General features: G+C 61.4%; 49 protein-coding genes and 1 pseudogene (1 of these 50 only partly in view). 18 read left to right on the top strand and 32 right to left on the bottom strand.

Features of this window, described 5'->3' with window-relative positions:
- Positions 1-179: 179 nt before the first annotated feature.
- Together PQQ95_RS10190 and PQQ95_RS10195 are read left to right on the top strand one after the other, a co-directional pair.
- Positions 180-1,001 (top strand): SIR2 family NAD-dependent protein deacylase, encoded by an 822-nt coding sequence (locus PQQ95_RS10190; protein ID WP_408437262.1) that lies wholly within the window; start codon positions 180-182, stop codon positions 999-1,001.
- A gap of 46 nt (positions 1,002-1,047) precedes the next feature.
- Positions 1,048-2,115 (top strand): helix-turn-helix transcriptional regulator, encoded by a 1,068-nt coding sequence (locus PQQ95_RS10195; RefSeq protein ID WP_408437263.1) that lies wholly within the window; start codon positions 1,048-1,050, stop codon positions 2,113-2,115.
- 123 nt (positions 2,116-2,238) lie between these two features.
- Here PQQ95_RS10195 and PQQ95_RS10200 read toward each other — a convergent pair whose 3' ends face one another.
- From PQQ95_RS10200 to PQQ95_RS10230, 7 genes are all read right to left on the bottom strand, one after another.
- Entirely contained in the window at positions 2,239-3,204 is a 966-nt protein-coding gene (locus PQQ95_RS10200; protein ID WP_408437264.1) for a DUF1177 domain-containing protein, read from the bottom strand.
- 66 nt (positions 3,205-3,270) lie between these two features.
- Positions 3,271-4,416 (bottom strand): porin, encoded by a 1,146-nt coding sequence (locus PQQ95_RS10205; RefSeq protein ID WP_408437265.1) that lies wholly within the window; start codon positions 4,414-4,416, stop codon positions 3,271-3,273.
- A gap of 62 nt (positions 4,417-4,478) precedes the next feature.
- A complete protein-coding gene (gene pepE, locus PQQ95_RS10210) occupies positions 4,479-5,234 on the bottom strand; it encodes a dipeptidase PepE (protein WP_408437266.1) in 756 nt (251 codons plus the stop codon).
- Between the two features lie 33 nt (positions 5,235-5,267).
- Complete coding sequence (locus tag PQQ95_RS10215) at positions 5,268-6,452, bottom strand: aminotransferase class V-fold PLP-dependent enzyme (protein ID WP_408437267.1); 1,185 nt, start codon at positions 6,450-6,452, stop codon at positions 5,268-5,270.
- 33 nt (positions 6,453-6,485) lie between these two features.
- On the bottom strand, positions 6,486-8,090 hold the full coding sequence (locus PQQ95_RS10220) for an OPT/YSL family transporter (RefSeq protein ID WP_408437268.1): 1,605 nt from the start codon (positions 8,088-8,090) through the stop codon (positions 6,486-6,488).
- An 89-nt stretch (positions 8,091-8,179) separates the two neighbouring features.
- Positions 8,180-8,908 carry an IclR family transcriptional regulator gene (locus tag PQQ95_RS10225; protein WP_408437269.1) on the bottom strand — a complete coding sequence of 243 codons (729 nt, stop codon included), beginning with the start codon at positions 8,906-8,908 and terminating at the stop codon, positions 8,180-8,182.
- A gap of 435 nt (positions 8,909-9,343) precedes the next feature.
- Positions 9,344-10,117, bottom strand: a complete 774-nt coding sequence (locus PQQ95_RS10230; RefSeq protein WP_408437270.1) for an SDR family oxidoreductase — start codon at positions 10,115-10,117, stop codon at positions 9,344-9,346.
- Between the two features lie 249 nt (positions 10,118-10,366).
- Here PQQ95_RS10230 and PQQ95_RS10235 point away from each other — a divergent pair, with 249 nt between their 5' ends.
- Complete coding sequence (locus PQQ95_RS10235; RefSeq protein ID WP_408437271.1) at positions 10,367-11,347, top strand: LysR family transcriptional regulator; 981 nt, start codon at positions 10,367-10,369, stop codon at positions 11,345-11,347.
- Here the strand turns inward: PQQ95_RS10235 and PQQ95_RS10240 are convergent.
- The 3 genes from PQQ95_RS10240 to PQQ95_RS10250 all read right to left on the bottom strand — a co-directional run bounded on the left by PQQ95_RS10240 (position 11,289) and on the right by PQQ95_RS10250 (position 15,081).
- Positions 11,289-12,908: a methyl-accepting chemotaxis protein gene (locus PQQ95_RS10240; protein ID WP_408437272.1), complete on the bottom strand. Its 1,620-nt coding sequence runs from the start codon at positions 12,906-12,908 to the stop codon at positions 11,289-11,291. The genes PQQ95_RS10235 and PQQ95_RS10240 overlap by 59 nt on opposite strands.
- Before the next feature lie 166 nt (positions 12,909-13,074).
- Entirely contained in the window at positions 13,075-14,103 is a 1,029-nt protein-coding gene (locus tag PQQ95_RS10245; protein WP_408437273.1) for a CobW family GTP-binding protein, read from the bottom strand.
- Positions 14,104-14,121: 18 nt separating this feature from the next.
- Complete coding sequence (locus tag PQQ95_RS10250; RefSeq protein WP_408437457.1) at positions 14,122-15,081, bottom strand: MBL fold metallo-hydrolase; 960 nt, start codon at positions 15,079-15,081, stop codon at positions 14,122-14,124.
- A 582-nt stretch (positions 15,082-15,663) separates the two neighbouring features.
- Between PQQ95_RS10250 and PQQ95_RS10255 the strand changes: the two genes are divergently transcribed.
- Positions 15,664-17,895: a TonB-dependent receptor gene (locus tag PQQ95_RS10255; RefSeq protein WP_408437274.1), complete on the top strand. Its 2,232-nt coding sequence runs from the start codon at positions 15,664-15,666 to the stop codon at positions 17,893-17,895.
- Between the two features lie 157 nt (positions 17,896-18,052).
- Here PQQ95_RS10255 and PQQ95_RS10260 read toward each other — a convergent pair whose 3' ends face one another.
- Positions 18,053-18,454: a hypothetical protein gene (locus tag PQQ95_RS10260; RefSeq protein WP_408437275.1), complete on the bottom strand. Its 402-nt coding sequence runs from the start codon at positions 18,452-18,454 to the stop codon at positions 18,053-18,055.
- Positions 18,455-18,562: 108 nt separating this feature from the next.
- Positions 18,563-19,510 (bottom strand): CerR family C-terminal domain-containing protein, encoded by a 948-nt coding sequence (locus PQQ95_RS10265; protein ID WP_408437276.1) that lies wholly within the window; start codon positions 19,508-19,510, stop codon positions 18,563-18,565.
- On the opposite strand from PQQ95_RS10265, the gene PQQ95_RS10270 reads away from it, so the two are divergent.
- The 3 genes from PQQ95_RS10270 to PQQ95_RS10280 are packed head-to-tail and all read left to right on the top strand — an operon-like array spanning position 19,434 to position 23,675.
- Complete coding sequence (locus PQQ95_RS10270) at positions 19,434-20,576, top strand: HlyD family secretion protein (protein ID WP_408437277.1); 1,143 nt, start codon at positions 19,434-19,436, stop codon at positions 20,574-20,576. The genes PQQ95_RS10265 and PQQ95_RS10270 overlap by 77 nt on opposite strands.
- On the top strand, positions 20,569-22,179 hold the full coding sequence (locus PQQ95_RS10275) for an MDR family MFS transporter (RefSeq protein WP_408437278.1): 1,611 nt from the start codon (positions 20,569-20,571) through the stop codon (positions 22,177-22,179). The genes PQQ95_RS10270 and PQQ95_RS10275 overlap by 8 nt, the downstream gene beginning before the upstream one ends.
- A gap of 17 nt (positions 22,180-22,196) precedes the next feature.
- Positions 22,197-23,675 (top strand): efflux transporter outer membrane subunit, encoded by a 1,479-nt coding sequence (locus PQQ95_RS10280; RefSeq protein ID WP_408437458.1) that lies wholly within the window; start codon positions 22,197-22,199, stop codon positions 23,673-23,675.
- A gap of 31 nt (positions 23,676-23,706) precedes the next feature.
- On the opposite strand, the gene pdxR is transcribed toward PQQ95_RS10280, so the two are convergent.
- Positions 23,707-25,233, bottom strand: coding sequence for a MocR-like pyridoxine biosynthesis transcription factor PdxR (gene pdxR / locus PQQ95_RS10285; RefSeq protein ID WP_408437459.1), 1,527 nt, complete (start codon positions 25,231-25,233; stop codon positions 23,707-23,709).
- Between the two features lie 167 nt (positions 25,234-25,400).
- Between pdxR and PQQ95_RS10290 the strand changes: the two genes are divergently transcribed.
- Positions 25,401-26,063, top strand: a complete 663-nt coding sequence (locus tag PQQ95_RS10290; RefSeq protein ID WP_408437279.1) for an FMN-binding negative transcriptional regulator — start codon at positions 25,401-25,403, stop codon at positions 26,061-26,063.
- An 81-nt stretch (positions 26,064-26,144) separates the two neighbouring features.
- Here the strand turns inward: PQQ95_RS10290 and PQQ95_RS10295 are convergent, their stop codons facing one another.
- Entirely contained in the window at positions 26,145-26,783 is a 639-nt protein-coding gene (locus PQQ95_RS10295; protein WP_408437280.1) for a TetR/AcrR family transcriptional regulator, read from the bottom strand.
- 228 nt (positions 26,784-27,011) lie between these two features.
- On the opposite strand from PQQ95_RS10295, the gene PQQ95_RS10300 reads away from it, so the two are divergent.
- The 4 genes from PQQ95_RS10300 to PQQ95_RS10315 all read left to right on the top strand — a co-directional run bounded on the left by PQQ95_RS10300 (position 27,012) and on the right by PQQ95_RS10315 (position 29,215).
- A complete protein-coding gene (locus tag PQQ95_RS10300; protein ID WP_408437281.1) occupies positions 27,012-27,413 on the top strand; it encodes a nuclear transport factor 2 family protein in 402 nt (133 codons plus the stop codon).
- A gap of 49 nt (positions 27,414-27,462) precedes the next feature.
- A complete protein-coding gene (locus PQQ95_RS10305) occupies positions 27,463-28,218 on the top strand; it encodes an SDR family oxidoreductase (RefSeq protein ID WP_408437282.1) in 756 nt (251 codons plus the stop codon).
- A gap of 121 nt (positions 28,219-28,339) precedes the next feature.
- A complete protein-coding gene (locus PQQ95_RS10310; protein ID WP_408437283.1) occupies positions 28,340-28,672 on the top strand; it encodes a hypothetical protein in 333 nt (110 codons plus the stop codon).
- A 303-nt stretch (positions 28,673-28,975) separates the two neighbouring features.
- Positions 28,976-29,215: a hypothetical protein gene (locus PQQ95_RS10315; protein WP_408437284.1), complete on the top strand. Its 240-nt coding sequence runs from the start codon at positions 28,976-28,978 to the stop codon at positions 29,213-29,215.
- A 54-nt stretch (positions 29,216-29,269) separates the two neighbouring features.
- Here the strand turns inward: PQQ95_RS10315 and PQQ95_RS10320 are convergent, their stop codons facing one another.
- The 4 genes from PQQ95_RS10320 to PQQ95_RS10335 all read right to left on the bottom strand — a co-directional run bounded on the left by PQQ95_RS10320 (position 29,270) and on the right by PQQ95_RS10335 (position 33,939).
- Positions 29,270-30,340 (bottom strand): rhodanese-like domain-containing protein, encoded by a 1,071-nt coding sequence (locus tag PQQ95_RS10320; RefSeq protein ID WP_408437460.1) that lies wholly within the window; start codon positions 30,338-30,340, stop codon positions 29,270-29,272.
- Between the two features lie 193 nt (positions 30,341-30,533).
- Positions 30,534-31,190 (bottom strand): peroxiredoxin, encoded by a 657-nt coding sequence (locus tag PQQ95_RS10325; RefSeq protein ID WP_408437461.1) that lies wholly within the window; start codon positions 31,188-31,190, stop codon positions 30,534-30,536.
- Positions 31,191-31,693: 503 nt separating this feature from the next.
- On the bottom strand, positions 31,694-33,187 hold the full coding sequence (locus PQQ95_RS10330) for a sensor histidine kinase (protein WP_408437285.1): 1,494 nt from the start codon (positions 33,185-33,187) through the stop codon (positions 31,694-31,696).
- The gene (locus PQQ95_RS10335) at positions 33,184-33,939 is read right to left on the bottom strand and encodes a response regulator transcription factor (RefSeq protein ID WP_408437286.1); all 756 of its coding nucleotides are present in this window, start codon (positions 33,937-33,939) and stop codon (positions 33,184-33,186) included. The genes PQQ95_RS10330 and PQQ95_RS10335 overlap by 4 nt, the downstream gene beginning before the upstream one ends.
- A 254-nt stretch (positions 33,940-34,193) precedes the next feature.
- On the opposite strand from PQQ95_RS10335, the gene PQQ95_RS10340 reads away from it, so the two are divergent.
- Both PQQ95_RS10340 and msrA read left to right on the top strand, forming a co-directional pair.
- Complete coding sequence (locus PQQ95_RS10340) at positions 34,194-36,056, top strand: cytochrome c biogenesis protein DipZ (RefSeq protein WP_408437287.1); 1,863 nt, start codon at positions 34,194-34,196, stop codon at positions 36,054-36,056.
- A gap of 47 nt (positions 36,057-36,103) precedes the next feature.
- The gene (gene msrA, locus PQQ95_RS10345; RefSeq protein WP_408437288.1) at positions 36,104-36,841 is read left to right on the top strand and encodes a peptide-methionine (S)-S-oxide reductase MsrA; all 738 of its coding nucleotides are present in this window, start codon (positions 36,104-36,106) and stop codon (positions 36,839-36,841) included.
- 77 nt (positions 36,842-36,918) lie between these two features.
- On the opposite strand, the gene PQQ95_RS10350 is transcribed toward msrA, so the two are convergent.
- From PQQ95_RS10350 to PQQ95_RS10395, 10 genes are all read right to left on the bottom strand, one after another.
- Positions 36,919-38,424 carry a DHA2 family efflux MFS transporter permease subunit gene (locus PQQ95_RS10350; RefSeq protein WP_408437289.1) on the bottom strand — a complete coding sequence of 502 codons (1,506 nt, stop codon included), beginning with the start codon at positions 38,422-38,424 and terminating at the stop codon, positions 36,919-36,921.
- Positions 38,425-38,645: 221 nt separating this feature from the next.
- Positions 38,646-39,323, bottom strand: a complete 678-nt coding sequence (locus PQQ95_RS10355; RefSeq protein WP_408437290.1) for a glutathione S-transferase family protein — start codon at positions 39,321-39,323, stop codon at positions 38,646-38,648.
- Between the two features lie 88 nt (positions 39,324-39,411).
- Complete coding sequence (locus tag PQQ95_RS10360; RefSeq protein WP_408437462.1) at positions 39,412-41,052, bottom strand: AMP-binding protein; 1,641 nt, start codon at positions 41,050-41,052, stop codon at positions 39,412-39,414.
- A 75-nt stretch (positions 41,053-41,127) separates the two neighbouring features.
- Positions 41,128-41,523, bottom strand: a complete 396-nt coding sequence (locus PQQ95_RS10365) for a RidA family protein (RefSeq protein WP_408437291.1) — start codon at positions 41,521-41,523, stop codon at positions 41,128-41,130.
- Complete coding sequence (locus tag PQQ95_RS10370; RefSeq protein ID WP_408437292.1) at positions 41,520-41,963, bottom strand: acyl-CoA thioesterase; 444 nt, start codon at positions 41,961-41,963, stop codon at positions 41,520-41,522. The genes PQQ95_RS10365 and PQQ95_RS10370 overlap by 4 nt, the downstream gene beginning before the upstream one ends.
- The gene (locus PQQ95_RS10375; RefSeq protein ID WP_408437463.1) at positions 41,960-43,159 is read right to left on the bottom strand and encodes an acyl-CoA dehydrogenase family protein; all 1,200 of its coding nucleotides are present in this window, start codon (positions 43,157-43,159) and stop codon (positions 41,960-41,962) included. Before PQQ95_RS10375 ends, PQQ95_RS10370 begins: the two co-directional genes overlap by 4 nt.
- A gap of 19 nt (positions 43,160-43,178) precedes the next feature.
- On the bottom strand, positions 43,179-44,030 hold the full coding sequence (locus PQQ95_RS10380; protein ID WP_408437293.1) for an enoyl-CoA hydratase family protein: 852 nt from the start codon (positions 44,028-44,030) through the stop codon (positions 43,179-43,181).
- Between the two features lie 54 nt (positions 44,031-44,084).
- Entirely contained in the window at positions 44,085-44,642 is a 558-nt protein-coding gene (locus PQQ95_RS10385; RefSeq protein WP_408437294.1) for a MarR family winged helix-turn-helix transcriptional regulator, read from the bottom strand.
- A complete protein-coding gene (locus PQQ95_RS10390; protein ID WP_408437295.1) occupies positions 44,639-45,412 on the bottom strand; it encodes an SDR family NAD(P)-dependent oxidoreductase in 774 nt (257 codons plus the stop codon). Before PQQ95_RS10390 ends, PQQ95_RS10385 begins: the two co-directional genes overlap by 4 nt.
- Positions 45,409-47,781, bottom strand: a complete 2,373-nt coding sequence (locus PQQ95_RS10395) for a bifunctional salicylyl-CoA 5-hydroxylase/oxidoreductase (RefSeq protein ID WP_408437296.1) — start codon at positions 47,779-47,781, stop codon at positions 45,409-45,411. Before PQQ95_RS10395 ends, PQQ95_RS10390 begins: the two co-directional genes overlap by 4 nt.
- Before the next feature lie 387 nt (positions 47,782-48,168).
- On the opposite strand from PQQ95_RS10395, the gene PQQ95_RS10400 reads away from it, so the two are divergent.
- Positions 48,169-48,777, top strand: a complete 609-nt coding sequence (locus tag PQQ95_RS10400) for a hypothetical protein (protein ID WP_408437297.1) — start codon at positions 48,169-48,171, stop codon at positions 48,775-48,777.
- Positions 48,778-48,809: 32 nt separating this feature from the next.
- The gene (locus PQQ95_RS10405; RefSeq protein WP_408437298.1) at positions 48,810-48,941 is read left to right on the top strand and encodes a hypothetical protein; all 132 of its coding nucleotides are present in this window, start codon (positions 48,810-48,812) and stop codon (positions 48,939-48,941) included.
- A gap of 2 nt (positions 48,942-48,943) precedes the next feature.
- Here the strand turns inward: PQQ95_RS10405 and PQQ95_RS10410 are convergent, their stop codons facing one another.
- Positions 48,944-49,360, bottom strand: coding sequence for an MFS transporter (locus tag PQQ95_RS10410; protein ID WP_408437299.1), 417 nt, complete (start codon positions 49,358-49,360; stop codon positions 48,944-48,946).
- 556 nt (positions 49,361-49,916) lie between these two features.
- Here PQQ95_RS10410 and PQQ95_RS10415 point away from each other — a divergent pair.
- Positions 49,917-51,038, top strand: a complete 1,122-nt coding sequence (locus tag PQQ95_RS10415; protein ID WP_408437300.1) for an L-dopachrome tautomerase-related protein — start codon at positions 49,917-49,919, stop codon at positions 51,036-51,038.
- Positions 51,039-51,197: 159 nt separating this feature from the next.
- Here the strand turns inward: PQQ95_RS10415 and PQQ95_RS10420 are convergent, their stop codons facing one another.
- The 3 genes and pseudogenes from PQQ95_RS10420 to PQQ95_RS10430 all read right to left on the bottom strand — a co-directional run bounded on the left by PQQ95_RS10420 (position 51,198) and on the right by PQQ95_RS10430 (position 55,034).
- Entirely contained in the window at positions 51,198-53,147 is a 1,950-nt protein-coding gene (locus tag PQQ95_RS10420; protein ID WP_408437301.1) for an FUSC family protein, read from the bottom strand.
- A gap of 327 nt (positions 53,148-53,474) precedes the next feature.
- Positions 53,475-53,732 (bottom strand): annotated as a pseudogene (locus PQQ95_RS10425) (ion channel); the annotation flags it as partial.
- Between the two features lie 57 nt (positions 53,733-53,789).
- The gene (locus PQQ95_RS10430; protein WP_408437302.1) at positions 53,790-55,034 is read right to left on the bottom strand and encodes a TetR/AcrR family transcriptional regulator; all 1,245 of its coding nucleotides are present in this window, start codon (positions 55,032-55,034) and stop codon (positions 53,790-53,792) included.
- A 434-nt stretch (positions 55,035-55,468) separates the two neighbouring features.
- Between PQQ95_RS10430 and PQQ95_RS10435 the strand changes: the two genes are divergently transcribed.
- Positions 55,469-57,264 carry the 5' portion of an alkaline phosphatase D family protein gene (locus PQQ95_RS10435; protein ID WP_408437464.1) on the top strand. The gene runs 16 nt beyond the window's last position, so the window shows 1,796 of its 1,812 coding nt (coding positions 1-1,796); it begins with the start codon at positions 55,469-55,471; its stop codon lies off the right edge, out of view.

A 57,264-nucleotide genomic window follows, 5' to 3' on the forward strand; every position in this document is an offset into this window, starting at 1 on the left:
TCGTCCCGGCGCTGTGCCGTTCGCATCCGCAGGCAGCGAACGCGGATTATCAAGGGGCATTAGGACACGGCGCGCCCCAATTAAACGGCTGTGGTCTTGTCGCGACGGCGGTCGCCATAAGGACGTCTTCCGTCTCAATAGGCGGGGAATCTTCACTCCTTTCACAAGGAGTCAGGACAATGGACCTCATCGATTCAAACATCGCGCGAGCCGCGCAATGGATCGCCGGCGCGGACGCGATGGTCATCGCCGCAGGCGCAGGCATGAGCGTGGATTCCGGTCTTCCCGACTTCCGCGGTTCGAATGGGATCTGGACCACGCTACTCCCCGCGGGTATGCACGAACGGGACGTGAGCGCATTGACGCAGGGGCGCGTTTTTGCCGACAATCCGCGCGAGGCCTGGCGCTTCTTTGGACGCGCGCTCGACGTGTGTCGGGAAACAGCTCCTCATGCCGGTTATACGCTGCTACGCGATTGGGCGGCCGCGAAACGCCACGGCGCCTTCGTCTATACGAGCAATGTCGACGGCCAGTTCCAGGCGGCGGGTTTCGACGAGACGCGAATCGTCGAATGTCACGGATCCATTCACCACTTTCAGTGCGCGCGCCCTTGTTCACCGGCCACCTGGGCTGCGCCGCCCGCGATCGTGCCCGCGAGGCCGCCGCGCTGCATCCACTGTGGCGGCCCGGCGCGTCCGAATTTTTTGCTGTTCTCTGATCCTTCGTGGGTCGTCACGCGTACCAACGCGCAGCGCCTTCGCATGGAGGTGTGGCGCGGCGTGCCCGCCCACGCGGTTGTCATTGAGATCGGTGCCGGGCTCGCGCTGCCGGCTGTGCGTATGTTCGCGGAAAGCCTGCGCTTGCCGCTAGTGCGCATCAACGCTCACGAAGCACAGGCCGACAGCAAGCGTGTCCTCTCGCTGCAGGGGATGGCGCTCGACATCCTGCAGCGCATCGAGCGCTCGCTCGCCACCGGCTCCGGGGTGGCGCGAACAGTGTGAGGCGGTGTCCGCTACACTTCCGACCGCAACCACAGAAAACGAGCTCATGATCATCCAGGAAGCCCTGCTCAATATTCTTCCGTACGTCGCGGATCCGGAGGACACCGCGGCCGCGGCGGCGAAGGGAATGCGCTTCGGCGACGTATACAGGCAACTGGGGGCGCGCGTGGATGGTCTGCCCACGCGACGCAGCGTCCGGCGGATCATGGATGCTATGTCGGACTATATCGATCATGTGGGAAATACGAACGCTGCGCGCTGGTTCAAGGTGCGGGATACGGTGATGCTCGGCAGCGAGTGGCGCATGAACGTCAATACCGCGATCGCATTGACCACGCTCGAGCGCATGGCGAGCCCCCACTTACCGGGTGCTGTATTCGCAGGACTGGCGCCCCGCTTTGCAGAGGCCCGGGCGACACTTGAGCTGAACGGATCCGAGCATGCCCAGAAGGGAAAGACGTGGGACGCGAAGATAATGCGGATCGCCAGCGCGAGACCGCTCATTCCCCCGCCCATCGACGAGGCCATCTACAACAGCGTGACCGACGCGCTGATGCGCGACAGGCTGATTGATCTCCGCTACGAGCCCAAAAAACCCGATGGAAAGGTCTCGACCTATCCGAAACTGTCCCCACTGGGCCTGCTCGACGATGCCGGCGTCTTCTATCTCGTCGCTCAGACAAAGGACGGCATACGCCTGTTCCGTCTCGATAGAATGAACGCCGTGAAAGTGCGGAACGATTCAAGCGCCGCGATTCCCGGTTTCGATCTCAAGGCTTTTGTTGCTAGCAGCGGCCTCGCGGGTTTTAAGCCGGAGCCCGAGGTGCTGCTCAAATTGCGCGTGCACGCGCGCGAGGGCCAGTATGGACGTACGGCGGCCGAGCATGCACTCACCCAGTTCAGCCTCCACGAAAGCCAACGCATCGGTGAGTGGGCCGACGATGGAAAATCCTTCGTGGTCACCGCCACCGTCCGACCATCGGTCTCGCTGCGCAACTTCCTTCACAGCCAGAGCGACACGATCGAGATACTGGCTCCCGCCAGCATGCGCGCGGAATTCGCGGAGCGCGTCCGGCGTATGGCCGTGCGCTACGCGCAGGAACACGACGATTGAGGTAGCGATTCTGTCCTGCTTTGGTCTCTCTCGCCTCGCGGTGCGAAGGTGGGGTGAGCGGACGTTCCGTGATCGCGTAACGCCGCTGCCGAAGACGTCAACGTCGGCAGTGCGGCGGATCACTTACTGCCGGGCCGCGTTCCCATACCCCTGAAACGCGCTCAAATCAGGGTACATGCGGTGAATCTTCTGCCACTCGGTGGCGTCGAAGAATTCGCACGCGTCGCTCGTAAAGCGCTTTGCGACTTCAATCGAGAAACGCACTGCCTCCGCAATGTCGACTTCGTGGCTGGCACTTGAGTCGCTGCCGCCCACGACCGACCGCGCGGTTATCGCGACGCCAACCACGGGCTTGTCTGTGGCGACATGCGGCTGCATGATACTGTTGAAATGGGACAACCCATTGTCATAGGGCGTAATGTCCTGCAGCGAAATCGGGAATGTCACGGCCGGCTGACCAGTGGTCGATTCCATGATCGCGACGAGATCGGGCGCCATGCGCAGGATGTAGCCCTGCATCGCCGTCGGCGAGAGCGCGAAGCCACGCTGCTTGATGATGCGGTTGCCCTTGGACGCATCAAGCGACAGGATCGCGTCCATCTCGGCCGCCACCTCATACTGATTCATCGTAGCCGATGAGACAGGCATTCCCATGAACGGTACGCCGTTGTTCTCGCTCATTGGCGCGTCGGTCGACAGGTGGGTTGTCACGATCACGTCGCCAGGCAGGGCGTCGCCGTTCGCCTTCATCTGCGCGAGTTTCAGCGCCGCGGCAAGCGCACCGATCGGGCCGTCCGCGTCCGATACCATGCCGAGCTTCGCCGGGCGCGCACCGATCGCGCCGTTTCGGCCGATGATGCCGAGTGTGCGCGCCTGGCCACCAGCCTTTCTACCCTGCGTACCCTCGATCACGATGGTGATGAAGTCGGTGCTTTTCGACGGGTCGCCAGGCGGTTCGTTATTGACTGGGGTCACCTCAACCGTTACACCGTGCCCGGTGTACGGTTCGAACATCGCGGCGATGGTGTGGCCGGTAACGGTAGCGCTGTCGAGCGCGTCGAAAATGACAAGTGTCTGTTTCAATGCCATGTGGAATTCCTCGATAAATGAACCGACGCGGCGCACAACGGGCCGCATCGATCGTTTGTATGGATGTCAGAACAAGTGACGCAGGCCCAGCATCACGGAGAGTTGCTCGTTCCGACCGTTGAGTGCGGTGCCCTTGGCGGCCGCCGCATTCGTGGTGGAGTTGCCGAACAGGCCCGACCATCCGCCGCTTGTCCACTCGTAGGCGGTCGCCAGATAGACGTCAGTGCGCTTGCTCAAGCTGTAGTCCGCAACGCCGTAGGCGGTGCTCCGGGTGCCGTTAAAGCCGTCGGCGTTGGTGCGGTCCTGCATCCCGGCAATAGTGACGAGCCAGCTTGGTGTCGCCCGGTAATTCGCGCCGAGCGTGAAGAAATCGTCGCTGCGCCGCTGGTTGAATACGGAATTGATAGCCACGGCTGCGGTCGGCGAGCCGGACGACATGCTGGTAATCGACGCCGTATCAGTGCCTCCGTTCGATGAATCGAAGCCCGCGTCGCGGTTGCTATGCAGGTAGTTCGCGAACAGGTTCGCATTGCCGATCGTCGCCTTGATGCCGCCGAGATAGATTCGCGCGCGACGGCTCTGCGAGTCGTTCGTCTGCTGCACATCGCCGATCAGCGTGACCGGCCCGGACGCATACTTGACGCCGAGCGACATGGATGAACGCGCACGCGTGTCGCCAGCGATACCGCCCGCCGCATATTCGGCGATCACTTGCATCGCTCCCCAGGTACCGGTATAGCTGACAGCGTTGTCGTAGCGCTGGCCGACCAGAAACACCTGCCACGAGTTGCTCGGTGCGGCGCCCACACCGAGCGGGTCGACGTAGTACAGCATGGTATTGGCGGTTGTGTACTGACGGCCGAGCGCGAGTTCGCCCCAGCGGTCGTGGCCAAGTTTGACGAATGCCTGGCGCCCAAACAGTTGACCTTGCTGATCCAGCTTTCCGTTATTGGCTAAAAAGCCGTTTTCGAGTGTGAAACCGGCCTTCCAGCCGTCGCCAAGTGTTTCGTTACCCTTTAGTCCGAAGCGGCTGCCAGACAGAAAACCCTCATTGCCCTGCTGCAACGCGAAGGTTGAATCGCCAGAGGGGTTGGTGTGCGTCTGATAGCTCAATGCAACGTCCATGACCCCATACAGGGTCACGCTTGATTCGGCGTGAGCGCCTGCCGCGAAGCCAGCAAGCAGGGCGGTCGCGACAAATTCCTTCTTCATTTTAGTTATCCTGATCGTATGTAACAAAAAAAGCCGGCTTTGAGAGGAGAGGCTCCGCACGGCTAGCGCTGGAATGTCGGCCACTGATCGATATGTGACGGCCCCGTGATGGAGGACAACGGGAACGTCGCATGCTCGCCTAGCGTCTCGATCTGGCTTTTGCTGACAAAGTGCAGTGCACCGCGTTCTCCGAGCACCGTCCCTCTGACGCCGTCGGACAGCAGCGCGGAGCCTTCAGGCAGCGCGAACACCTGTTCTGGCGCGTTGATGTCGAGAAACTCTGCGAGCCGCTCCTCGCGGCTCTCACCGTTGTGGCCAGCCGGCTTGCCGCTGATGAAATGTGGATTGATCTGGAACGGCACGAGTCCGAGCGCACGCAGCGTCGGCGGTTGCACGATCGGCATGTCGTTCGTGGTGCGGATCGTCGGACACGCAACGTTGCTCCCCGCGCTCCAGCCCACGTAAGGCGTGCCGGCCGCGACTTTTGCGCGGATCGCATCGACGATGCCTGCTTCGTACATGCGTTTGAGCAGCGCGAAGGTATTGCCGCCGCCAACGGCAATGGCTTCTGCCTGCTCGATCGCGGCGAGCGGATCTGCGCTACGGTGGATCGATTCGAGCGCGTAGCCGAGGCGCTCGAACACGGGCTTGACGATGTCCTCGTAGCTATCGAAGCTGAACGTCACGCCGGCGAAAGGGACGAAGAGCACTTTGCGGGGTTCGTGCTTGAGAAGCGTATGGATCTGCTCAGTGGCATGTTCGAGATAGCCGAGCTGGTCCTTGCGGGAGCTGCTCATCAGAAGGATGCGTTGGGTCATGGCGTATTCCAAAGTTGAATCAGTTGTCAGCGCTCAGGCGAGCGTCTCGCGAATGATGCGCACGACGCGGTCGATCTCGTCGCGCGTATTGAAGTAATGCAACGACACGCGCGCCATCGTGCTCACGCCGTATCGTGCGAGGATCGCGTCAGCCATGAAGCCGCCGGCCTCGATGATGCAGTGCTGCGCTTCGAGTGCCGACACGAGCATGGCGGGATCGACGCCGCGCAGGTTGAACGGGACGATTCCAATGCGCTGTGCGACGTGCGTCGGGCCGTAAAGCTCGAAGCCGGGTAGCGTCGAGAACTGCTCGACCGCGTAAGCGGTCAGTTCGCGCACGCGCTCGGCGATCGCTTCGATGCCGATTTCCTCGGCGTAGCGCACGGCCGCACCGAGTGCGAGAATCGCGGGCACGATCGGGCATCCCGCTTCGAAGCGGCGGGCACCGGCCACAAACGAGAGAGCCCCTGTCGCACGGTCGAATGTGCCGTTCCACCAGCCCGCGAGCACCGGTTCCAACGCTTCGATATGCGCTTCACGCACGTAAAGGAAGCCCGAGCCTTCCGTTGCCCGCAGCGCCTTGCGCCCGCATCCCGCAAGGAAGTCGCAGTCGAGTTGCGCGACGCTGACCGGCAACATGCCGACACTCTGCGATGCATTCACGAGTGACATGACACCACGCTCGCGCGCCACCTTGCAGATGCTTGCCGCAGGCTGAACCGCGCCCGTGGAGTTCGGTACGTGTGAGAACGTCACGAGCCGCGTGCGTGGCGTAATGGCATCGGCGAACGATCCCGGTGCGAGCATGCCGGCCGCGTCGGCCGCAATCATCTTCACTACCACGCCGTGCGTCTGCTCCAGGCGGCGCCAAGGCAGCAGGTTGCTAAGCATTTCAGTATCGGCGACCAGAATTTCGTCGCCCGGCTGCCAGTCGATACCGCGCGCCACGAGCGAGATCGCTTCCGTCGCGTTCTTGGTAAAAGCGATTTCGTGCGGGCCCGCGCTGAGAAACCTGGCAAGTTGTGCGCGCACGGCTTCCACGCGCGCGTAGGTTTCCTTGCGGAACGAGGGCAGGTAGATGCCCACGTGTCCTGTGTCGAGCAGATAGCGGCGCGCTTCGTCGAGCACCGTGTCGGGCGGCAGGGACGCGGCGGCCGTGTCCATGTAGACGGTGGTTGCGGTCAGCGGCGTGGCTGCGCGGATGGCTTCGATATTCATACTGCGTTCCGGGTCCAAAAGAAGAGTGGCGGGTTACTTGTGCAGTCCGGTCATGGAACGGCCGAAACTGAAGAGTGCGTCGCCGGCGATCACGCCGCCCGCGAATGCGCTCATTTCGGCCGAGTGGCGTTCACCGCGAAGGCGTGTAACGGCGAAGCGGATCGCGAGTCCGGCAAGCACGGCCCAGCCAGCGAGCGGGGAAGCGATCAGCATGCCGGTGGACAGCAGAATGCCGAGTTGCCGCTTCGCGCCACCAAGCAATTGCAAGATCGCGCCGGGAATCGCCCAGAGGGCCAGGTTGCGGGCAATCTCCATCGACGAGCCCGCCCGGATTGACGCCGCATAAACGCGATCGACCGGCGGCATCATGTTGCGTGAGAAGAAGTGGTCGTGAAAGATGATCACGACGATGGCGGCGACGACGAAGCCTGCCATTGCCGCGATGAGTTGCTGCCGGCGGCCTGCCAGTTCAGCGTCCATGTCGCGGCCCTCGCCGCGCAGCAGGTAGCCGGTCTTGAGGTCGTAACCCATGTCCGCGAATGCGGGGCCCGTCGCGGCCGAGAAGCCGGCCAGCACAGCCAGCGCAGAGGGTGGGAAGCCGATCACGATGCCGATCGTCAGTGTGATGAGCGCGACGGCAAAGGCCGGGAACCAGCCCGAATGCATCGCCGCGATCCCGACGATCAATTCGTGCGCGTACGCGGCGAATGCGGCGTAGATGACGAAGGCGATCAGCATCCCCGGCGACAACTCCGTGACGTGACCCGCAAGCACCGAAATCAGCAGCGCGACGAGCATGTACGCGAAGAATCCGCCAGACAGCACGCGCCTTGCACGCGTGCCTGACATTTCCAGATTGCGCGGATCGGCGTCTTCCTTTGCGCGCGAGCGGTGAATTTCGCGCGCCACCTGGAACAGCGCGACGATGCCCGCGCCGATCATGAGGCCGTGCGGAATGTAGGCGGCCGCGATGTCGATATGCAGGAGCGGAGCCGAATAGCCGCGAATCAGAAGACCCAGGCCGAACATGGTTAGCGCTGCGAGATTACCAAGAAAGGCCGCGCCAAACGCGGACATCGGCACGCCGAAAATCGCGCCGGCGACGCCGGCTGCAACGCCAAGTCCGAGGAAGGCTGCTTTGCGTCCACCCTGGTCGCCTGCCCAGATGGCTTCGGCTGTCGCGACGCCCGCTGGCCACGTACCGGTAGCCGGAAAGATCTTGCTGCCGAAGAGGTGGTAGAGCATCGCGCCGTCGACGAGCATCGCCGCGATCGAGCCGATAAGCATCGGCGTGACGAGTTCGGGCATGCCCATCGCGAACGGCACGCCAAGCGGAATCATCAGCGAATTGGCGGCGCCGAAGGTTGCCGACGAAATGGCGGTCTGCACGAGGTTTTGGCGTTCGAGCACCCGGAAGCGGCGCGTTACCTGCAGTGGAATGCGCGAGAAAACGATGGCGATTAACGCGCCGATGATCGACGTGTTCGCCGAGATGCCGAGCGAGACGATTAGCTGCATGCCGATGATCGCACCGAGCACCGACAGGCCAATGGACACGAGCAGCAGTAGAGGCTCAAAGAAGGAAACGCGCGCACGCGGCGCGGCTGCCGGGATTGGCGTTTCGAGTGCAGCAGGCATGTCGATCGATCCTTTCGTAGTGTCGGGTATCTGCCGGCGCGGGTCGCGCGGCTAATGGGAGGGCGGGCTCTGATGAGTCGTCGGAAGGGTCAACTGGTCAGCCCGATGACCGGCTCGATGGTTTCACGCGTTTTCTTCAATGCTTCAATGAGTCGCGGAATGGCGTCGCCTTCCAGTCGCTGGACCGGCCCGGCAATGCCCAACGATCCGATGACGTTGCGGCGGTCGCGAGACCACAGCGGCACCGCAAGACCGGCGACCGTCGCGGCCGCTTCCTCCCGGGTGTGGCACCACCCGTCCGCCCGCACGATGGCGAGCTGTTCTTCGATCTTCGCGCGGCTCACCGTCTGGGTGTGTTGATAGATCGTGGCGCGGAACTCATCCGACTGGAAAGCGAGGATTGCTTTTGCGTGAGCGCCGGCGATAAGCGCAAACCGCTGCCCCAACTCGATTGAGAACCGCAACTGCTGCTGACTTTGCGCCATATCGGTGCAGACAGCGTCGGTGCCGTCGAGGAGCGAAAGGAAGACAGTTTCACCGCTCGTCTGGGCGAGGGCGTCGAGTGCGGGTTGCACGACGTCCGAAGGAGCGAAGGTACGGTGTGCGACCTGACCGAGCTCGAACAGCCGCAAGCTCAATGAATAGCGGCCGGCGCTGTCCTGCCTCAGAAAACCATTTTCAGCGAAGGAAGAAAGCACGCGGTGAACGACGGCGTAATGAACGCCTGTTGCTTTCGCGAGCTCCCGTACGCCCCAGGAGGGTTCCTGCAGCGTGAATCGGGTAAGCAGCGCCAATGCGCTATCAAGTGTCTTTAACATTTGTCTGTCTCTCTATCAGAGACACTGTCTCTGTATGAGAAAAATAGTAATGTCGCAGACTAGGTTAGTCAATCAAGGGTTAACGCGACAAAGAATGGATTCGAACGGTGCAGCGTACGAATCCTCACGATAAGAGGCGGTGTCGGGAGTCGTTCGTCCTTGTCACCGAGCGAAGCTCGAAGTCGCTGCACCCCGGTTCCTGAGCGTAGCCGACGACACTTCTGGTCACTGCATGCGATTCAATGGCCGTTGCGATCATTGATCGAGCTTGAGATGCAGTTGACAATCGTTAGGCATCCTTGGCATAAAATAGAAGCCGGCAATCAACCGAATGCTTGCCGGCCACTACAGCCACTACATCCAGGTTATTTCCGCCAACGCTTTCTGCGGAGCCAAAACCTCTCATCTATCAGAAGAGAGATTTCATTCGCTCGCCTACTTGGTCGTATAACCGCCGTTGATCAGAATGGTCTGCCCGGTAATCCACCACCCGTCACTGACCAGATGGCGGATGAAGGGCACTACATCCTGGATGTCGGTCAAACCAGTCGTGGAGAACGGCGAGAGTGCGGCTGCGGTCTTGTGGTAAGCCACCGCGTCCGCGCCTTCGGCGGGATAGAAGAACGGCGTGTCCATGGGACCCGGGCCGACGGCCGTCACCGAGATGCCGCGCGCGCCGAATTCCTTGGCCGCCGCGCGCGTGAAATGCTCGACCGGTGCTTTAGTGCCCGCATAGGCAGCGTAAAACGGTGTGAATGCGCCGAGCAGCGATGTGACAAGCGTGACGATCTTGCCATTGTCGTTGACGTGCTTGCCTGCCTCTCTGAGAAAGAAAAACGCAGACTTGGAATTCACCGCCGTCATTTCGTCGTATTCGGCCTCGGTGATGTCGACGAACGGTTTTTTCAACACCTTGCCGACCGTATTGATTGCAATATCCGGGCGGCCGACGGCGGCGACGACATCCGAAAACAGCTTCTCGACCGCGCCGGCTGAGGTCAGATCGGCCTGGAAAGCGACTGCCGTGGCACCTGCCGATTCGATCGCGGCGAGTGTCTCGTCCGCGGCGGCTTTCGAACCCGCGCTGTTGTAGTGGATCGCCACTGCCTTGGCACCCTGTGCGGCCAGATCCCGTGCAATCAATCCACCGAGATTTTTCGCCCCGCCCGCAATGACGACAGTTTTGCCTTTGATGCTGTGGTTTGCCATGGTTCATCCCCAGTGTCGAAGCCGCCCTATGCAGCCTCTCATCCTGCTGGATGATATATTCCAGGAAAATCATTTAAATCTACTGTTTCTGACATCACTGGTCAGAAAAGTCGAACAGTGGAAAGGCGGGTCTGGACATGACAGGGAGCGAGAGCAGCGGCGCGCGTGCGTGCCGGACCGATGCAGTGCGCCGCGCGCGGAAAGCCCGATGCGATGGCGAGCTGAACGCTCGCGAAGGTGGGAGCGAACATGGATCGTATTGACCTCTTTCGCGTCTTCGCGCGCGTTGTCGAATGCGCGAACTTCACGCGCGCGGCGGACACGCTCGGCTTGCCCCGTTCGTCGGTATCCGCGGCTATTCAGGAGTTGGAAGGGCGGATCGGCGCCCGGTTGCTGCATCGGACAACGCGTAAAGTCTCGCCGACGCAGGATGGCGCCGCGCTCTATGAGCGCTGCCTGCGCCTGATCGCCGATGTCGAGGAGACCGAGAACCTGTTCCGGCAGACATCGGTAGGACCGAGCGGCGTACTGCGCATCGACGTGCCTGGCCGTATAGGCCGGCTGATCATCGCCCCCGCACTGCCGGAATTCCTCGCCGCGTATCCGAAAATCGACATCACGCTCAGCCTGACCGATCGCACGATCGATCTTGTCGAAGAACGCGTCGACTGCGTGCTGCGGGTAGGCAAGCCGCACGACTCCGGCATGATTGCGCGTCCCATTGGCGATCTGCCACTGATCAATGTGGCAAGCCCCCTCTATTTGTCTCATCACGGTACGCCTCGCACGCCCGGCGACATGACAACCCACCAGGTCGTTCAGTATGCGTCGCCGTCGAGCGGGCGTATCGCACCTTGGGAATGGCTCGACGGCGAGACCGTCAGGGCGTTGACAACGCAAGGCCGCGTGACCGTGAACAGCGCGGAGGCGTATATCGCATGCTGCCTTGCAGGACTCGGCTTGATCCAGATTCCTGCCTATGACGTGCAGCAGCATCTGCGTGCGGGCGAACTGATCGAGGTGATGCCTGAATACCGGGCTGCGCCAATGCCGATGAACTTGCTCTATCCGCATCGGCAACATCTATCGCGCAGGGTTCAGGTGTTTGCCGACTGGCTCGATGCGTTGTTGAAGGGGCAACTCGTTTGCGAATCGCACACCGCCTCGCTTCCTACGCGAACGCGGCTCGACGCGGCGCCGAAGCCGGCGCAAACGGTACATCGCCGCTAGCGCCGGCTTCGCCCACCTGGAAGGCCGCCGCGGCGCGTTGCAGACTCATCGCCTGCTCCTTCAGCGATTGCGCCGCAGCCGCTGCCTGCTCGACGAGCGCCGCGTTCTGTTGCGTCATGCTGTCCATTTGCGTGACCGCGAGATTCACCTGGTCGATGCCCGCGCTTTGCTCCGTTGCTGCCGCGGCGATCTCCTGCACGACACCGGTTACACGCATGATCGCGTCGCGCGCTTCGTCGATCGTCGAGCCGGTGTTTTCGACCAGCGTCGCGCCGCTGCCGACGCTGTCCACCGCATGACTGATCAGCTCGCGAATTTCCTTCGCCGCGGTCGCGCTGCGCTGCGCGAGGCTGCGCACCTCGCTCGCGACGACCGCGAAGCCGCGGCCCTGTTCGCCTGCGCGTGCCGCTTCGACCGCCGCATTCAGCGCGAGAATGTTGGTCTGAAACGCGATGCCCTCGATCGTCGCGATGATCTCGACCATGCGGCCCGATTCGCTCGAGATGCCCTTCATTGCCGCGACGGCCTGCGTGATCATGTCGCCGCCGCGGTTCGCGATCTTCGCGGCGCCGGCCGCCAGCTCGCTCGCGGTGCGCGCGTTGTCGGCGGTCTGGCGGACCATCGCCGTCATCTGCTCCAGGCTCGATGCCGTTTCCTGTAACGACGCCGCCTGGCTCTCGGTGCGCGCCGACAGATCCGCGTTGCCGTTCGCGATCTCGTTCGCGCCGCACGCGACGTTGTCGGACGCGTGCTTGATCTGGCAGATGGTGCTCGTCAGCGCGTCGCGCATCCGCTGCATCACGTGCAGCAGGCTGGACGTATCGCCGTCGCGCGTGCGGATCGCCGCCGTCAGGTCGCCCGATGCGATCGCATCCGCCACGTTCGCCGCGTAGACCGGATCGCCGCCGACCGTGCGCGCGATGCTGCGGTTCGTCACCGCCACGAGCGTCACCAGCACCGCCGACACCGCCATGAAGATCGCGCCGATCAGCCACAGCGAGGCCATGAACGCAGCGTCGATGTCGTCGACATAGGCGCCGGTCGCGATGATCCAGTCCCACGGCGCATAACGCACCACGTAGCCGATCTTGCCGACCGCCTGCGCCGACGCCGCGCCCGGATGCGGGAAGACGTAGTCGACAAAACCGCCCTCCGGCGCCTGGGCGACCGACGCGAACGTCACGTAATGGTGACGGCCGTCGGCATCGGCGCTGCCCGTAAGATCCTTGCCTTCGAGTGCCGGCTTGATCGGATGCATCACCATCTGCGGCGTCGAGTTGATCACGAGGAAGTAGCCGTCTTCGCCGTAGCGGATGCTGCGCAGGCGCTCCAGTGCCTGTTTGCGCGCATCCGCCTCCGGCAGTGCGCCGCTTTGCGCCAGCGCCGCGTACTCCGTGACGATGCTGAGCCCGACGCGTGCGACGTTCGAAAGGTCGTGCTTGCGTTCCTCGATACGCGTCTCGCGCGACTGCCATGCCGCCGATACCGAAACGGCGAGCAGGGCGACGAGGCTGATGATCAGCGGCAGCCACAGCTTTTGCGTAAAACTGAGCTTATGCATCCTGAATCCTCATGGAAGCGAATGGCGATCGTGCAGGGCTGCCGTGCGACGTGGCATGTGATGGGCGCGCCAGGTGGCGCCGATGGGCGCCCGGCAATCCGAGTGGTTCCTGTCTGAGTTATCGGCGGATACGGGCGAAAGCTTCGTCCAGTGAAACCCTCGGTTATCAGCTTTCCGCCGTTTCCACCCCGGCTTCGCGCAGAAAATGCGTGATCGTCTCCTCGATCACCGACCTCGCGAGACCCTGCACAATGAACACGAGCCGTGTCGTGTGATCGTCGTCAGGCCACGCTTCAAGCCGCAACGGTTCATGCAATAACTGCTGCACGCCATGGAACACAACAGGCCGCGATTCGCCAATGAAATTGCCGATCCCCTTAACCCGCAGGATGCGTTCGCCGTGATAGCCGAGCAGGACGGTCAGCGCGGTTTCGAATGCCTGCATCGGCAATGCCTGCGAGTAAGTCAGGCAGAAGCTGTCGATATCCGGATGGGCCGCACGTGACGCCGTCGCGCCACGCATCAGCAACTTGCGTGGTACAGGCTCGGCGCGCAACCAGGGCCGCAAGGCACGCGGCGTCAGGATGTCCAGCAGTTGTTGCGCGTCAATCTCGCCATTGCGCACCGGGATGCGTGTCGCCCCCGGATTCAGCGCTTCGAGCGCCGCTTCGAGGTCGGCCAACGCAGGCGCATCGACCAGTTCAGCCTTGGTCAGCAACAGCCGGTCCGCAACGGCCACCTGCTGACGTGATTCCTCATGCCGGGCAAGTTGCGCGGCGCCGTGTTTCGCATCGACGGTCGTTACGATGCCGTCGAGTTGCAAACGACCTTCAAGCGCAGGGTCACCCAGCAGCAACGAGATCACCGGACCGGGCCGCGCCAGCCCCGTGGTCTCGATCAAGATCCGCTCGAAGGCGGGAATCTCGCCGCGCGCGCGGCGCTCCAGCAGATCGGCCACGGTTGCAGCCAGTTCGTCGCGCACGCCGCAGCATAGGCAGCCGTTTTCCAGCAGCGCGATGGTGTCGTCGCGTGAGGTGCTGACGAACAGATGATCGAGACCGATCGCGCCCAGTTCGTTGATCACCACGGCACAATGGCCCAGCGCCGGTTGCGGCAGCAGGCGATTGAGCAACGTGGTCTTACCCGAACCGAGAAAGCCAGTCAGCAACGTTATAGGCGTCGCGGCAGATTGCATGGCGGCTCGTCCTGACACTCAGATAACCTGCAGATCTTTGCCGACGATGATCTGTCCGTTGAAATGCTTGCGCGCGTCGGCGGCCCACATCTCGTCGGTAATCGCGGGATCGCCGCCCGGCACGAAATGGCTCAGCACCAGCGTCTTGACGCCCGCCGCTGCGGCGATCCTGCCGACCTGCTCCGTGCTGGTGTGGCTCTTCATGAGGTGATCGAGCAACGTTGGGGCGTTGTCGACGGTCTTCATCAGCTTTTCGAGCGCAGGCAGGTACATCACTTCGTGCACCAGCACGTCAGCGCCTTTCGCAAACTCGGCAAGCGCCGGGTAGTAGGTCGTGTCGCCGGAGAACACGACGGTGCGGTCTCGAGTCTCGAAGCGGTAAGCGAATGCCGGTTTGATCGTGTAGTGGTCGACCAGCGTCGAGGTGACGCGCACGCGGTCGTCTTCCATAACAAGGCGGGGGCCGTCGAATTCGTGGATGTTGATCAGTGGCTGGAACGGCGGCCGGCCTTCTTCGCGCATGCGCACGTCGAGGTCGATTGCGTTCATGTCGACAAAGTCGTCGATCATCTTCGTCATGCGCGGCGGTCCGTACAGGTTGACGGGCGTGCGCAGGCCGGTGGCCCAGGCGAGGAACACGAGGTTGCCGAGGTCGGCGTTGTGATCCGAATGATGATGGGTCAGGAAGACGTCGCGGATGGCCGGCAGTTTGATGCCCGCTTTGGTCAACTGCAGCGCGACGCCGTTGCCGCAATCGACCACATAGGGCTGGCCGTCGACCACCAGCACGTTCGCCGGCGCCGCGCGCAGGTCGGATGGCGTTGGGCCGCCCTTGGTGCCGAGCAGGATCAGTTGCGTGCCTTTGGCCGAAGGTCCCGCGGCGGGTGCTGGGGTCGTGGAGTTGGCCGGCGACTGCGCGTGGGCGTCCTGCATCCATGGCAGCGCTGCGGTGGTGCCCGCTGTTACGGCAATACGCATGAAATCACGACGGGAGCGTCCGAACGGCTGATCACTCATGGGGCTGTATCTCCTGAGGTTCTGGATGGGCGGTGCTCGATTTTCCTGTGTAACCGGGCTCGAAAGCGATTGAATTCTAGCGATTTCGTCAACAATCAGGGGTTTCGGCCGTTCGACAGTAACTGACCCGGATCGAGCGTTCAGAGCTGCAAAGCTCGCATCAACTCCCTCACACTTCCGCGCGGAATTGGCGTGAAACCGTCTCGCTGAGGCTGCCAGACAGGTCTGAGACTTGTCGTCTCCCCGCGTTGGCGCGAGCGTGACGAACGGCGCGTGATCCCGCATCTGCCTTCCTTTCTCCATGTAACAGACAGTAATGCGCACGCCGGCCCCCACCGGAATAAACCCGCACTCCGCACCGTTTGTCCGGAGCGAGCGGCTACAGAGGGGCGAAATATCGGATGAATTCACGAGATGAAATAGTAATGATTTTCATTCAAAAAATATTCGTCTGACGAGTTGATCGTTTTGGCCGCCGATATCTGACGCCAAAGACCGGAATGCAAAGCGTAGCCAGACAACCGCGGGACAGGAGAATCAAAAGTGAAGAAGAGCGACGGCGGAAGGTTCAGGAAAAAAGCGAGCGTGGGACTGACTAGCTCGCTTGTTGCGTTGACGTTTGCCCACTCGGCGGTGGCCCAGGAATCGCCGCCGCCAGGCAGAGAACAGGGCGGTGCAGTTGACGCCCCGACGCTGCCACCCGTGCAGGTGCGCGCGGCCGCGCCAGGCGCGGGTTCTCGCGACGACAACGTCAATGACCCTGGCCAGGTGGCGGACGTGAGCAAGACAGGAACTGCGCTCAAGGATTTGCCCGCAAGCGTGCAGGTGATTCCGCGCGCCTTGTTGACCGAACAGGGCGCGACGATGCTCCGGCAAGGCGTCAGCAACGCCAGTGGAGTGAACGTCGGCGGTCAGGATACCAAGGGCTATTACGATCACTTTCTGATCCGCGGCCTGAATGCGCAGATCTACAACGATGGTTTCTCCGACGGCGATCTTCTGGGCGGCATCTCGCATTCGCTGAATGGCGTCGAACACATTGAAGTACTGGAAGGGCCAGGCTCGGCACTCTTCGGCAGCGGGCCGCCGGGAGGCACGATCAATATCGTCCACTACACGCCGTCGTCCGACTTTCATTTCGGCGGCAACATCCAGTCGGGTTCGTTCGGCATGGTCTCCGGCAGCGCGTACGTGACCGGCCCAACGGGAATCTCGGGGTTGAACTATCGCGTCGATGCGACCGTGTCGCGTTCCGACGGATTCCGCGATCTGGCGAGCCGTGACGAAGAAATCAGGCCGTCGTTCGAATGGAAGCTGGACAACCATAAGATCGATTTTTCAATCGACGCACGCGACATTCACGAGACTCCCGACTCCTACGGCCTGATCTATTTCCACGGCTCGCCCATCAGCAATGTGCCGATCGACTCGAAATACTCGACGCCCTTTGCGTTTGCGCGCGGCAACTACGTTCGCCCGACACTCACCGACGAATGGAAGGTCAACGACTTTCTGACCGTCAACAACCGTTTTTCATATCTGCACCGCAATCTCGATGTGCTCGGCAACGGCGACAGCACGAGTACGAAGGTGAGCGGCAACGAAGTGGTGGGCAGGCAGCTTCGACAGCAGGACGACTCGGATAACAGCTTCGACTATCAGTTGGAGCCTGTATGGCGGTTCGGCACAGGTAGCGTCAAACACACGCTGCTGACGGGTTTCGAATATCAGCATCAGACCATCGATACCGAACGCACCACGGCAGATCTGCCGAACATCCCGAACGCCTTTGCTCCGGTGCCGCCCGAAACGTCGCTCGCGGGGCTCACGTTTCTGTGCGACGCAAAGCATTCGTGCGATAACGATCATCTGCTCGCAAATTACTACAGCGTGTACGCGACCGATCAGATCGACGTCACCGACAAACTGAAGGTGCGTGCCGGTGTGCGCAAGGACTGGTGGGACACTTCGCTCACGCCGAATATCACGGTGCCGGGCCGCTTCAACACAGCGGGACAACCGCTCGTTGCCGGCGTGACCGACTCACGCAACGACGCGCCGGTGAGCTGGAATGTCGGTGTGCTGTACAAGGTGCTTCCGTGGATGTCGCCGTACTTCGGCGTGTCGAAGAGTCACCTTGCAAACTTCAACTCCGAGAATACGCAGAACGGTATCGGCGCGCCAGAATCCGCGTTGCAATACGAAGTAGGCGTCAAGTTTTCGTTTCTCGACGATAGCTACGTACTCAATACGGCACTCTTCGACGTAAAGCGCGACAACGTGGCCGCGCTGACGACGATCAACAACGTCGAAAGCGTGGTTTTCGACAGCCAGAAGACCAAAGGTGCGGAGGCGTCCCTCGACGCGAGCATTACTTCGCAGTGGCACGTTGTCGCCAACTTCACGGCGCAGGAGGCGAAGATCACCGACAACCCTCAAGGCGTGACGTCAGTGGGCAATCACCCGCAAGGCGCGCCTGCCTACATCGCCAACCTGTGGACGACTTACGACTTTTCTATCGCGGGCGTGCCGGGATTTCATGTCGGTGCGGGTGTCAACTATGTCAGCAGAACCTATAGCGACATCACGAACGTGAACTCGATTCCGTCGTACGTAATAGCGAATGCTGCATTGGGTTATGGCACATCGCAATGGGGCGTCGATCTGAATATTCACAATCTGACGGACCGGCGTTACTTCATTGCAGCGAATGCTGCGGGAGCCTATGTCGGCGAGTCGTTGAGCGCGTTCGTCAACCTTCACGCCAGTTTTTGAGGGTAGAGGTTTTCGCCAGATGAAGTCGCCGGAGGGGCGGGGCCTCTGGTTTGTCTGAATACCCTTTGCTCTTTTTGCCCCTTTGCTGCGTCGGCTTAGTGCCGGTTTGTTCGAGCCGACGCAGCAACTCAGGGGTTCCTGATCAAGACATCGATACTTACTCTTCGCAGTGCACGTCCTGCCGTCGCACGACGATAATCACCGGGTAGGTTCCGTGCTCGAGTTCCACGCGCGCGACAACGGCCATTGTCTCGTTGTCGATATCGTCATATACGCTGACTTTTTCATGCCGAAGGCTCGTGACGCCGGTACAACCCGACGCGCGGCCTTCGTCGGAGACCTTGCATTGAATCGGGTTGTCCGCAAGGTAGCGATATCTGTCCCTGTCGGGGGTCGCAAGGTATTCACGAAAGCTCTGCGCCGCTCCGCCGATGCCGGTGACATACCCAATGGCGCATTGCTGTCTGGGTGTATCGCTACCCCCGGATGTCTGGGCTGTCGCGGCCGTGCTCGTGGCAGCCATGACTGCGGCGAACATCAACGAAAAGAGGTATCTCATGGCGCAAATCACCGTTGTCGGATCGAAGTGCTGGATTGTAATGGCAGTCGCAAACAACAACGAGTGGCGTGCTACCTGTACGTGCTCTTGAAGTGCGTCACCCAGGGATCACGGCTGCTTGCGTGACTTTCCTTTGCCTGTTGTTTGCGCGGCGGGTGGGGGTTCTTCATCACGTTCCCGGTTCCATTGTTCAAGTAGCGTGCGCGTCTGTCGGCGGATGGTCGACTTGAGCTGCTGGGCTTTCTCGGCATCGATGCTTTTCCAGCCGAGCATCGACAGCGTCGCCCGATGCGCGATGTGAAAAATCATCAGTTGACCATGCAGGCTGAAGGTGCGGATCAGCGTCGTCGGATCATCGGCGGGGCGCCCTGAGATTCGTGCCACGAGCGCCGCGCTCGCATTGTTTATCGGCTCGCGGAGCCGGCAGGTGAGAATCCGCGTCGCGCTCTCGGGTTCGTGTCCCGCCTGCTCGCGCGCGAAGAAAAGCCGCCGCTCGGCATTGTTCGCTTTCGCGAAGGCGGTGTCCGCGATCGCTTCCTGAATGCGGATGAAGGCGTCGATCAACGTTGCGGTGTCGGCGTTTTCACGCAGCGCATTCTGCGCATGTTCGACCACCGGCTCGAATGTCTTCCATGCTTCGTCGGCGAGCGCCTCGATGCAGGCGCGATACACCCCTTCCTTATTCTCGAAGTAGTACTGCAGCGCAGGCGCGTTGACGCCGGCGCGGGCCGCGATGTCGCGTGTCGACGCGCCCTCGAAACCGTGTTCGCCAAACAGTTCGATCGCCGCCTCGATGATCCTGTGGCGCGTTTCGTCGCCGCGTGCGTAGCCGCCCTCGGGCGAGCGGCGCAGCTTCTTTGCGGTGCTCATGCATCTGTCTCCAATACGACCATTGCGGAAATTCGTAAGAAATATATCACTTGACACAATTCTACCGACTGGAATAATTGTGCCACCTGGAAACAATTGGACCCATACGATGTCAGCGACCGCAGGCTCTCCCTCCCGCCCGATACCCGCCGAAGATTCGCCCGCAGCGGGCGCGAGGCGTCCCACCCGGCGAACGGTGCTGATCGCGCTCGGCGTCGTCGCGCTGATCGTCGGCGCCGTCTGGCTCGCCCGCTGGTGGACCGTCGGCCGCTTCATCGAAAGCACCGACGATGCTTATCTGCAGGCTGACAGCGTCACGGTTGCGCCCAAGATCGCCGGTTACATCACGGAAGTTTACGTCGCGGACAATCAGGTCGTGAAGCCGGGCGATCCGCTTGTCCATCTCGACGCTCGCCAGTATCAGGTCGCGCTGGACCAGGCGCGGGCCACGATCGATGCGCGCAAGGCCGACATAGAACGCGCGCAGGCCGACATCAAACAGCAGCAGTCCAACATTGCGCAGACCCAGGCGCAGCAGCAGGTGGCGCGCGTGAGCGCGCAGCATGCGAGCGACGAAGTACGGCGTTACGCGCCGCTCGTCGCCACCGGTGCTGAAAGCAGTGAACGGCTGGCGGAATTGACCAGTAGCCGCGATCAGGCGAATGCCACGCTCGCCGCGAACTCTGCGGCGGTCGAGGCAGCACGCTCGCAGATCGGTTCGGCGACCGCGCAACTCGCGCAGGCACGCGCACAACTCGAAGCAGCCCAGGCCAGCGCACAGCAGTCGCAACTCGATCTCGACAATACCGTGGTGCGCAGCGTCCTCGGCGGCAAGGTGGGCGATCGCACCGTGCGGGTTGGTCAGTACGTGCAGCCCGGCACGCGGATGTTGACGGTCGTGTCGGTCCAAAGTACCTATTTGCTGGCGAATTTCAAGGAAACGCAGGTGGGCCGGATGCGGATCGGTCAGCCGGTGGAAATGCACGTCGACGCGTTGCCCGGCCATGCGTTGCACGGCGTGATCGATAGTTTCTCGCCCGGCACGGGCTCGCAATTCGCGCTGCTGCCGCCGGAAAACGCAACCGGCAACTTCACGAAGATCGTGCAGCGGGTGCCTGTGCGGATTCGTATCGACACGGGCGCGGAGACGCGCAGCGTGCTCTTGCCGGGGCTCTCGGTCACCGTGGATGTCGACACCCGTTCCGCGCGCGATCGTGACGCGCGCATCGATAGCGAGAACCATCGTGGCTGAGCCGGGAACCGGAGCGCCGGCCGCCGCGGCGCCTGCCGCACCGCATGCCGAGGAGCGTGCCAGCGTCGGCGACTGGATCGCCGTCGCCGCAGGCGCGCTCGGCGCCTTGATGGCGACGCTCGACATCTCGATCACGAACTCCGCGCTGCCGCAGATTCAGGGCGAAATCGGCGCCACCGGCACCGAAGGCACCTGGATTTCGACCGGCTATCTGATGTCGGAAATCGTGATGATTCCGTTGGCGGCATGGCTCACGCGCGTGTTCGGCCTGCGCAATTTCCTGCTGACGAATTCCGCGCTTTTCATTGCGTTCTCGATGATGTGCGGCTGGTCGCACACGTTACCCATGATGATCGCCGGCCGCATCGGGCAGGGCTTCACGAGCGGCGCGCTGATTCCGACGGCGCAGACCATTATCCGCACACGCCTGCCGTTATCGCAGCTGCCGGTCGGCATGACCATGTTCGGCTTGATCGTGTTGCTCGGGCCGCTGCTCGGACCGGTTGTCGGCGGCTGGCTCGCGGAGAACATCAGCTGGAGCTGGTGCTTCTTCATGAATCTGCCGATCTGTCTCGCGCTGATGACGCTGCTGATCGTTGGCCTGCCGTCGGACCGGCCGCACTGGGAGGCGTTTTTCAAGGCGGACTGGCTCGGCATCGTAGGTCTCGCGATCGGACTCAGTTCGCTTACGGTGGTGCTCGAGGAGGGTCAGCGCGAACGCTGGTTCGAATCGTCGATGATCGTCGCGCTCACCTGCGTGTCGGTCTTCGGCATGATTCTCATTGCCGCCTCGCAAATGACCGCGAAGAAACCGATCGTGCGCCTCGGCCTCATGCGCAACCCGAATTACGCCAGCGTGATCGTGATCGTGTCCGCGGTCGGCGCAGCGCTTTATGGCGTGTCGTATCTGCTGCCGCAGTTTCTCGGCGTGGTAGCGGGCTACAACGCGGAACAGTCCGGCGCGATCATGCTGCTTTCGGGGTTGCCCGCTTTCATGATCATGCCGATTCTGCCGCGGCTGCTTGGCAAGTTCGACTTCCGCGTGCTGGTGATCACCGGGCTGGTGTTGTACGCGATCAGTTGCATGATCGACATCGACCTGACGGCGCAGAGCGTCGGGCACGATTTCGTCTGGTCGCAACTGATACGCGGGACCGCGCAGATGCTGGCGATGATGCCGCTCAATCAGGCGTCCATGGCGGCCGTGTCACGTGAAGATTCCGGCGACGCCGCCGGTCTCTACAACATGGCGCGCAACCTCGGCGGGTCGATCGGGCTTGCGATTATCGGTACCGTGATCGACCGGCGCACGACCTTTCATGCCGCGATGATCCGCGAATCGGTCAGCGCCAATTCGCTGATCGGGCAGGAGAGCCTCGCGGCGAACGCGGCGAACTGGTTCGCCCATACAGGGGACATGGCGTACGCGCAGATGCGCGCGCTTGGCCAGCTCGGCGCACAGATCCAGCAGCAGGCCATCGTCATGACCTATTCGGAAACCTTCTATCTGCTCGGTATCGCGCTGCTCGCCTGCATTCCGCTTGCGCTGTTTCTGAAAACGCCGAGCAGGAATGCGCCGCGGCCTTCTTCCGCCGGACACTAATGTATCTTCATCTCACCATGATGTTCAATCGTCCTTCGTGTTTCGCATTGGCCGCCGCCGCGCTTCTGTCCGTTTTGTCGGGCTGCACGGTTGGCCCGGATTATCACGGCGCGCCACCGGTTGCGCAGGACGCCCGCAGCAGCGCGACTTTCGTGCGTGCGCCAGCCGCCGGTACGACTGCGACGCCCGCGCCGAACCAGTGGTGGCTCGCATTCAACGACCCGCAACTGAACGACCTCATCGCCGCCGCGCTTGCACATAGTCCCGACGTGCATATCGCCCAGGCGCGGTTGCGGGAATCGCGTTCGCAATTGCAGCAGCAACGTGCGAACGCTTTGCCCAAAGTCTCTGGCGATGCTGCCGCGCTGCGCATGCGCTCGCCTGATCTGAGTTCGCTCAGTTCGGGAAGCGACTCAGGTTCATCGGGCAGCAATGCAGCGTCGTCGGGGCGCGGCCCGCTGCAGCTCTATACGGCGGGCTTCGACGCTACGTGGGAAATCGATCTGTTTGGCGGCACGCGGCGCGCTATTGAGGCAGCGTCGGCGGATGCGGAAGCCGTCGACGCCGATCTCGCGGACACCCAGGTATCGCTCGCGGCCGAGGTTGCGCAGGCCTACATCGAGTTGCGCGACCAGCAGACGCGGCTTGAACTCGCGCAGCATCAGGCGGAGATCGAACAGAAAATGCTGACGCTCACGCAGCAGCGCCGGGAACGCGGCACGGCGGCGGACATCGATGTCGAACGCCTGACCACCCAGGTTGAGAACACGCGCGCGACGCTGATTCCGCTCGACGCGCAACTGACCGATTCGCTCGACCGCCTCGCCGTGCTGACCGGTCGTGAACCTGGCGCGCTGGACCAACAGCTCGCCCGCACGCGGCCGCTGCCGGCGTTGCCCGGGACGGTGGCGATCGGCGATCCGTCCGCGATGTTGCAGCAGCGTCCCGACATTCGTGCAGCGGAGCGGCGGCTCGCGTCGAGCAATGCGCAGATTGGCGAACACATCGCGGATTTTTTCCCGAAGGTGACGCTGCTCGGTGATATCGGCTTTAGCGCAAGCGATCCGGGTCACCTCGTGCGCAAGAGCAATTTCAGCTGGATCGGCGCGCCGTATCTGCAATGGAATGCGTTCGATTTCGGTCGCACGCTGGGCAGCGTGCATGCGGCCGAGGCATCGCGTGACGAAGCCGAGGCGCGTTATACGAAGGCCGTGCTCGGCGCGCTGCAGGACGCGAACTCGTCGCTGTCGCGCTATGGGCATCAGCGCGAGCATGTCGTCACGTTGCAGAAGGTGGAAGCATCCGCGGTCCACTCGGCCACGCTGATGCGGCAGCGCTATTCCGCAGGGGTCGCCACGCTGATCGATCTGCTCGATACGCAGCGCGAAGAATTCACCGCGCAGCAGAGCGTCGTCGCGGGACAGGCCGAGTTGCTGAAGGATTTTGTGTCGCTACAGAAGAGCCTCGGCATCGGCTGGCAAGCGCAGCAAGGCTAGCGGTAGCGGGCGGACGCCGGCCATTCTCGTATCACTGCCCCAAAACGGTAGCGGCGCCCGGACGATTCGCACGGCGCGCCGCTTTTGCCGCAGCCGCGATACTCGCGGCGAGACGCTGCGTGGCCGTTTCGATTTCGGCGTCGCTGAAGCCCCCGAGACCCAGTATCAATCCCATCGGACCTTTGCCCTCGGAATACATGGGGGACACCGCTCGCACAGCGACGCCACTTTCGGCTGCTAACGACGCCACCCTCCTGTCGTCGACGTCGCCGCCGAGCCAGAGCACGAGGTGCATGCCCTGATCACTCGGCTGCAGCCAGGCGACCTCTTTCGGCAGCAGTCGCTCGATCGTCTCGATGATGCACGCGCGGCGGTCCGCATAGACGCCACGAATACGCCGGATGTGGCGATCCAGGTGACCTTCCGCGATAAAGGCCGCCAGGACGTGCTGATCCGCGTTTGGCGGATTGCGATCCATGAGCACGCGCGCGCCGCAGAAGGCCTCCACGAGGTTCTCCGGGACAACGGCATAGCCGAGCCGCAATGACGGGAACAGGATCTTGCTAAAGGTGCCGAGATAGACCACCCGGTTAGGGTCGAGTCCCTGGAGCGAAGGAAACGGATGCCCCGCATAACGCAGTTCGCTGTCGTAGTCGTCTTCGACCACCCAGGCATTGTTTGAGCGGGCCCATTCCAGCAATGCGTTGCGCCTCGCCATGCTCAATGGCATTCCGAGCGGATACTGATGCGACGAGGTCACGAAGGCCGCCCGTGCGTGCGGGGCCAGCTTGATACCCTCATCGACGTTGAGGCCCTCCGCATCGACGGGCACCCGGATCATGCGCTCCGGGCGGCCGCTGCTTTCCAGAATGGCGGTAATGCCCCGATACGCCGGGTCTTCCACCCACGCCGGCGCGTCGTCATCGAGCAGCACCTGGCATGACAGGTAAAGACCCTGCTGGGTGCCGCTCGTGATGATCACCTGGTCAGCTTCGCAGCGGACCGAGCGCGATTTCCTGACGTAGTCGGCCACCGCTTCGCGCAGCGCCCGTGCCCCTTGCGGCTCGCCATATCCAGCCGGAGCGCCGGGTCCGCGGGCGCGCAGCCGGTTGCCGAGCCGGCGCCAGACGTCGTCCGGAGCGGCGGGTCCAATGGGCACCGAAACAGCGAAAGGCGCCTGCGGGACGGCAGCAAACTGCCGTGCAACCTGGGCGAACAGGCGGGCGCGTTCTGGAAGCGGGGCGGCTGCCACTGACGAGGAACGCCCGCGGGCGTCGGCGGGCGGCGTCAACGATTGCGCCACGCGCGTGTCGGCACCAGGATGCGATTGCAGAAAGCCCTCGGCGATCAGTTGCTCGAATGCCTCGACGACGGTGCCACGGGCCACATGCAACGACGCAGCCAAGGTGCGCGTGGAGGGGAGCGCTTCGCCGGGTTTGAGGTCGCCGCGACGGACGGCGTCGCGGAGTGCCTGCGCGAGCTGCAGACCCAGATGGCCCGCGGCTCGATCCAGCATGCCGATCGACGGCACCTCCACCGCTTTCGGTTTGCGAGCCATGGCTTTCTGGTCCAAAGAAAATCATCCAAACTGGTTCTACAATATAAACCAGTTTGCAGCCACAATTCTTCACAGGCGTGGACCCTGCCATGCGCAGGGGGCCGCACCGGCGTTGCCTGCACCTGCAATGAGGGCTAGCGCATCGCTGCACTCATCACGGAGCTCATATGTACGTACCCACGCATTTTGATGAACCACGCACCGAGGTGCTGCACACGCTGATCACGGAGAATCCGCTTGGCATTCTGTTCACGCATGGCAAAAGCGGTCTGGACGCCAATCACATTCCGTTTGATCTGAAAGCCGACGAAGGCGCATGTGGCGTCCTTCATGCCCACGTGGCGCGTGCAAATCCGGTGTGGCAGGACGTGGCCAACGGGGACGAGGTCCTGGTCGTGTTTCGCGCGGGCGACGCCTACATCTCGCCCACCTGGTATCCGAGCAAGCACGAGTTTCACAAGCAGGTGCCGACATGGAACTACAGGGTGGTCCATGCCCACGGCCGGGTAACCATCCGCGATGACGAACGCTATGTTCGAGGGCTGGTTGCCCGTCTTACCCGGACTCATGAAGCATCCCAGCCCCAACCGTGGAAAATGACGGACAGCGCCAGCGACTACATCGATACGCTGCTCAAGGCGATTGTGGGCGTCGAGATCGAAATCACGCGCCTCGTCGGGAAGGTCAAGCTCAGCCAGAACAAGGAAGTGCGGGATATACAGGGCGCCGGCACTGCGCTTAACGAACGGGGCGAAAACGTGATCGGCGAGGCGATGCTTGAGTGCGCCGCGATAAAAGGTGCCGCAAAGGCCAACGATTCCCCCGTCTGACGCTTATAAAAATCGCGTCCAGCGTGGCACAGCGGTGAGTGTCGGTAAAGCTCCATACACACCGCCGAACTACCCGTTGGGTTACCGCCGGCGCGAGCGTCCGCTTGCCTGAATTTCAGGCTGCGTCTCCACCGCGGCGAGGAGATGCTGGCGACTCTCGTCGAGAATTTCATCCGAGAGCGCCGGATCAACGTTTGCAACAGCGCGCGACAGCAGCAGCGCACCGACCATCTGGCTGAACAACGTGATCGCCTTGCTGCGGCTGCCTTCGCTGATTCCCTCGGTTTCTTCGATGACCTTGGTGAATCGTTCGAGGTTCACCGCGAGCCCTTCTGCGTAAGAGTCGCGCGCGGCGTCGTCGAACCGGCGGGCGTCGCCGACAAAAACCGACCAGGGGCAACCCGCCTCGATATTCGCGCGATGCTCGGGCGACAGGTACCACTCAATGTTGTACTTGAGCGGGTCGGCGCCGGACGACTTCGCGTTTTCGATCAGCGCGGCATAAGCCTCTCCCCCTTCTTCCATCGCCTTTTCCACTACCGCGGCGACCAGCGCGTCTTTCGATTTGAAGTGGTTGTAGAAACCGCCCTGCGTAAAACCCGCCGCCTTCATCAGCTCGGCGAGCCCGACCGCATCGACCCCGCGCTCACGGAACAGCTTCTCGGCCGCTGTCACGATCGCGAGCCGGTTTTCAACCGCCTGTTGCCTGGAAACACCCACTTTCCCTCCCTCCGGTCGATAGCGACCCAATAAGATCCATCAAAAAATACAATGTCGATCACCATTGACATTGCCGAGGCGGCCGCCCACAATGCATCTCAATGACAATGTCATTCACCATTGTCTTGAGTATAGCCTTCTTTACCTGAATGTCCAGGCAGCGGGAGGCACAACGGTTATCCGACGCCTGAACGCGTCGTCACTTCACTCTTCAAAGAGGATCTCAACATGACGAAGACAACGCCTGAACAGAACAAGGCGCTCGTACTGGAAGCATTCGACACCCTGTTCAACAAGCGCGACTACGCAGCCGCCGAGCGCTTCTGGTCTGACCGCTACATTCAACACAGCGCCCATATCGCGCCGGGACGTGACGGCCTGTTCGACCTGATTCGCACGCTGCCCGATACCTTGCGCTACGAGAACCAGCTGATCCTCGCCGAGGGCGACTATGTCATTGCACACGGACGCTTCTCGGGGAACGGCAGGCCCGCTGCATGGATTGCAGCAGACGTCGTCCGCTTCGAAGACGGCAAACTCGCCGAGCACTGGGACGTGCTTCAGGACGAAGCGACCCGGGCCGACTCCGTGAGCGGCTTGCCGATGTTCGGCGACCGGTTCCCTGCCTAAACACGCCAACTCCACCTACAGCATCAGCAACTTCAACAGGAACATCATCATGAAACTCACCGGAAACACGATCTTCATCACGGGCGGCGGTTCGGGCATTGGCCGCGGGCTTGCCGAGGCACTCCACAAGCGCGGCAACAAGGTCATCATCAGCGGCCGGCGGCGCGGCCATCTCGACGAGGTGGTGGCGGCAAATCCCGGCATGGCGGCAATCGAACTCGACATTACCGACCCGGCCAGCATCGAGAAGGTGGCGGCGCAACTGATCGCGGAGCATCCCGATCTCAATGTGCTGATCAACAACGCCGGGATCATGCAGCCCGACCAGGCCGGCGGTCATATCGACGACGCGCTGATGGTGTCCACCATCACGACCAACCTCATGGGGCCGATCCGCATGACGTCGGCGCTGCTCGATCACCTCAAGACCCGGAACGATGCTGTCGTTGCCTATACGAGCTCGGTCCTTGCTTTCGTTCCGTTGGCCGTGACGTCGGTGTATTCATCGACCAAAGCGGCGCTGCATTCGTACATCCTCTCGCAACGCTTCATGCTGCGAAACACGAAAGTTCGCGTACTCGAGATCGCACCGCCGTGGGTGCGCACGGACCTCATGAACAGCCGCGAGGCCGAACAGGCGATGCCGCTTGACGCCTTCATCGACGAAACGATCGCCGTCCTTGGGAATGACGTGGATGAGGTTCTGGTCGAAGGGGCGAAGGCGTTCCGCGCGAATCCGGGGCCGGGTGAGCACGCGTTCGTCAATGACCTGAACGCGCAGATGACGGAATTGCTCGGCGGGTGAGGGGCTGCTCCGTTAATTGTGTTGACGTTGCGAGGCAGATGCCGCGCGCGAGACTCAAGCTTCGGCCCCTGCGCGCCGTTATACGGGTAACAACCGTAAAAGCTCAGGCAGGGGACCGGAGATGAACAACGATGAGCGTCTTAGGCGTGAATTCTATGTGAACCCGGCTTCCTATTGCCGGGTGATGGGCGTTGTTTCGGCCGTCACGTTCGGTCTCTACCGGGTGGAAGGCGGCGGAACGGTCGGGATGCTTTCCGTTCGCTGGGAGAAACTGGGCAATGAGATCGTGCCGCAACTGCATGCTTACTATGACAGTTGGCGCGTCCTGGCCTCGTTCTCCGATGTTCTCGCCCGGCTGAGCGAAGTGGCGGGGCCGTCCTGCTCGCCTGACACCTTGTGTCAAATCCTGCTGGATTGCGGATTCGTCGATCGGATCGAGTCGAGCCGGGATTGATTGCCCGCACCGACTTACCTCCAAATGGCGCTCATCGCCATGCACCGCCAATTAATTCCCAGACCAACCATGTCACGCCACGCCACATCGAATCTCCGACGTGTTTTCGCCGGCATCGCACTCGCTGCGATTTCCAGTCTGGTAGCCGGCTGTAGCGACGGGATATCGGAGAGCGATGTCGCATTCGTTACTACGGGTACGCCGCCCCAATTCGAATCACTACGGATGTACGGCGCGGCTCCGGATAACGTCGCTCCGGGCAGCGGCAAAACGCATGCCCCGGGTGGGCTTCACCAGGGATGCATGGCGATCATTCGCGCCGAGGGCCGCCATGTGCGCGAGACGGTCATTCTCGAGGAAGAGCCGGGCCCTGCTTTCGATCTTGACGTCGCCCGCACGTCCGACGGATGGAACGTGACTTCGGATGGGCTCACGCCGCCGAGCATCGATTCCGTCGGTTTCCGCACGCGCTTCACCCACTGCGTGAACGCGATCCGGGACAAGTACGCCGCTGAACCGGAAAAGGCTCCGTTCAATAAATAAGCATCGGTCGAGCTGCGCGCGTGGCCGACGATTCGCTATCAGCCGACAATACCGCTACATGCTGGCGTTTTCGACGACGCGGCCTTCCGCGCGCCAGCGGAGCATGCCGCCGGGCAGGTTGGCAACCTGTTCGAATCCGGCCTGTCGCAGCATGATCGTGGCTTGTGCCGACCGTCCGCCGGCGCGGCAGACAGTCACGATCGGACGTTCCTTCGCGAGTTCGGCGATGCGTCCGGCCAGGTCGCCCAATGGAATGAGCGTGGCGCTGGGAATGCGCCCCAGCGGCCCATTGAACTCGTCCGGCTCGCGCACGTCGACGATCTCGACCGCATGCAGATTTTCTTCGAGCCATTGGGCATTGATTTCCCAGATGCCTGCAAAGCTGCATGTGAGCGGCGCCCAATCGGGCTCCGCCATTTGCGCGGGGTAGCTCGCCGGCAGGCCGCATTTCAGGTTCGCCGGCACGGCCACATCGATCTGCTTTGGATGCGGCAGGCGCAGATTCGTCATGTACCCAGCGAAATCCTCTTCACATAGTTCGCCGCCAAGACGTGGATTGAAGCGCCGCTCCTCGTTCACACTGGTGACCGTCAAACCGCGATAGTCGTGGGCGGGGTAAAGCAGGCACGCGGCAGGTAGCGTAAAAATCTGGTTGTGGACCGCGCGAAACATCGCATGCGCATCACCGCGCTGGAAATCCGTGCGGCCCGTGCCTCTGATCAACAGGCAGTCGCCGGTGAACGCCATGGTCTCGTTGTCGAGTACGAGTGTGATGCAGCCATCGGTATGGCCCGGTGTGGCGCGTATGGCCAGATACCGCGCGCCGAACTCGACCTTGTCTCCATGGTTCAGATAGCGGTCCGCGCCGTCCGCGCCGCTCGCCGCCGAAATCGCAATCCGGCTACCTGTGCGGCGATTCAGCATCCATGCACCGGTCACGTGGTCGGCGTGGACGTGGGTGTCGATTGTGTAAACCAGATGCAATCCCAGCTCTTCGATCAGGGCCGCATCCCGGCGCACCTGTTCAAATACCGGATCGACCAGCACGGCCTCTCGCGTCGTGCTATCGGCAAGAAGATACGTGTAGGTCGACGATTGCTGATCGAATAGCTGCCGGAAGATCAACACGATTTCACTCCGCGGCCCGCTTTTGCGAGCGGTTAAGGATCGCGGCCCGTAGGGTGTCGCCAGACGGTCTTTCTTGCAGGCAGCAGATCGGGCCCCCGTTCAGCGAGCCGGGCACGTGAATGCACCCGGACTCACATTGGCCGCCTGACTTCGCTTTGTCTGGCGCTCGCAGCGCCAATCAATGAGTGCTTTACTTCGGTTGCGTAACGTATCGCAGGTACGGTTTCACCGTTTTGAATCCCTGCGGATATTTTTGTGTCGCTGCGTCGTTGGAAACGGAGGTGGGAATGATGACGTCTTCACCTGGTTTCCAGTTCACCGGCGTCGCCACCGTATGCTTCGCGTTGAGTTGCAGCGCGTCGAGCAGCCTCAACACTTCGTCGAAATTGCGGCCTGCGCTCATCGGATAGACGAGCATGGCTTTGACCTTCTTGTCCGGTCCGATGAGAAACACCGAGCGGACGGTCGCGTTGTCCACCGCGGTGCGCGGGCCGCCGCCGCTCGCCTCGGGATGAATCATGTCGTAGAGCTTCGCGACCTTCAGGTCCTGGTCGCCGATCAGCGGGTAGCCGACCTCGTGACCTTGCGTCTCGGCGATATCCTTGACCCACTCCTTGTGATCACTAACAGGATCGATGCTGAGGCCGATAATTTTCGTGTTGCGCTTATCGAATTCTGGCTTGAGACCCGCCAGGTAGCCGAGTTCCGTCGTGCAAACGGGGGTGAAATCCTTCGGATGCGAAAACAGGATCACCCAATGGTCGCCGATCCATTCGTGAAAATGGATCGTCCCTTCGGTGGTTTCAGCGGTGAAATCGGGAGCGTCTTCTCCTAGTCGAATCGACATCATCAATCTCCATAGGGCGGGTGCACCAAGTGCCCACGCTGAGGCCGGAGCGACGTCCTCCGGGCGGCATGGGTGTGTTGTGGCGACGGGTCCGACTCCAGATTACCCTCCGGCCGGGCGCACCGTATCGCGCTGGAGGACCATCCGCGGGCGCAGCAGACTCCGCGGCCCCCTCAAATAGCCATGATGCGGGACGGACACCGGGTCGCGCTGCGGTCGCCCCTATAGCGTAGAACAAAAAAGCGCTTCTCTGTAGGCCGGTTGCGGGGCGAAACCGCCCGTTGCAGCTGCGAGTTCGCTTGCGCGCCGGCGAGGTGGGAGTCGCACGTTGATCCGGTCAGATTGCCGCCTCGACCGGGCCGTTCGCTGCACTGCAACTAACATGGAACTATTCTGATGTCTGATCAATGCGCCGCCGCTGACACATCGTTCCAGTATCGGCGATGAGCCAGCCCGCGCATTTCATTTCCCTTGCCGCGAAGCACGCTTGGCCAGACACTCGATCAGAGCACGATGCTGCCAACAGTCGGCTTCTCAGTGGTCGGCAACTCGAAACAGAAAGCCGTTCCCATTTCCGCGCGCTCGAGCAGGCGTATCTGGCTGTGATGCAATTGCAGCATCCGCTGCACGATCAGCAGTCCGAGTCCGCCACCGCGATGCGCGCCACCTGAATTGAATGGACGCTCGAACAGCCCTTCGCGTTGCTCCGCTGGAATGCCCGGACCCGTGTCGCTCACCGTGACCGATACCTTGCCATCCTTGTGCGTGAGATCGACGTCGATCGAACCGCCGGCGGGCGTGTGGCGAATCGCGTTGTCGAGCAGGTTCGTCAGCACGCGCTCGATCATCCCCAGGTCGGCGTAAACCGTCGGCAGACGAGGCGGAAAGCCGGCGCGCAACTGGATGTGCCGCGCTTCCGCAGGCAACTCGAATTTCTGGAACACGTCCTGGACCAGATCGACCAGAGAGAATGGCTCGAGTGCAGGTTGCACGTTGCCGTGTTCGAGCCGGGCGAGTTCGAATAACGCCTGTGCGAGCCGCCCAACCTTGACGCTCTGTGCAAGCGCAATCGCCAGATAGCGTTTGCGCTCGGTTTCGCCGAGCGTCTCGGCCTTGAGCGACAGCGTCTCGAGATAGCCGTGCAGCGAAGTCAACGGCGTGCGCAAGTCGTGCGAAATATTGGCGATCAACTCGCGCCGCTGCTGATCCTGGCGCGTCAGCGCACGCCACTGGTCGCCGATGCGGTTGGCCATCTGCGCGAACGTCGCTTCGAGTACGCCGATTTCGTCGCGCCGCCCGGCGGGGGACGAGCGCGGCACGGCCGGCTGGGTGTCCGGCTCGCCATCGGCATCGAAACGGCGCATGGCGTCGGTCAGGCGGCGTAGCGGCCGTGTGATCAGACCGAACGCCGTCAAGCCTGCCAGCAACCCCAGCAGCGCGACCAGCGCCATCGACCAGAGGGTTGTACGCAACACCGAGCTGGCGGCCACGCGCGCGGCGAGCGCGTCGTGCTCCTCGCCGAGCAGGACCACGTAGATATAGCCGGACGGCGGCTGCCCGTTCAATTGCAGCGGCGCGGCGCTAAACACTTTCTTCCCGTCGACGCTGCGCGGGTCGTCGCCGAGGATCGGCAGCGCCTCCCCCGCGATGAATTGCCGGATCGGCGCGAGATCCACCTGCGTGCGCTTGACGTGGCCCGCGGGGGCGTCGTCGCCCTCGATGCGGCCCTGGTTGTCAAGCAGGTACACCTCGACGCTCGGGTTCACCATCATCAACTGGCCGAACAGTTGGCGCACCGCGTCGGGCCGCAAACCGTTCGCGTCCATCAGCGTGGTGCGATGCGCGATATGGTTGGCGAGATCCTTCGACAGGCGCTGCACCACCTCCTTTTCGTGCAGGTCGCTCGAACGGATCTGCAGCCACGCCGACGCGCCGCAGCACGCCAGCAGCAGCGCGGAGAAGACGAGCGAGAGCCGCTGGGTCAGTGTCAGATTCACGGCGTGTCCTGATGGGCGCCGGCGGGCGCGGGTCCGTCGCCTGGACTGCCGGGCATAGCCAGCTTGTAGCCGCGTCCCCAGACGGTCAGGATGCGCTCGGGCTGGGCGGGATCGGTTTCGATCTTCGCGCGCAGGCGATTGATGTGGGTGTTGACGGTGTGTTCGTAGCCCTCGTGCTGATAGCCCCACACAGCATTGAGCAGGTCCATCCGCGAGAACACTTTGCCGGGATGTTGCGCGAAGAAGTACAGCAGGTCGAATTCACGCGGCGTCAGTTCGATCGGCTTGCCGTCGACGGCGGCCTCGCGCGTCAGCGGATCGATCGTCAGCCCGGCGATCTGCAGACTGCCCGCGTCGATACGCGAGTCTTTCGCCATGGCTTCGACGCGCCGCAACAAGGCTTTGACGCGCGCAACCAGTTCGAGCACCGAGAACGGCTTGGCCAGATAGTCGTCGGCGCCGAGTTCGAGGCCGAGGATCCGGTGCACTTCGCTCGAACGCGCGCTGGTGATGATGATCGGCGTATAGCGCGTCATGGCGCGCGCCCGCCGGCAGATTTCCAGGCCGTCGACGCCGGGCAGCATCAGGTCGAGGATCAGCGCGTCCCAGCCGCCTTGCTCCAGCAGACGCAGCCCTTCGCTGCCGTCGGCGCTATGCACGACTTCGTAACGCTCGTCGCGCAGATGAAGGCTCAGCACGTTGGCGATGTCGACGTCGTCTTCAACGATCAGGATGCGCTTCGGTTGGTCCATGGAGGGCTTTAGCCGCGGGTAGGGGCGTGGTTTGGTGCGGTGGAAAGAAAAGGCGCCCGCAAAAATGCGGCCGTTGCGCCATTGTGCAAAATTTCCGGGCGGCGAGTTATCACATTTAATTTAACTTTTCGTGAGGACTTTGACACTCCCCGCGCACTAGGATGTGGGCACTTTCCGCTGCGCCTTTTGCTGATTAGCACCGTACCCAACCGCATTCCCATCCTAACCGACTCACAACAACGCCCGGAACCGACATGCTACTCATCGTTCTTGCCTATCTTGGCGGCGCTCTGACGATCCTCAGTCCCTGCATCCTGCCGGTGCTGCCGTTTGTGTTCGCGCGCGCCGATCAGCCTTTCGTGCGCAGCGGGCTGCCATTGCTGGCCGGCATGGCGCTGACATTCGCCGTCGTCGCGACCCTCGCCGCCGTGGGCGGCGGCTGGGTCACGCAGGCTAACCAGTATGGCCGCTGGCTCGCGATCGCCTTGCTCGCCGTATTCGGGCTGACGCTGCTGCTGCCGCGTTTCGCGGATCATCTGATGCGCCCGCTGGTGAGCGCCGGCAATCGCCTGTCGAATTTCGCGCAGAGTGACGGTCAACAGGTTCGCGCGGGATCGTCTTTTCTGCTGGGCATCGCCACGGGCTTGCTGTGGGCGCCGTGCGCCGGTCCGATTCTCGGCCTGGTGCTGACCGGCGCGGCGTTGCGGGGCGCAAGCGTCGGCACCACGCTGTTGCTGGTTGCCTATGCGGCCGGTGCGGCGACTTCGCTCGCGGTGGCGCTGCTGATCGGCGGCCGGGTGTTCACGGCGATGAAGCGCTCGCTGGGCGCGGGCGAATGGATCCGCCGCGGGATCGGCGCGGCGATGCTGGGTGGCGTGGTGGCGATTGCGCTCGGGCTCGACACCGGCGTGCTGGCGCGTGTATCGACCATTGCTACCGGCGGTATCGAGCAGAAACTGGTCGACACGCTGTCGCCCGGTGCGACGCCGGCTAATCCGGTGGCGGCGGATAGCAAGACCAACGTCTCGGCCAACGCATCGGCCAGCGATGCCGTGATGACAACCACCGCTGCCGCCGATGCAAGCAACGGCGGCGCGATGATGCGCGCCTCGCAAGGCGCGTCGGGCGGTGCGGCTGCGTTGCCCGTCGAAGGCGTACTCCCGACCTTGAACGGCGCCGTTCAGTGGCTGAACTCACCGCCGCTGACGGTTCAGGACCTGCGCGGCAAAGTCGTGCTGGTCGATTTCTGGACGTACTCATGCATCAACTGCCTGCGTTCGCTGCCGTACGTGAAAGCGTGGGCGCAGAAATACAAGGACCAGGGGCTCGTCGTGATCGGTGTGCATGCACCGGAATTCGCGTTCGAACGCAATATCGACAACGTGAAGAAAGCCGTCCACGACCTCGGCGTCGACTATCCCGTCGCGATCGACAACAACTACGCGATCTGGCGCGCGCTGAACAATCAGTACTGGCCGGCCCATTATTTCGTCGATGGCAAAGGGCAGATTCGCTATCACCATTTCGGCGAAGGCGACTATGCGGAATCGGAAAAGGTGATTCAGGAATTGCTCGTTGAGGCAGGACATGCGAATGCGTCGAAGGTTGCAATCGGCATCACCGGCACGAGCGCGCAAGGCGTGCAGGCCGCGGCCGACAGCGCCGACATGCAGTCGCCGGAAACCTACATCGGATACGAGCGCGCCGAGAATTTCACGTCGCCCGGCGGCGCAGCGGAAGACAAGGTCCACACCTATACGGCGCCGTCACAGCCTGCCGTCAACGATTGGGGGCTGGCCGGCGCGTGGAACGTGGGCGCCGAACACGCAACGCTCGCGGCGGCGTCCGGACGCATCGTCTATCGCTTCCATGCGCGTGATCTGCATCTGGTGCTCGGTCCGGGCAAGGACGGCAAGCCGGTTCGCTTCCGCGTGAGCGTGGATGGCGCGGCACCGGGCGCCGCGCATGGAACAGACGTCGCCGCCGATGGCAGCGGCACCGTCACCGAGCAGCGTCTTTACCAACTCGTGCGGCAAACCGGCGATGTTGCCGATCACACGTTCTCGATTGAGTTTCTGGATCCGGGTGTGCAGGCGTATGCATTTACGTTTGGCTAACCCGAGCCTGACGGCGTGAATCAACACTCCTTGGAAGACTGAAAATCATGAGCACAACCTCTACCAGCAAGACTTCCCAGCGCAAGCGTTCGTCCTTTGCACGGCTTGCGGGTTGCGTCGCCATCGCGGCGGGCGTCTTCGCCGCGCAGCGCATCGCGAATTCAGCCGAAGCAATGACGAAGATTCCACCTCCTGCGCATGACGAGAACGTCGGCACGCAGCACAGCGAGACCGCCGTGTTCGCGGGCGGCTGCTTCTGGGGCGTGCAGGGCGTGTTCGAACACGTGCGCGGTGTGAAGCAGGTGGCCTCGGGATACACGGGCGGCGCGGCCGGGACCGCACAATATGAAACCGTCAGCGAGGGCGATACGGGGCACGCGGAGTCGGTGCAGGTCACCTATGACCCGACGCAGATAACGTACGGGCGTTTGCTGCAGATTTTCTTCTCAGTCGCGCACGACCCCACCGAGTTGAACTACCAGGGCCCCGACCACGGCACGCAATACCGCTCTGCGATCTTTCCCGCCAATGCTGAGCAGCGTAGCGTCGCGCAGGCGTATATTGCGCAACTCGACAAAGCGCACGTGTTTTCAGGGCCGATTGTCACGCGCGTGGAGGATTTCAAGGGTTTCTATCCGGCAGAAAGCTACCACCAGAATTTCCTCGCGCTCCATCCCGACTACCCGTACATCGTGATTAACGATCTGCCGAAGGTGAGTGGATTGAAGCGCATGTTTCCCGATCTGTATCGCAACGATCCAGTGTTGCTCAAGGTGAGCGGCTAGTTTCGCGAGCGAGTAGCGGACGCCATACGCCATGTTGCCGGCTTAGCCCGGCACGTCGCAGACGTATCCACTGCAGTTCAGTAGTTTTCCGTTGCCGCCGTATTACTGGCGCCATGCGACTGCGCTGCCGCGGGTTCGCCGTGATCGTGTGCATTCGCGTGGTGTGCATCAGCGCTGCTAGGCCGCCCCGGACGCAGCAGCACACCGCCCAGCACACCCGCCGCTGCCGCGAAAATCGCACCGAACAGAAATGCCACGTGATAGCCGCTATTGAGCGCCGTCACCGCATTTTCAGAGGCTTGCAGCGCGTCACTGCGCGCGGCAGCGAGACTTGCGAGCACGGCGAGACCGAGTGCGCCACCCATCATGAACGACGTATTGACGATCCCGGACGCGAGGCCCGAATCGCTCGGATCGACGTCGCTCATGGCGGCCAGCAGCATGGGATTGAACGCGATGCCCGCGCCGAAGCCGAGCAGGATCATGCCGGGCAGCACGTCGAGCACGAAGCTGCCGTTGACGGGCGCGCGTGCAAACAGTGCGAGACCAATTGCCGCGACCAGCAGCCCGGCGGCAAGCGGAAGGCGCAGACCGAAGCGCATCACCACGCGCGCCGACAGACCCAACGAAAAGAACGCCATGATCAGATTGGCCGGCAAAAACGCGAGCCCGACCTGCAAGGGCCGGTAGCCGAGCACGCGCTGCAGATACAACGCGGAAATGAAGAACCACGCGAACATCGCCGCCGCCCACAGCACGCCGACCACATTGGCAGTCGCGACATTGCGCAAGCGGAACAGACCGAGCGGCATCAACGGATGCTGTACGCGCGCTTCGATCACGAGAAACACGGCCAGGAGCGTGAGCGCGGCGAACAGCAGGCCGAGCGTCTGCGCCGAGGTCCAGCCCGCTTCGTTGCCGTTCACGACCGCGTACACGGCCAGCATCAACGAAGCGGTGACCGTGACGGCGCCGGCCACGTCGAGCCGTTCGCCGTGAGCATGACCGCGTGCCGACGGCAGGAGCGCGACGCACAGCGCGTAGACGGCGATGCCGATCGGCAAGTTGACGAGAAAGATCCAGTGCCAGCTCAGCAGGTTGGTCAGCAGACCCCCGAGCAATACGCCGATGCTGCCGCCCCCCGCGCAGACGAAACCATATACCCCCATCGCTTTCGCCCGTTCGCCGGTCTCGGTGAACAGATTCATGATCAACGACAGCGAAACAGCGGAGACGACTGCGCCGCCCAAACCCTGCACGGCACGCGCGCACACCAGCAGGATTTGCGAATTCGCCATGCCGCATGCGAGCGACGCCAGCGTGAACAGCGTAATGCCGCCAAGGAACAGCTTGCGGTGGCCGTAGAGATCACCCAGCCGCCCGCCAAGCAGCAGGCAGCCGCCGAAGGTGAGCATGTACGCATTGACCACCCACACCAGCGAGGTCTCGGTAAAGCCGAGGTCTGCGGCGATCGACGGCAAGGCAACGTTCACAATCGTCGTATCGAGCACGATCATGAGCACGCCGAGGCACAGAACGATCAGCGCCAGCCAGCGTTTGTTGCCGTGGATGGAATGGGTCATGCAGGGGACTCCTTTGCCGTGGTCGGGTGAGTGCGAGCGGTTGCAAGTGAGTGCAAGCGGGCGCAATCAGATGCAATCAGCTGCAAGCGGATGCCGGACGTGCCGCCGCGCGGCACGAAGTCGGAAACCCGGTCGGCAACCCGTTGACGGCAATGGGAGTTTTTAGTCTAGCACTCGCGACTTTTGACTCACAACTACGAATTCCTGGGCGGCATGGGACGTCAATCGCCACCGAGCAGTTCGTACTTGCCGCCGCGCTCCAGCGCCCGCTGATAGGCCGGCCGCGCGTGAATGCGCTTCAGGAAATCGACGACGGCGGGAATCTGCCCTTCCATGCCGCCGCGCGCGGTGGCGGCTTCGAGCGGAAAGCTCATCTGAACATCGACCGCCGTGAAATCGCTGCCGACGAACCAGCCGGTCGCGCTCAGTTCCTTGTTGATGTAGCCGAGGTGCAGCTTCAACTGAGGATCGATGAAACTCGCTTGCAGCGTCGCCGCGATCTTGCGGGCGATCGGTTTGGCGAAGAACGGCATGGGTGCGCCGGCGATGCGCAGGGCCACCAGTTTCAGCAACAGCGGCGGCATGGCCGAGCCTTCCGCATAGTGCATCCAGTAGGTGTAACGCAGCCGCTCGGGCGTACCCGCTGCGGGCGCGAAACGGCCTTGACCGTACTTGTCGACCAGATACTCGATGATCGCACCGGATTCGGCGAGGGTCTGGCCGTCGTCGGTAATGACGGGCGACTTGCCGAGCGGATGCACCGCGCGCAATTCGGGCGGCGCCAGCATCGTGGCCGGGTCGCGCTCGTAGCGCTTGATCTCGTACGGAACGCCGAGTTCTTCGAGCAGCCACAACACGCGTTGCGAGCGGGAGTTGTTCAGATGATGGACGATCAGCATGGGTCGAGGGAGGTTGGCCTGTGGAGTGTCACATCATAGGGGTGTTGTGCCGAGGTGGGGCTCTAGGAACGAGGCGTTACATGTGCGGCTACCCGAGCGTACGCAATTCAAAGCGTTTGATCTTGCCTGTTTCCGTGCGCGGCAGCGAGTCGATGAAAGCGATGACGCGTGGGTATTTGTAAGGCGCCACGCTACTTTTCACGAAATCCTGCAGTTGCGCGACCAGTTTGTCGTCCCGTGCATAGCCTGGATTCAGCACCACGAAGGCTTTGACGATCTGTCCGCGCGTCTCGTCGGCCACGCCGATCACGGCGCATTCGGCCACCGCGTCGTGTTGCATCAGCACGCTTTCCACTTCAGGGCCGGAGATGTTATAGCCGGCGGAGACGATCATGTCGTCGGCGCGGGCCTGATAAAACACGTAGCCGTCTTCGTCGAGATAGACCGAGTCGCCGGGAAGGTTCCAGCCGTCGCGAACGAACTTCGCCTGCCGCTCGTCGGCGAGATAGCGGCAGCCCGTCGGCCCGCGCACCGCGAGTTTGCCGATCGTGCCGGGCGGGACGGGTTGCATGGCGTCATCCACGGCTTGCACGACATAGCCCGGCACCGCGCTGCCGATGGCATGCGGACGAATCGCGTCGCCTTGCGCCGAGATGAAAATATGGATCAGTTCCGTGCCGCCGATCCCGTCGATCATCTCGATGCCACTTGCGTCGCGCCATAGACGGCGCGTCGAATCCGGCAACGCTTCTCCCGCCGATACCGTCTTCTTCAAGCTTGATATGTCGTGATGCGCGACGAGCGGCGCCATTTGCCGATAGAACGTCGGTGCGGTGAACATGATCGTCGCGTGAAAGCGCTCGACGGTTTGCAGCAAGGTCTCGGGCGTGAGCTTCTCGATCAGCACCGTCGATGCGCCGACGCGCAGCGGAAAACACAGCAAACCGCCCAAGCCGAATGTGAAGGCGAGCGGCGGCGTACCGCAAAACACATCGCTCGATGAAGGTTTCAGAACATGCCGCGGAAACAGATCGCACATTGCCAGCACGTCGCGATGAAAATGCATGCAGCCCTTCGGCGCACCCGTCGTGCCGCTGGTGAAGGCGATCAGGCAGACGTCGTCAGCAGCGGTGTCGCACGCGGTGAACTGGTCCGGTTTGTTGATCGCAAGAGTGTCGAGCGAATCGCTGGAATCGTCATGAAACAGGCACGTCTGTTTCAGGCCTGCGCAGTAGAACTCGTCCTGAGGATCGCTGCAGCGCGCGAGTTCGGCGGTCAGGCGCGCGTCGCATAGCGCGGCGCTGACCTGCGCCTTCTCGATGATCTGCTTCAGTTCTTTCGCCCGCAGCAGCGGCATGGTGGGCACCACGACGAGGCCGGCTTTCAGCGCGGCGAGCGCCGTCACCGCCATGTGCAAGGTGTTCGGCCCGCGCAACAGCACACGGTTGCCCGGCTGCAAACCCATTTCATCGACCAGTACATGCGCACTGCGATTCACCTGGGCAAGCAACTCACCATACGTGGTCGCCTGCGGCTTCCCATCCACATCCGACCAGATCGCCGGATGGTCGCGGTGTCCCGCTTCGATCGTTCTGTCGAGCAATTCCGTCGCGCAATTGAAGCGCGCCGGGTAAGCGACGTCCGGGTTGTCGAGCAGAAAGACAGGCCATTGATCCTGCGGCGGCAGATTGTCGCGCGCGAAGGTATCGACGTGTGCTGACGGTTCCATCATGGTCTCCCGGGGGTGAGCCGGCTGAATGCGCTTCGGTTGACGGGGTGGCTAGGTGACGCGTGTTTCGTACGTTTACTGGGGGATCACGGCCGTCGCTTCGATTTCGACCTTGGCTTCGTCTTCGATCAAGGCGACGACCTGTACCGCGCTCATCGCGATGTCGTAGTCGCCGATCAGTTCGCGAAACGCGCGGCCGATATCTTTCAGCGAGGCGAGGTACTCGCGCTTGTCCGTCACGTACCACGTCAGGCGAACCAGATGCTCGGGCTTGCCGCCTGCTTCATGCAGGACGGCGAGCACGTTCCTGAGCGCCTGAATCGCTTGTTGCGCGAAGTCGGCGGTCTGAAAACGCGCCTGTTCGTCCCAGCCGATCTGGCCGGCGATAAACACTTGCGTACCGGTTGCGGCAACGCCGTTCGCGTAGCCGCGCGGCTTGACCCAACCGGCGGGAAGGAGAGCTTTTTTCATGAGCGATGCGCCTCGATGGATTCAGGCTGTGGGGCGAACGTCGCGAGTGCGTTCGCGATGTCGGCGGGAATGTCGATGGATGTGCCGCTGTCGAGCGATGTCGTCACGAGCACCTGTTTCGCGCGAAAACGGATTTCGTCGCCGTGCCGGCCGACGATCTCGATGCTGATTGAGCGGCGTCCAATTGCGACGACGTCGAGTGCCAGCGTGATCGTTTCGCCCATCTGGCTCGGCCTCGAAAACTCGCAATCGAGTTTGACGATCGGCAAGCCGATTCGGCGCTGCGCGATCATCTGCGTATAGTCGATCCGCAGGCCTTCGTTGAACCAGTCTTCGACCAAGGCGTTGGTCATTACCAGATATTGCGGAAAGAACACGATGCCGGCGGGATCGCAGTGCTGGAAACGGATGCGCACCGGTCTTTCGAAGGTCGTGTTCATTTCGCTGCGTCCCGGCTGACTTGACTGACTTTGGCCGCATGCACCTTCAGGAGGTCGCGACCGACGATCAACTGCTGTACTTCAGTCGCGCCCTCATAGATCCGCAACGCACGAATTTCGCGGTACAGCATCTCGACGGCTGTGCCACTTTGCACGCCCATGCCGCCATAGAGCTGCACGGCGGCGTCGATCACTTGCTGCGCCCCTTCGCTTGCGTGCCACTTGGCCATGGCCGCTTCACGCGTGATGTTTTCGCCTTGATCGCGCAGCCAGGCTGCGCGATAGACCAGTAACGCGCTGCTGTCGATCGTCAATGCCATTTGTGCGAGCTTGGCTTGCGTCAGCTGAAAATCGCCGAGCGTCTGTCCGAACATCTTGCGCGACGACGCACGCGAAAGACCTTCCGCCATCGCATGACGCGCGAAGCCTAACGACGCAGCCGCTACCGACGTACGGAAAATATCCAGCGTACGCATCGCGAGTTTGAAACCTTCGCCGGGTGCGCCGAGCATCTGGCTGCGCGGGACACGTGCGCCGGCAAAGTGCAAACGCGCCAAGGGATGCGGTGCGATCACGTCGATGCGCTCGGCGATTTCCAGGCCCGGTGTGTCGGCATCGACGATGAAGGCCGTAATGCCTCGTGCACCTGGCGCTTCGCCGGTTCTGGCGAACACCACGTAGAAATCCGCGATGCCGCCGTTCGAGATCCACGTCTTGTCGCCATCGAGTACGTAGAAGTCGCCGTCTTCGCGCGCAGAGAGAGACATCGCGGCGACGTCCGATCCCGCTTCCGGTTCCGACAAAGCGAAGGCGGCGATAGCCGTGCCGTTTGCCACGCGTGGCAAATAACGGGTCTTTTGCTCATGGGTGCCGCCGAGCGAGATCGCGCCTGAGCCGAGTCCTTGCATTGCCAGCGCGAAATCCGCGAGACCGGAATGTTTGGCGAGCGTTTCGCGCAGCAGGCACACGGCGCGTGTGTCGATGGTGTCGCCATTTCCGCCGTAGGCAACGCCGCCGACACCGTATTTCAGCCAGCCTGCCGAACCGAGTTCGCGGACCAGGCGGCGGCAGCTCGCATCGACGTCGTGATGTTCTACCTGTGAGAGATTCGCGCGGCACCATGCTTCGATACCCGCAGCCAGTTCGCGGTGGCGCGGTTCGAAAAACGGCCAGGCCAGTGCGCTGTGCAGATCCATATCGCTGTGGGTGCTCAATTCAATCTCCCTCGAAGACCGGGCGAGACTTCGCGGCAAACGCGCTATACGCACGTTCGAAGTCGCGCGTGCTCATGCAGATTGCCTGGGCTTGCGCTTCGGATTCGATCGCTTCGTCGATGCTCATGCTCCATTCCTGGTGCAGCATCTTCTTCGTGATGCCGTGCGCGAAGGTCGGACCGGCGACGAGATCGGCGGCGAGCTTTTGCGCGTCCGCGAGGAGCGCTGCCGGTTCGCACAGGCGGTTATAGAAGCCCCATGCGTGGCCTTCGTCGCCACTTGCCGAGCGGCCCGTGAACAGCAATTCGGCGGCGCGCCCCTGGCCGATGATGCGCGGCAGGATCGCGCAAGCGCCCATATCGCACCCCGCCAGGCCGACGCGGGAGAACAGGAACGCGAGTTTGCTGCGCGCCGTGCCGAGCCGCATGTCGGACGACATCGCCAGGATCGCGCCGGCGCCCGCGCAGACGCCGTCGACCGCGGCAATGATGGGTTGTGGGCAATGGCGCATTGCTTTGACCAGATCGCCGGTCATGCGCGTGAACAGCAGCAGTTCCGGCATTGGCAGATCGATCAGCGGCGCGATGATGTCGTGCACGTCGCCGCCGGAGCAGAAGTTCTCGCCTGCGCCGTGAATGACGACTGCCTTGACGTCGGTCGCGTAGGTGAGTTGCCGGAACAGATCGCGCAATTCCGCATACGATTCGAACGTCAGCGGGTTTTTGCGTTCGGGGCGGTTCAGTGTGATCGTCGCGACTTTGTCGGCGACCGACCAGCCGAAGTGCTGCGCCTCGTAACCCGCGAGCGTCAGGCGGTTGCCGGCCAGTAGCGCGTCGGCGTTGGATCGTGTCATGTGTGTCTCCCTTAGTCGGGTCCCGTGCAAAGTGGTTGCCCGAATCCGTGCGGATCAGTCTTTCAGACTGTCGAGCAAATGTTTCTTGAGTTTGCCGAGGCGCTGATGCGTGCGTGATTTCTCATCGAGACTCAAGCCGCCGAACAATTCGACGACCCATTGCTCATGCGCGCCGGCCATCTTGTCGAACGCCTTACGACCCGTGGGCGTGAGGCACACGCTGATCGAACGACGATCATTGGGATCGGTGTCGCGCGAAACCAGGCCTTCTTTTTCGAGCTGATCCGTGATGCCGGTCACGTTGCCACCTGTCACCATCAAACGGCGGGACAGTTCCGTCATCTTCAGCCCTTCCGGATGACGTTCGAGTTGCGCCATCAAATCGAAACGCGGCAACGTGGTGTCGAATTCGTTACGCAGGCGCTTACGCAGTTCGGCTTGCACGAGATTGGTCGTGGTCAGCATGCGCAGCCACAAACGCAGCCCCATGTGACTATCGGCGCCGGTACTCATTTCCAGATCCACGACGTTCTCCGCGGGTTTGGCCACGCCTTTGCGCGGCGGTTTCGCTTCGGCCGGCGAGGGCGTTTTGATGTTCGATGACTTGGTCACATTACTTCTCCACCGGAGATGGAAATGGATTGCCCCGTGATCGCGTCCGAGCCGGGCTGGCAGAGCCAAAGCACGGCGTTGGCAACCTGCTCCGGGCTCACGAAACGATGTTGCGGATTCGAGCGAAGCAGGGTTTCGCGCGCCTGCTGTTCGGTGCGCGAGGTCTTGCTGGTGATCTGTTCAAGCGATGCGTGTAGCAGTTCGGTCTCCGTGTAACCAGGGCACACCGCATTAACGGTGACGCCTTTCGTCGCGACTTCCAGCGCGAGGGAACGCGTCAGGCCGATCACGCCATGTTTCGCGGCGCAGTAAGCGGCGACGTACGCATAGCCGATCTGTCCCGCTGTGCTCGCGACGTTCACGATGCGGCCGTGACCGCGTTCGAGCATGCCAGGTAACACGGCGCGTGTGCCGAGAAACACGCCCGTGAGGTTCACGTCAAGCATGCGTTGCCAGAGCGCCATGTCGGTGTGGACGAAGGGCGCCGCTTGCGCCTGGCCGGCGTTATTGACGAGGATGTCGATTGCGCCTGCTTGGGCAAATGCTTTCTCGACCGATTCTTCGCTCGTGACGTCGACGCGAATGCAGACGACCTCGCCGAGCCCGGTGAAATTTTCCCGCTGTGCATCGAGGCGTTGCGCGTTGCGTCCCATTAAGGTGACGCGTGCACCGGCGCGCAGCAGCGCTTCGGCCACGGCCGCGCCGATGCCGCTGCCACCACCTGTGACGACAGCGTGTTGTCCGGCGAGCGTTCTGGTGGACGTATTCACGTGGTTCCTTCAGCGCGTTGCGCGCGTTCTTGCGGCGACAACCCAGCGTTCGCGGCAGCTTGTGCACGTTCGCGTTCGAGATTGCGTTCGAGTTGCGACTTCGCGGCCGTGTAAGGCTTCGGCCACATGACGTCGAAATAGCTGATTTTTGCAGCTTCATTCAGCGTCCACGACGGATTGGCCAGGTGCGGCCGTGCGATCGCGCAAAGATCGGCGCGTCCCGCCGCGATGATGCTGTTCACGTGATCCGCTTCCGAGATCGCGCCGACGGCGATCGTTGCGATGCCGGCTTCGTTGCGCACGCGGTCGGCGAACGGCGTCTGGAACATGCGGCCGAACACGGGCTTTTCCTGCTTGCTGACCTGGCCCGACGAGACATCGATCATGTCGGCGCCTGCCGCCTTGAAGGCGCGGGCGATCTGCACGGCGTCGTCGGGCGTGGTGCCTCCTTCGACCCAATCGTTAGCGGAAATACGCACGGAAATCGGTTTGTCTTGTGGCCAGACAGCGCGGATCGCCTTGAAAACCTGCAACGGGTAGCGCAGACGGTTTTCGAGCGAGCCGCCGTATTCGTCGGTGCGTTGGTTGGTCAGCGGTGACAGGAAGCTCGAAAGGAAATATCCGTGTGCACAGTGCAGTTCGAGCCAATCGAAGCCTGCCTCGGCGGACATTTGCGTGGCGCGGACGAATTGCGCCTCGATTTCTTTAAGTTCTTCGAGTGTGGCTGCGTGCGAGGTCTGGCTTACGCCGCTTAAATATTGCTGCGGCGAAGCGGACACGAGCGGCCAATTCCCTTCGTCAAGCGGCTGGTCGATGCCTTCCCACGCAACGCGTGTCGAGCCTTTTGCGCCGGAGTGCCCCAATTGAATGCCGATCTTCGCATCCGACTGAGCATGCACGAGGTCCACAATGCGCTTCCATGCCGTGAGATGTTCCGGCGCGTACATGCCGGGACAAGCGGGCGTGATGCGCGCTTCGGGCGACACGCAGGTCATTTCCGTCATGACCAACCCGGCGCCGCCCATGGCGCGGGCACCGAGGTGCATCAGATGATAGTCACCGGCGATGCCGTCGACGGCGGAGTATTGCGCCATCGGTGAGACGACTACGCGGTTTTTCAGCGTCACGCCACGCAATGTGAAGGGCGTGAACATCGGCGGAACGGAGTGTTTTTCCGGCGTGCGGTCAATGCCTGAGCGGTGTGCGAGCCAGTCTTCGAACGCCGAGAGATAAGTTGCGTCACGCTCCCGCAAATTCTCGTGCGAAATGCGCTGCGAACGCGTCAGCAGCGAATACGCGAACTGTTCCGGTTCGAACGACGTATAGCGATCGACATGCTCAAACCACTCCGTCGAATTGCGCGCAGCGTTCTGAATGCGCAATACGTCAATGCTGCGGACATCCGTGTAGTGCTTCAATGCAGCCGGCAAATCACCTGGATGCGCGCCCAGGCTGTTGGCGAGTTCGATCGAATCTTCGAGCGCGAGCTTCGTGCCCGAACCGATCGAGAAATGCGCGGTGTGTGCCGCGTCGCCCATCAGCACGATCGGCGTTTGCGTGCCATCGGCATTGCTGCGCCAATGCACCCATTCCTCGTTGACGACGCGCGGGAAGCGAATCCATTGCGACGACCCGCGCAAATGCGCAGCGTTCGACAGTAACGGATTGCCGTCCAGATACTTGGCGAACAGCTTCTCACAGAACGCAATGCTGTCTTCCTTGCTCATTTCGTCGAGACCGGCCGCGCGCCACACGCGCTCCGGTGTTTCCACAATGAAGGTGGAGGTCTGATCGTCGAAACGATAGGCGTGCGCCTGGAACCAGCCGAACTCGGTTTCTTCGAACGCGAATGTGAAGGCGTCGAAAAGTTTTTTGGTGCCGAGCCAGACGAAGCGGCAATCGCGCATGTCGATCGCGGGCTTGTAGGTGGCGGCGTGCTTCTGGCGGATGGCGCTGTTGGCGCCATCACAGGCGACGATCAGGTCGGCTTCGTAGCGTGTGTCGTCCGTGACCTGGGTTTCGAAAACCAGCTTGACGCCCAGCTCTTCGCAGCGCGCCTGGAGGATATTCAACAGACGTTTGCGGCCGATGCCGCAACAGCCATGGCCCGACGAGCGAATCTGCCTGCCGCGGAAATTGATCTCGATGTCGTCCCAGTGGTTGAAGGCGTCGAGAATCGCGTCCGCGCTGGGGGCGTCGGCGGCGCGCAGGTTGCCGAGCGTCTGGTCGGAGAAGACCACGCCCCAGCCGAAGGTGTCATAGGGCCGATTGCGCTCGATCACCGTGACGTCATACGCCGGGTTCCGGCCCTTCATTAACAGGCCGAAATACAACCCGGCCGGGCCGCCGCCGATACAGACGATGCGCATGCTGACTCTCCATGTGAACCTTGCTCTGGAGGATAATTTAGGCGTCGATAGTTTAGATGTCAAGTAAATTGTGGGTGAGCTTGGCGTGCGGGTGGGTGGCTGGGATCGGAAGAAATGAAGCCGGGCGGGGTGAAATACCGACGGTCGGAGTAGTCCGAGAGAGTAAAGTTAGTCATGGCAGCTTCGCTGCCCGTAACAAACGAGAGCGTCATCGGCAGTTGTTAATCGAGATACCCTTGGTAATTCGCGGGCGCCGACAACATGGCTTGAAATCGTAAGGTTTAACTGGTTAGCCCAGAGTTTGCTTAGTGCTCTGAAAGCCAGGTTAGCTGGGCGTAAACACTGGGACGAATGACAAAAATGCCAGGTTTGTGAGACCTATTGGGAATGTTAAAAAATCTTTTCGTGAAAATCTCTCGCCACGGCGTCGGAGGACTATCCATCTTCGTGATGGCTTCAGCTATCTTCGGTTGTTCCGGGCGGATAATGAAAACAGAGCTGCCTAAACAGGCCGAAATTGCGAGCGAGGAGTCTATTCCGGTCGACGAACTGCTTACGAATTTGCGTTCTCTCGCATTGGGTGGTCGCATCGACGACGTTACGTTGCTGAAAAAATATCTCAGGCTAGAGGTCGTGCCCGCTGCTGATGGTGACGGACAACCGTTCGACAGCGGCTCGGGGAAAAATATCGACTGGTACCGTCTTTCCTCATTTCCGCGGGAAATAGAAAATGAGAATTTTTTCTATTTTGTTGTTCATCTGCCTCAAGGTTCAGTTCGCGCATCAATGCGCATCCAGTTAGCTGCGGACTACTCATGTGTTTCGCCGGAGATGGTCATCGCGATATTCGGTCAAGGTAGGCAGTGGAAAGCATTCACCGGAAGTTTTACGAGCACATACGATTTTTCAGGTACGCAACCAGTTGAGTTGATTTTTCAGTTTAGTCCCAATGGTTGCGCTGTTTTGGTAACGTTTTATCAAAATAGATTGGGGTAGTAAAAATGCCCCAGATTACCGGAAACGAGCCCATGTTCACCAACATGAAGCAGCAGAGGTCGGCGTCCGAATTCAACAAGATGATCGCGTTAATAAATGGCAGCCCGACCATGACTCAAGAAGTGCTTGACTACCAGAAAGCGATCCCGACCGGTCCTTTGTAAAGCTACTGGGAAATCGACTCCAGCGATCGCCCGCGTGTCATTGGCCCCAGCACACCGATAACCAGCGCGTCGATGCCCATGCAGGCGGCGATCAGCAGGAGCGCAGCCGAGACACCGCCGCCGCGCAGCGCAAAAGCGACCAGAAAGCCACTGAAGATGCCGGATAGCCGGCTCCACGAATAGACGAAGCCGATCGCGCGCGCCCGCACTCGCGTTGGATAGAGTTCCGACTGATAGGCGTGGAAGTTGTACGACAGCGTTGTCGCACCGAGTGTCACCAGTGCGCCGGTCAGCGCGGCAATGTCCGCTATCGCGGCGTTCGGTAGGCGCATCGATATCGAATCGACGACGAGTTCAACAAACCGGCGCCGATGCTCTTCGGCCGCTGCGCGCAAGTCCGCCGCTCGGCGTGAACGCATGACGGATGCGGTGAATGACAGATAGCCCAGCGACAGGTAAGTGTTTATCGCAACCTTTCGATCTTCGCTTGAGGACCGCGCAACGCTCAAAATTGACAGACGGCCGTCCTTGTAATGACGGCGCGTGAGGCACCATTTGTATGCAGGTTGTCCGGCGCTACCGGTCAAAGGGACGTGTTCATATTCCGGAACCGTTTGATGCTCCGGAGTATGCATGAACCCTCCTGCGCATTGGACTCGTAACCTGCGTAAGTTATTGCTTCACCTCCTGCCAAATCCGAGGCGATTCACTGTGATCCCGCAGAGCAACTATCATCAAATTCGAGCAAGAAGCGGCAATCGTCTATACCCAGTCGAAGTTATAGTTCGCGTGTCCGTGACGACAATGCTTGATGAGACAGATTTCGACAAGCGGTGGTGATTTCGTCCAATACCGCATCGTCCGTAGCGTTCACATTTAAAGTATTGGTTCAACTGCTCTGGCGAATCAGGAACGCCCGCCGATTGAACTCGCTCGGTGGAATCCGTGAGTCAGATCACCTCCGTGGAGTCGACCATGAATAAGAAATGGATCCTGTTTCCTGCGCTGGCCTGCTTTGCAGCAGGGGTGTTAGCAAGTCGTTTTGCTTCAGCCACGCCCGGAGATGGCACCGCCGATCCGGTTCATCCACATCGGCTTTTGACCGTCAGAACCACGAGCCGGATGCCTTGGAACGCTGTCGCGTTAGACGACAAAGGCAGGGTGATCGTCAGTTCGCCCCTCTGGGCCGGCAACAAGGGACCGGCCGTTGCCGTCGCGGAGTCCGACGGGCGCCTCGTTCCTTATCCATCCGAGCAATGGAACAGTTGGAAAGCCGGCGGCGACGCCGCCAATGCGTTTGTGAGCGTGAATGCAATCCATGCCGAGTCCGATGGAACGATCTGGGTCGTCGATACAGGCGCTCCGACATTCGGCGAAGCCTCGGTTCCCGGTGGTCCCAAGATTGTTCATATAGACACGCGTACCGACCGCGTTCTCCGCGTCTACAGCTTCTCAGGAGAAGCGCTGCGACCTAATACGTACATCGACGACATCCGGATCAATGGTAAGCGCGCGTACCTGACGGACGCGGGTGCGGGGGCGATTATGGTGCTGAACCTGGAGGACGGAAGCGTGCGACGCCTGCTCGACGATTCGCCTTTCACGAAGGCCCGCCCCGACGACAGAATTGTCGTGAACGGCAAGGTACTCATGGCGCCGGACGGTACGCCTCTCAGGGTGAATGCAGACGATCTCGAACTGAGCCCGGACGGCAAATATTTCTATTTTGCACCGTTGTCCGGGCCGATGTATTGCATCGAGACTCGCTACCTCGACGACGCCAGTCTTGGCGACGAAGAAATTTCCCGGCACGTGACTAAATGGTTCGATTTGCCGGCAGTTGGGGGGACGGCGATGGCACCCGACGGAAGTTTATATTTCACGCCGCTTGCCGAGAATGCATTGAAGCGCCGCAACCCCGACGGTTCCGTGACGGTGATCGTGCGCGATAAACGGCTCAGATGGGTCGATGCGCCGTTCCTCGACGGCAAGGGCAACATCTATTTGCCTGTGCCGCAACTGGATGGCGTCGCCGTATTCAACCACGGAACTTCGACAATGACGACACCCATTTACCTCTACAAGGTTGCGATTTGACTTTTCCTGCAAACAGGACGCTACATATTTCGGCATACTGTACGAGCCTTATTGCATCTGGGACGTGTCGGACTATGTCCCAGAGCAAACGGTCGCTTCTGTGGAGGACTTATCCGGTGGGGATTGAGTAGAGCCGATGAGCGGCGAGGATTGTCATTGCTATGAGTTCCTTATTTCTTCCGGCTGACCAAACACATGCAGATGAGCTACGACCTGTATAAGCTCATCTACGCATTTACCCAACACCGACGCATCGGGATCAAATCTCAAACCACGGACCGCCAGTCGATCGGGGTCTCGAAGCGCGACAGAGAGTGATCGTAGCGCCCGAACCTCCCCGTCAATGGAGGGGGGGGAAGGCGAGCACACAATTGCTTGCAACGCATTTTCAAGGCATGCGGCCACTTCCTGCCAATGTTTGGCACGCAAGCGAGGTCCCTGTGGTTCGCTCGACGCGGTGGTGGCTCGCAGTCGAAGCTCCGCAATACCGTGGGCTATCGCGAGGCGTCGATCTGAAAGTGCAACGGCGGCGTCGCCGTCGAAGTCTAGAGGGATAGACAGAGCCAGATCCGCTAGTTGATCACATAAACGCGCGATTTCTGGTCGAGCTGACGGGCGCCAGGTGTCTGGCCAAAATGCGTAAGCAAGTACAAGCACCAGCACGCACGCCGTTTCTGTATGTATCACTCGCTGTACCAGTACATTTAGACCGACGGTCCCACCAAGGTCCAGCAAAATGAGAACCACCGGCGTGATAAGCACGGAGAACCATGCGTAGTTTCGACACACAGAGTAGGGGATCCCGGCACATAGCAACCCAACAATAAGAATGGCCGCGTAGCCTGGCGCCAGTAGAGTCACGAAGCTCGCTACCACCACACCAATCGCGGTGCCTATGCCTCGTTGCAACGAGCGCGAAAATACCGATGTGATATCTGGCTTCAGGATCAACGCAACGGTTAGGAGAATCCAATATCCATGTCCGAATGGCGTAATCTGTCGGATAATTTCGGCCGCAACCATGCAAAGACTCAGCCGGACAATGAACAGCCGGTTATGCCGGCTTGACCAAGGTCGAGTCACGGTCTTGCCAATAGGCTCAGGCAGTCTGCCCGGATGGTCAGTTAACCATGAAGGCAGTTCGGCGTAATTCCCACTACGCAAAGTCTGAGCAGCGCTTTGTAATGCGTCCGGGTCCGGCGGTGAAGCGAAGGCGAATGATTTGGCAGTCGCCAAAGATACGCCATCTCGTACAGATCGAAGCATCTGCAAAAATCGCTTACGCCTCTGGCCAATTGCACGTGCGGTCAGCACCAGGCTACTCGCCGATGCAAGGTTCCCGTCGATGTTTCTCTGTGCGAGACGGTCTTCTTCAGAAGGTTGATGCGTCGCTAAGGATCGTTCTCTCAGCATCAAGGCTTCCAGGACCTCTGCCAGTTGGGCGCCGTAAAGTCTGTGGGTGCGCTGCCGGGCGCTCACGAGCCACGCGCCTGCCAAGGCAATAAGACCTCCCAACGAATAAGCGATCAATTTATGTTCCAGAGGCAGGTCCACTTTCAGGCCCCCGGCAATCGCCATTTGTACGAGAAGCTGCATGCCGGCAAAGGAAAGGGCCGCGCCATAGGCGCTCAAAATGCCTGAAATAACCGCAAAGGCGAGCACGATAAGTATGGGTGTTACGCCAGTGCCCGCAGTGAGCGGCCCCGCTGCCATTGCCAGTAGACCAGCGAGTAACCCGCTTCCAGCTTTATAGAGCCGCTGTCCCGTAGTGCCAGGCCGCTCACCCAATACGACAAGAAGTGCCCCGAGCGACGCGAACAACGCGATCTTGGGGTCAAAAAAGTGGTAGGAAAATGCCAGGACGATCGGTACGGTCAACGCGGCGCGAATCGTTTCTGCTAGCGGTGCTGGTGCGGAACCGATGGCGAGACTTCCCATGAACCAATGATGCGTCGCAGTCCTGATGCCAGCCTTCGTGGCACCACATGTTGCTTCGTTATCAACCTTGGCTGGGTCGGTCTGCATGGTTGTTTGCAAAGGCGCTTGAATACGCCGGAGCGTAAGGTTGATGCGCCTGGTAGCGGTACCCGGGTGATGATCTTTCACCATGGCTCCAGACGCCATGCGCGTCACCAGGGCCGGATGTCAGTAGCAAACTGGATTGGGTCGGTGGTATGGTCCTGACGGCTAAGGTCATGCGTTAGTTTCGTAAGCCTTATAGGAGGGGCAGAACTGTTGACCGCTACTCACAAGCATAAATCTTAAGAAATTTCCAGAGAGAGGGATTGAAGAATGTTGCTGTATTAAGAATGATATTGCGCGAAGAGATTGATGGCGTGGGGCAAAGAAGCATAACGACACATGGGGCCAGCTAACTGCTGGCCCTCGCGTCGGGAGTGTTCGATCTTGGCGCCGATCGATTAAGTCATGTGAATTTTAGGGGCCGACTTGGCACAGACTCCTATACTGTGAGAAATTGCGGCTCATGGGTGAAGGTGGTGCGCCGCACTTCGATAAATAAGAGGCACGGAGTGAAACGAATAGTCCGAAGAGGACGTATCTCGCGATCGCTACCGATGCGATAAAAATGCGCCCGATTACCGTCGGACGATAATCGCCATATCCGGTTACCGTGAACGGTATGGCGCTGAAATAAAAAGCGCTCGTCCAGTCGAGATTGATATTGAAGGTAACGTATCCCGAAACACTGCAGAGGAGGCGGAGTTAATTGACGCAGCCAACCCCGGCCTGCTACGGCTTCGCGTTTGCAAAAAGTGGCTCGACAGCGTCGAAGCGGCTACGCAGGCACGCCTCGAAACGTCGTTCGCTCCAACCTGCATGCGAAACGAGCGATAGGCCCAGCGCCCAGATCGACAGCATGTGTGCGAAGAAGTCCGCATTGCCCAATGGGAATTCCTTCGCATCAGCTGCATGGAGGTAATAGACACCGCGCATCAAACGCGTTTGCCAGGCCATGTCGGCGAGTCGCTCGTCATAAGCGGATGCCACCAGCGCCTCCAGCGAGCCGAGCACTGCCGGCACGCCGCCATGCCGCGTGCCGAGCATGGCGGCCAGCACCGCCTGGAACGGCCCCATCGCGGGGCCTCGTGCGGGCATCGCCACGCGCGCGAAGCCGTCGTGAATGTGCCGGTAGGCAGCATGCAGCAAGCCGTCGATGCCGCGGAAGTGATAACTTGCCAGTGAAGCGCTGATGCCGGCTTGCTTCGCGACCGCGCGATGCGTCAACTCGCCCAGGCCGCCACGCGCCAGCACGACGGCGGTGGCATTGAGAATCTCGCGACGAACGTCTGCGGACTTGTCGCCGGCCGGTTTCGCGTGCCGCTCCGCCCGTCGCTGCAGCAGCACCGTCACATTCGCGCGAAAGGCGTCGGGGCAGACAGGCGTGTTGCGTCCGAGCGCAGCCTCGACGGCGTAGTGCAGCAGCTCGTCGTTGAGCAGCGGGACGAGCGAGCGCTGCCGGCAGCCGAGCGAAACGACCTCGACCCCGATCATCAGTTCGACCAGATAGCGCGCGGCGCTTCTCGGCGATGGTGCGACACCGTCCAGCAATCTGGCGAAAAATCGATGGTGCAAGCTCAGCCAGCGTCGTGCTGCTGGGCGTGCGGCGCTGTCGCGCGTGGCGGCCATCAATGCGGACAACCGCGCGCGGGTACGGCCGGCGTTCGCACCGCAGGCGTCCGCAACGAGGCTGCGCACCATCGCGTGCACAGCTTCGACCTCGGCGGGTGCGGTCATGGGCAGCGCCTCCGCGAGCCCGCGAAGGCGCTCGGCATCGTCGCTCAGCGCGATCTCCTGGAGCAACAGCAGCAGTTGTTCCTTGCTCCCGAAGTGGTGCTGGACCGTCGCGACCGACACCTGTGCGACCTCCGCCACCGAGCGGAACGTCACCCCTACCGGGCCAAGATCGCGCATGAGCCTCGTTGCGGCGTCGACCAGCAGTTGTGCCGTAGGCGCGGGCTGGCTTGGCTCGCTCATGGCTTCGAGCGCGGCGCTGCGCGTCGCCCTGAATCACCGCCAGGTGCATTTAAATATTTGTACATCCGTACTACGATCATATTTTTTCACCGTTGATACCTGACTGTGGCGAGATTTGTCCGGGCGAAGTCATTTTTAAAATTGAACATCTGTAATATTAAGGTAACACTTCCCCCGGACAATGCGCTTCGTCATGCGATTGGACCTCCTGTGCCTGTGGAGGCAAACACAAAGACGCATGACAGCATCGCCGAAGCAGAATTCTAGTCGAATGCCCATCGACTCCGGAATGACGGCTCCTTGCCGCCCGCCCGCTTTGCGAACGGATTGAATACAACGCGCCCTGCGCGAGGTATGAACTTGCTCGCTTATAAATAAGCATTACTAATAGTCAATCAGAATAAGCCAATTCCAACAGGAGAATCAAAGTGGTTATGGACAGGCGGCAATTCCTCAAACTGAGTGGATTCATCACCCTATCGACCGTCGGCGCCTCGCTCGCGGCTTGCGGTGGCGACCCTGTCGGCGCGCCCGTTGCGCCCGCGGGAACCTACACATTCCCGCAGGGTATAGCGTCAGGCGATCCGCGATCGGACAGCGTCGTGCTCTGGACCCGCGTCATGGGGCCAGCCACGACGGCCAACGTACCCGTGCGCGTGCAGTTGTCTGCCACGCAGGACTTTTCGCAGCCGTTGATCGATGAGATGCTTTCCGCGACGGCGCAGTTCGGCTATACAGTGCGCAACAAGGTACAGGGATTACAACCGTACCAGCACTACTATTACCGTTTCATCGCCGGCAGTGACATCAGCCCGATCGGCCGCACGAAAACCGCGCCGCTGGCCGGCATGGCGGGCGAGCCTTCGCAGGTCCGCTTCGCGTACATCAATTGCCAGTCGTGGACGGCCAATCACTGGGAAGCACTGAACCTCGCCGCCGCCGAAGACGATCTCGACTTCGTCGTCAATCTCGGCGACTACATCTACGAACTGACGATCCCGAGCGGCAAGACCGAGGCCGCGCACGGTCCACTCACGCTGCCCAACGGCGGTAGTTTCCCGATTCCCGGCACGACCACGCAGGTGCCGTATGCGGTGACGCTCGCCGACTATCGCTACCTGTACCAGACGTATCGCAGCGATCCGCGCCTGATGAATCTGCACGCGCAGTTTCCGATGATCTCGGTCTGGGACGATCACGAGTTCTCCGATGACTGCTGGCTTGATCACGAAACCTACGACGAGGCCCAGACCGCTGAACCGCAGCGCCGCACGGATGCGACACAAGCGTGGTTTGAATACATGCCTGTCGACATGGACGACGTGCAATACGACCCGACGAGCACAGGCTTTCAGAATATTTCCATCTATCGTGACTTTTCGTTCGGTTCGCTGGTCGATCTGATCATCACAGATCAACGGCTGTTCCGGGAGGCGCATCCGATTCCCCCTTCGGCTGTACCGCCTCCGACCAATTTTCTCGCCAAAGGCTCCCGCTATCTGATGGAAAAGTCGACGCTCGACAGCTACGACGCGCAACTGACGACGCAAAACGGCAGGCCGCCGAGCGTGCTCGGCACGACGCAGACCGCGTGGCTCAAGCAGCGGCTTTCGACATCGACGGCAACGTGGAAGATCTGGGGCAGCGAGGTTACCTTCCTGAAGATCAACGTGCCGCAGCCGGATCCGTCGACCCCGGGCGCGACCACCGAATACGTGGTGTACGGCGATTCGTGGGAAGGCTATCCCGGCAGCAAGAAAGACATCACGACGTATATCGGCGCAAACAGGATCAGCAATGTCGTGTCGATTTCCGGCGACATTCATGCATTTCTCGCCGGCACAGTGATGGACGACCAGGACGCACCGAACCCGCAGCCTGTTATGACCGATTTTGTGAGCGCGGGCATCAGTTCGAGCAGCTTCTACAGTTCGCTGCTATCGCTGTTTTTGCCGGTAGCGCCCGCGCTCGCGCCGCTCGTCGTACAGAAGCAGGCAGACGGATCGCTCAAGAATGTGTGGGACGCCTCGGTGCAGTCCTATAACCCGGAAATTGCGTACGCGGATTGCGATTCGATCGGCTATGTCAGCGTCACTGTAACGAAGGACCAGTTCTCGGCCGTATTCAACAAGGTCAATCCGGTCGTCACGCAGGGCTCGTTGCCGTCGCCAATCCTGAACTCTCGCACGCAGTTGACGCTTAATAGCGGAAGCTTCTCGATCGCAATCAA

It is taken from the genome of Paraburkholderia caffeinilytica, assembly GCF_046030355.1.
In the GTDB taxonomy this organism is placed as follows: domain Bacteria; phylum Pseudomonadota; class Gammaproteobacteria; order Burkholderiales; family Burkholderiaceae; genus Paraburkholderia; species Paraburkholderia caffeinilytica_B.

Excerpts from the sequence above, each read along its gene's own strand:
- PQQ95_RS10260 (WP_408437275.1), bottom strand. The coding sequence starts at position 18,454 with ATGAGATACCTCTTTTCGTTGATGTTCGCCGCAGTCATGGCTGCCACG.
- PQQ95_RS10220 (WP_408437268.1), bottom strand. The coding sequence starts at position 8,090 with ATGCCTGCTGCACTCGAAACGCCAATCCCGGCAGCCGCGCCGCGTGCG.
- PQQ95_RS10225 (WP_408437269.1), bottom strand. The coding sequence starts at position 8,908 with ATGTTAAAGACACTTGATAGCGCATTGGCGCTGCTTACCCGATTCACG.
- PQQ95_RS10305 (WP_408437282.1), top strand. The coding sequence starts at position 27,463 with ATGAAACTCACCGGAAACACGATCTTCATCACGGGCGGCGGTTCGGGC.
- PQQ95_RS10355 (WP_408437290.1), bottom strand. The coding sequence starts at position 39,323 with ATGCTGATCGTCCATCATCTGAACAACTCCCGCTCGCAACGCGTGTTG.
- PQQ95_RS10335 (WP_408437286.1), bottom strand. The coding sequence starts at position 33,939 with ATGGACCAACCGAAGCGCATCCTGATCGTTGAAGACGACGTCGACATC.
- pdxR (WP_408437459.1), bottom strand. The coding sequence starts at position 25,233 with ATGGCTCGCAAACCGAAAGCGGTGGAGGTGCCGTCGATCGGCATGCTG.
- PQQ95_RS10375 (WP_408437463.1), bottom strand. The coding sequence starts at position 43,159 with ATGGATCTGCACAGCGCACTGGCCTGGCCGTTTTTCGAACCGCGCCAC.
- PQQ95_RS10400 (WP_408437297.1), top strand. The coding sequence starts at position 48,169 with ATGTTAAAAAATCTTTTCGTGAAAATCTCTCGCCACGGCGTCGGAGGA.
- msrA (WP_408437288.1), top strand. The coding sequence starts at position 36,104 with ATGAGCACAACCTCTACCAGCAAGACTTCCCAGCGCAAGCGTTCGTCC.
- PQQ95_RS10190 (WP_408437262.1), top strand. The coding sequence starts at position 180 with ATGGACCTCATCGATTCAAACATCGCGCGAGCCGCGCAATGGATCGCC.
- PQQ95_RS10415 (WP_408437300.1), top strand. The coding sequence starts at position 49,917 with ATGAATAAGAAATGGATCCTGTTTCCTGCGCTGGCCTGCTTTGCAGCA.
- PQQ95_RS10215 (WP_408437267.1), bottom strand. The coding sequence starts at position 6,452 with ATGAATATCGAAGCCATCCGCGCAGCCACGCCGCTGACCGCAACCACC.
- PQQ95_RS10365 (WP_408437291.1), bottom strand. The coding sequence starts at position 41,523 with ATGAAAAAAGCTCTCCTTCCCGCCGGTTGGGTCAAGCCGCGCGGCTAC.
- PQQ95_RS10200 (WP_408437264.1), bottom strand. The coding sequence starts at position 3,204 with ATGGCATTGAAACAGACACTTGTCATTTTCGACGCGCTCGACAGCGCT.
- PQQ95_RS10195 (WP_408437263.1), top strand. The coding sequence starts at position 1,048 with ATGATCATCCAGGAAGCCCTGCTCAATATTCTTCCGTACGTCGCGGAT.
- PQQ95_RS10245 (WP_408437273.1), bottom strand. The coding sequence starts at position 14,103 with ATGCAATCTGCCGCGACGCCTATAACGTTGCTGACTGGCTTTCTCGGT.
- PQQ95_RS10360 (WP_408437462.1), bottom strand. The coding sequence starts at position 41,052 with ATGGAACCGTCAGCACACGTCGATACCTTCGCGCGCGACAATCTGCCG.
- PQQ95_RS10430 (WP_408437302.1), bottom strand. The coding sequence starts at position 55,034 with ATGAGCGAGCCAAGCCAGCCCGCGCCTACGGCACAACTGCTGGTCGAC.
- PQQ95_RS10315 (WP_408437284.1), top strand. The coding sequence starts at position 28,976 with ATGGCGATCATTCGCGCCGAGGGCCGCCATGTGCGCGAGACGGTCATT.
- PQQ95_RS10350 (WP_408437289.1), bottom strand. The coding sequence starts at position 38,424 with ATGACCCATTCCATCCACGGCAACAAACGCTGGCTGGCGCTGATCGTT.
- PQQ95_RS10420 (WP_408437301.1), bottom strand. The coding sequence starts at position 53,147 with ATGGTGAAAGATCATCACCCGGGTACCGCTACCAGGCGCATCAACCTT.
- pepE (WP_408437266.1), bottom strand. The coding sequence starts at position 5,234 with ATGACCCAACGCATCCTTCTGATGAGCAGCTCCCGCAAGGACCAGCTC.
- PQQ95_RS10250 (WP_408437457.1), bottom strand. The coding sequence starts at position 15,081 with ATGCGTATTGCCGTAACAGCGGGCACCACCGCAGCGCTGCCATGGATG.
- PQQ95_RS10300 (WP_408437281.1), top strand. The coding sequence starts at position 27,012 with ATGACGAAGACAACGCCTGAACAGAACAAGGCGCTCGTACTGGAAGCA.
- PQQ95_RS10380 (WP_408437293.1), bottom strand. The coding sequence starts at position 44,030 with ATGACACGATCCAACGCCGACGCGCTACTGGCCGGCAACCGCCTGACG.
- PQQ95_RS10270 (WP_408437277.1), top strand. The coding sequence starts at position 19,434 with ATGTCAGCGACCGCAGGCTCTCCCTCCCGCCCGATACCCGCCGAAGAT.
- PQQ95_RS10410 (WP_408437299.1), bottom strand. The coding sequence starts at position 49,360 with ATGCGTTCACGCCGAGCGGCGGACTTGCGCGCAGCGGCCGAAGAGCAT.
- PQQ95_RS10280 (WP_408437458.1), top strand. The coding sequence starts at position 22,197 with ATGATGTTCAATCGTCCTTCGTGTTTCGCATTGGCCGCCGCCGCGCTT.
- PQQ95_RS10340 (WP_408437287.1), top strand. The coding sequence starts at position 34,194 with ATGCTACTCATCGTTCTTGCCTATCTTGGCGGCGCTCTGACGATCCTC.
- PQQ95_RS10405 (WP_408437298.1), top strand. The coding sequence starts at position 48,810 with ATGTTCACCAACATGAAGCAGCAGAGGTCGGCGTCCGAATTCAACAAG.
- PQQ95_RS10325 (WP_408437461.1), bottom strand. The coding sequence starts at position 31,190 with ATGTCGATTCGACTAGGAGAAGACGCTCCCGATTTCACCGCTGAAACC.
- PQQ95_RS10230 (WP_408437270.1), bottom strand. The coding sequence starts at position 10,117 with ATGGCAAACCACAGCATCAAAGGCAAAACTGTCGTCATTGCGGGCGGG.
- PQQ95_RS10240 (WP_408437272.1), bottom strand. The coding sequence starts at position 12,908 with ATGCATAAGCTCAGTTTTACGCAAAAGCTGTGGCTGCCGCTGATCATC.
- PQQ95_RS10310 (WP_408437283.1), top strand. The coding sequence starts at position 28,340 with ATGAACAACGATGAGCGTCTTAGGCGTGAATTCTATGTGAACCCGGCT.
- PQQ95_RS10205 (WP_408437265.1), bottom strand. The coding sequence starts at position 4,416 with ATGAAGAAGGAATTTGTCGCGACCGCCCTGCTTGCTGGCTTCGCGGCA.
- PQQ95_RS10235 (WP_408437271.1), top strand. The coding sequence starts at position 10,367 with ATGGATCGTATTGACCTCTTTCGCGTCTTCGCGCGCGTTGTCGAATGC.
- PQQ95_RS10370 (WP_408437292.1), bottom strand. The coding sequence starts at position 41,963 with ATGAACACGACCTTCGAAAGACCGGTGCGCATCCGTTTCCAGCACTGC.
- PQQ95_RS10395 (WP_408437296.1), bottom strand. The coding sequence starts at position 47,781 with ATGCGCATCGTCTGTATCGGCGGCGGCCCGGCCGGGTTGTATTTCGGC.
- PQQ95_RS10290 (WP_408437279.1), top strand. The coding sequence starts at position 25,401 with ATGTACGTACCCACGCATTTTGATGAACCACGCACCGAGGTGCTGCAC.